At 60.2% G+C, this 56,498-nt stretch carries 53 protein-coding genes and 1 other RNA gene (2 of these 54 running past the window's edge); 17 read left to right on the forward strand and 37 right to left on the reverse strand.

Features of this window, described 5'->3' with window-relative positions; all coding sequences use genetic code 11:
* A protein-coding gene (locus tag ACSQ9D_RS11125) for an ATP-dependent helicase (RefSeq protein ID WP_436282288.1) crosses the window boundary here: on the forward strand, window positions 1–1,385 show its 3' portion. Its footprint begins 1,096 nt before the window's first position; 1,385 of the gene's 2,481 nt are visible here — the last part of the coding sequence; the start codon falls outside the window, past its left edge; its stop codon occupies window positions 1,383–1,385.
* A gap of 209 nt (window positions 1,386–1,594) precedes the next feature.
* Here ACSQ9D_RS11125 and ACSQ9D_RS11130 read toward each other — a convergent pair whose 3' ends face one another.
* The 3 genes from ACSQ9D_RS11130 to ACSQ9D_RS11140 all read right to left on the reverse strand — a co-directional run bounded on the left by ACSQ9D_RS11130 (window position 1,595) and on the right by ACSQ9D_RS11140 (window position 3,036).
* Window positions 1,595–1,942: a hypothetical protein gene (locus ACSQ9D_RS11130; protein WP_047520372.1), complete on the reverse strand. Its 348-nt coding sequence runs from the start codon at window positions 1,940–1,942 to the stop codon at window positions 1,595–1,597.
* A gap of 89 nt (window positions 1,943–2,031) precedes the next feature.
* Window positions 2,032–2,433, reverse strand: coding sequence for a DUF488 domain-containing protein (locus ACSQ9D_RS11135; protein ID WP_436282289.1), 402 nt, complete (start codon window positions 2,431–2,433; stop codon window positions 2,032–2,034).
* Window positions 2,434–2,508: 75 nt separating this feature from the next.
* Window positions 2,509–3,036: a methyltransferase family protein gene (locus ACSQ9D_RS11140; protein WP_436282290.1), complete on the reverse strand. Its 528-nt coding sequence runs from the start codon at window positions 3,034–3,036 to the stop codon at window positions 2,509–2,511.
* A 357-nt stretch (window positions 3,037–3,393) separates the two neighbouring features.
* Between ACSQ9D_RS11140 and ACSQ9D_RS11145 the strand changes: the two genes are divergently transcribed.
* From ACSQ9D_RS11145 to pncA, 3 genes are all read left to right on the forward strand, one after another.
* Window positions 3,394–4,866, forward strand: coding sequence for a diguanylate cyclase domain-containing protein (locus ACSQ9D_RS11145; RefSeq protein ID WP_436282291.1), 1,473 nt, complete (start codon window positions 3,394–3,396; stop codon window positions 4,864–4,866).
* Window positions 4,867–5,140: 274 nt separating this feature from the next.
* Complete coding sequence (locus tag ACSQ9D_RS11150) at window positions 5,141–6,421, forward strand: sugar MFS transporter (RefSeq protein WP_436282292.1); 1,281 nt, start codon at window positions 5,141–5,143, stop codon at window positions 6,419–6,421.
* Between the two features lie 105 nt (window positions 6,422–6,526).
* Window positions 6,527–7,153 (forward strand): bifunctional nicotinamidase/pyrazinamidase, encoded by a 627-nt coding sequence (gene pncA, locus ACSQ9D_RS11155; RefSeq protein WP_436282293.1) that lies wholly within the window; start codon window positions 6,527–6,529, stop codon window positions 7,151–7,153.
* On the opposite strand, the gene ACSQ9D_RS11160 is transcribed toward pncA, so the two are convergent.
* A complete protein-coding gene (locus ACSQ9D_RS11160; RefSeq protein WP_436282294.1) occupies window positions 7,154–7,402 on the reverse strand; it encodes a DUF2164 domain-containing protein in 249 nt (82 codons plus the stop codon).
* A gap of 132 nt (window positions 7,403–7,534) precedes the next feature.
* Here ACSQ9D_RS11160 and ACSQ9D_RS11165 point away from each other — a divergent pair, with 132 nt between their 5' ends.
* Both ACSQ9D_RS11165 and ACSQ9D_RS11170 read left to right on the forward strand, forming a co-directional pair.
* Entirely contained in the window at window positions 7,535–8,251 is a 717-nt protein-coding gene (locus tag ACSQ9D_RS11165; RefSeq protein WP_047520376.1) for an AzlC family ABC transporter permease, read from the forward strand.
* Between the two features lie 2 nt (window positions 8,252–8,253).
* Entirely contained in the window at window positions 8,254–8,562 is a 309-nt protein-coding gene (locus ACSQ9D_RS11170) for an AzlD domain-containing protein (protein ID WP_037119964.1), read from the forward strand.
* A gap of 30 nt (window positions 8,563–8,592) precedes the next feature.
* Here the strand turns inward: ACSQ9D_RS11170 and ACSQ9D_RS11175 are convergent, their stop codons facing one another.
* Window positions 8,593–10,428 (reverse strand): aminopeptidase P family protein, encoded by a 1,836-nt coding sequence (locus ACSQ9D_RS11175; protein WP_436282295.1) that lies wholly within the window; start codon window positions 10,426–10,428, stop codon window positions 8,593–8,595.
* Window positions 10,429–10,708: 280 nt separating this feature from the next.
* Between ACSQ9D_RS11175 and ACSQ9D_RS11180 the strand changes: the two genes are divergently transcribed.
* Complete coding sequence (locus tag ACSQ9D_RS11180; RefSeq protein ID WP_436282296.1) at window positions 10,709–10,882, forward strand: hypothetical protein; 174 nt, start codon at window positions 10,709–10,711, stop codon at window positions 10,880–10,882.
* 157 nt (window positions 10,883–11,039) lie between these two features.
* Here ACSQ9D_RS11180 and ACSQ9D_RS11185 read toward each other — a convergent pair whose 3' ends face one another.
* The 3 genes from ACSQ9D_RS11185 to ACSQ9D_RS11195 are packed head-to-tail and all read right to left on the reverse strand — an operon-like array spanning window position 11,040 to window position 13,667.
* Window positions 11,040–11,918, reverse strand: a complete 879-nt coding sequence (locus tag ACSQ9D_RS11185) for a 50S ribosomal protein L11 methyltransferase (RefSeq protein WP_436282297.1) — start codon at window positions 11,916–11,918, stop codon at window positions 11,040–11,042.
* 14 nt (window positions 11,919–11,932) lie between these two features.
* Entirely contained in the window at window positions 11,933–13,060 is a 1,128-nt protein-coding gene (locus ACSQ9D_RS11190) for an FAD-dependent oxidoreductase (RefSeq protein ID WP_436282298.1), read from the reverse strand.
* Window positions 13,061–13,064: 4 nt separating this feature from the next.
* A complete protein-coding gene (locus ACSQ9D_RS11195; protein WP_037120144.1) occupies window positions 13,065–13,667 on the reverse strand; it encodes an SCO family protein in 603 nt (200 codons plus the stop codon).
* A gap of 353 nt (window positions 13,668–14,020) precedes the next feature.
* Between ACSQ9D_RS11195 and ACSQ9D_RS11200 the strand changes: the two genes are divergently transcribed.
* From ACSQ9D_RS11200 to ACSQ9D_RS11210, 3 genes are all read left to right on the forward strand, one after another.
* Entirely contained in the window at window positions 14,021–15,985 is a 1,965-nt protein-coding gene (locus ACSQ9D_RS11200) for a methyl-accepting chemotaxis protein (RefSeq protein WP_436282299.1), read from the forward strand.
* 2 nt (window positions 15,986–15,987) lie between these two features.
* Window positions 15,988–16,455 carry a chemotaxis protein CheW gene (locus tag ACSQ9D_RS11205; protein WP_037119958.1) on the forward strand — a complete coding sequence of 156 codons (468 nt, stop codon included), beginning with the start codon at window positions 15,988–15,990 and terminating at the stop codon, window positions 16,453–16,455.
* 229 nt (window positions 16,456–16,684) lie between these two features.
* Complete coding sequence (locus ACSQ9D_RS11210; protein WP_436282300.1) at window positions 16,685–17,095, forward strand: GFA family protein; 411 nt, start codon at window positions 16,685–16,687, stop codon at window positions 17,093–17,095.
* A 12-nt stretch (window positions 17,096–17,107) separates the two neighbouring features.
* On the opposite strand, the gene ACSQ9D_RS11215 is transcribed toward ACSQ9D_RS11210, so the two are convergent.
* Both ACSQ9D_RS11215 and ACSQ9D_RS11220 read right to left on the reverse strand, forming a co-directional pair.
* A complete protein-coding gene (locus tag ACSQ9D_RS11215; RefSeq protein WP_436282301.1) occupies window positions 17,108–17,596 on the reverse strand; it encodes a CreA family protein in 489 nt (162 codons plus the stop codon).
* 62 nt (window positions 17,597–17,658) lie between these two features.
* Window positions 17,659–18,249 (reverse strand): 3'-5' exonuclease, encoded by a 591-nt coding sequence (locus tag ACSQ9D_RS11220; RefSeq protein WP_436282302.1) that lies wholly within the window; start codon window positions 18,247–18,249, stop codon window positions 17,659–17,661.
* Window positions 18,250–18,514: 265 nt separating this feature from the next.
* On the opposite strand from ACSQ9D_RS11220, the gene ACSQ9D_RS11225 reads away from it, so the two are divergent.
* Window positions 18,515–19,036 carry a GNAT family N-acetyltransferase gene (locus tag ACSQ9D_RS11225; RefSeq protein WP_436282303.1) on the forward strand — a complete coding sequence of 174 codons (522 nt, stop codon included), beginning with the start codon at window positions 18,515–18,517 and terminating at the stop codon, window positions 19,034–19,036.
* 34 nt (window positions 19,037–19,070) lie between these two features.
* Here ACSQ9D_RS11225 and ligA read toward each other — a convergent pair whose 3' ends face one another.
* The 9 genes from ligA to aqpZ all read right to left on the reverse strand — a co-directional run bounded on the left by ligA (window position 19,071) and on the right by aqpZ (window position 31,289).
* Entirely contained in the window at window positions 19,071–21,242 is a 2,172-nt protein-coding gene (gene ligA, locus ACSQ9D_RS11230) for an NAD-dependent DNA ligase LigA (RefSeq protein WP_436282304.1), read from the reverse strand.
* Between the two features lie 108 nt (window positions 21,243–21,350).
* Window positions 21,351–23,024, reverse strand: a complete 1,674-nt coding sequence (recN, locus tag ACSQ9D_RS11235; protein ID WP_436282305.1) for a DNA repair protein RecN — start codon at window positions 23,022–23,024, stop codon at window positions 21,351–21,353.
* 5 nt (window positions 23,025–23,029) lie between these two features.
* Window positions 23,030–23,899, reverse strand: coding sequence for an outer membrane protein assembly factor BamD (locus ACSQ9D_RS11240; protein WP_436282306.1), 870 nt, complete (start codon window positions 23,897–23,899; stop codon window positions 23,030–23,032).
* A gap of 275 nt (window positions 23,900–24,174) precedes the next feature.
* Window positions 24,175–25,131 (reverse strand): UDP-3-O-acyl-N-acetylglucosamine deacetylase, encoded by a 957-nt coding sequence (gene lpxC, locus ACSQ9D_RS11245; protein WP_436282307.1) that lies wholly within the window; start codon window positions 25,129–25,131, stop codon window positions 24,175–24,177.
* Between the two features lie 286 nt (window positions 25,132–25,417).
* Complete coding sequence (gene ftsZ, locus ACSQ9D_RS11250) at window positions 25,418–27,142, reverse strand: cell division protein FtsZ (RefSeq protein WP_436282308.1); 1,725 nt, start codon at window positions 27,140–27,142, stop codon at window positions 25,418–25,420.
* Between the two features lie 56 nt (window positions 27,143–27,198).
* A complete protein-coding gene (gene ftsA, locus ACSQ9D_RS11255; RefSeq protein ID WP_018858330.1) occupies window positions 27,199–28,530 on the reverse strand; it encodes a cell division protein FtsA in 1,332 nt (443 codons plus the stop codon).
* Window positions 28,527–29,459, reverse strand: coding sequence for a cell division protein FtsQ/DivIB (locus ACSQ9D_RS11260; protein WP_436282309.1), 933 nt, complete (start codon window positions 29,457–29,459; stop codon window positions 28,527–28,529). Before ACSQ9D_RS11260 ends, ftsA begins: the two co-directional genes overlap by 4 nt.
* Complete coding sequence (locus ACSQ9D_RS11265; protein WP_368515680.1) at window positions 29,447–30,373, reverse strand: D-alanine--D-alanine ligase; 927 nt, start codon at window positions 30,371–30,373, stop codon at window positions 29,447–29,449. Before ACSQ9D_RS11265 ends, ACSQ9D_RS11260 begins: the two co-directional genes overlap by 13 nt.
* Window positions 30,374–30,602: 229 nt before the next feature.
* Entirely contained in the window at window positions 30,603–31,289 is a 687-nt protein-coding gene (gene aqpZ / locus ACSQ9D_RS11270) for an aquaporin Z (protein WP_436282310.1), read from the reverse strand.
* 214 nt (window positions 31,290–31,503) lie between these two features.
* Here aqpZ and ACSQ9D_RS11275 point away from each other — a divergent pair, with 214 nt between their 5' ends.
* Together ACSQ9D_RS11275 and ACSQ9D_RS11280 are read left to right on the forward strand one after the other, a co-directional pair.
* Entirely contained in the window at window positions 31,504–32,808 is a 1,305-nt protein-coding gene (locus ACSQ9D_RS11275; RefSeq protein WP_436282311.1) for an MFS transporter, read from the forward strand.
* 107 nt (window positions 32,809–32,915) lie between these two features.
* Entirely contained in the window at window positions 32,916–34,013 is a 1,098-nt protein-coding gene (locus tag ACSQ9D_RS11280; RefSeq protein WP_436282312.1) for a metallophosphoesterase, read from the forward strand.
* A gap of 3 nt (window positions 34,014–34,016) precedes the next feature.
* Here ACSQ9D_RS11280 and murB read toward each other — a convergent pair whose 3' ends face one another.
* The 12 genes from murB to mraZ all read right to left on the reverse strand — a co-directional run bounded on the left by murB (window position 34,017) and on the right by mraZ (window position 47,828).
* Window positions 34,017–34,991, reverse strand: coding sequence for a UDP-N-acetylmuramate dehydrogenase (gene murB / locus ACSQ9D_RS11285; RefSeq protein ID WP_037119926.1), 975 nt, complete (start codon window positions 34,989–34,991; stop codon window positions 34,017–34,019).
* On the reverse strand, window positions 34,988–36,403 hold the full coding sequence (gene murC, locus ACSQ9D_RS11290) for a UDP-N-acetylmuramate--L-alanine ligase (protein ID WP_436282313.1): 1,416 nt from the start codon (window positions 36,401–36,403) through the stop codon (window positions 34,988–34,990). The genes murB and murC overlap by 4 nt, the downstream gene beginning before the upstream one ends.
* Window positions 36,400–37,524 carry an undecaprenyldiphospho-muramoylpentapeptide beta-N-acetylglucosaminyltransferase gene (murG, locus tag ACSQ9D_RS11295; RefSeq protein ID WP_436282314.1) on the reverse strand — a complete coding sequence of 375 codons (1,125 nt, stop codon included), beginning with the start codon at window positions 37,522–37,524 and terminating at the stop codon, window positions 36,400–36,402. Before murG ends, murC begins: the two co-directional genes overlap by 4 nt.
* Before the next feature lie 6 nt (window positions 37,525–37,530).
* A complete protein-coding gene (gene ftsW, locus ACSQ9D_RS11300) occupies window positions 37,531–38,685 on the reverse strand; it encodes a putative lipid II flippase FtsW (protein ID WP_024313620.1) in 1,155 nt (384 codons plus the stop codon).
* 1 nt (window position 38,686) lies between these two features.
* Entirely contained in the window at window positions 38,687–40,099 is a 1,413-nt protein-coding gene (gene murD / locus ACSQ9D_RS11305) for a UDP-N-acetylmuramoyl-L-alanine--D-glutamate ligase (RefSeq protein WP_436282315.1), read from the reverse strand.
* 7 nt (window positions 40,100–40,106) lie between these two features.
* Window positions 40,107–41,207: a phospho-N-acetylmuramoyl-pentapeptide-transferase gene (gene mraY, locus ACSQ9D_RS11310; RefSeq protein ID WP_024313622.1), complete on the reverse strand. Its 1,101-nt coding sequence runs from the start codon at window positions 41,205–41,207 to the stop codon at window positions 40,107–40,109.
* Window positions 41,208–41,229: 22 nt separating this feature from the next.
* Window positions 41,230–42,663 (reverse strand): UDP-N-acetylmuramoylalanyl-D-glutamyl-2,6-diaminopimelate--D-alanyl-D-alanine ligase, encoded by a 1,434-nt coding sequence (locus ACSQ9D_RS11315; protein ID WP_037119913.1) that lies wholly within the window; start codon window positions 42,661–42,663, stop codon window positions 41,230–41,232.
* Window positions 42,660–44,117: a UDP-N-acetylmuramoyl-L-alanyl-D-glutamate--2,6-diaminopimelate ligase gene (locus ACSQ9D_RS11320; protein ID WP_436282316.1), complete on the reverse strand. Its 1,458-nt coding sequence runs from the start codon at window positions 44,115–44,117 to the stop codon at window positions 42,660–42,662. Before ACSQ9D_RS11320 ends, ACSQ9D_RS11315 begins: the two co-directional genes overlap by 4 nt.
* Window positions 44,118–44,184: 67 nt before the next feature.
* Window positions 44,185–45,936 (reverse strand): peptidoglycan D,D-transpeptidase FtsI family protein, encoded by a 1,752-nt coding sequence (locus tag ACSQ9D_RS11325; RefSeq protein WP_436282317.1) that lies wholly within the window; start codon window positions 45,934–45,936, stop codon window positions 44,185–44,187.
* A 2-nt stretch (window positions 45,937–45,938) separates the two neighbouring features.
* Entirely contained in the window at window positions 45,939–46,346 is a 408-nt protein-coding gene (gene ftsL / locus ACSQ9D_RS11330; protein ID WP_436282318.1) for a cell division protein FtsL, read from the reverse strand.
* Window position 46,347: 1 nt separating this feature from the next.
* A complete protein-coding gene (gene rsmH, locus ACSQ9D_RS11335) occupies window positions 46,348–47,373 on the reverse strand; it encodes a 16S rRNA (cytosine(1402)-N(4))-methyltransferase RsmH (protein ID WP_436282319.1) in 1,026 nt (341 codons plus the stop codon).
* A 14-nt stretch (window positions 47,374–47,387) separates the two neighbouring features.
* Window positions 47,388–47,828 (reverse strand): division/cell wall cluster transcriptional repressor MraZ, encoded by a 441-nt coding sequence (gene mraZ / locus ACSQ9D_RS11340; protein ID WP_037120138.1) that lies wholly within the window; start codon window positions 47,826–47,828, stop codon window positions 47,388–47,390.
* Between the two features lie 578 nt (window positions 47,829–48,406).
* On the opposite strand from mraZ, the gene ACSQ9D_RS11345 reads away from it, so the two are divergent.
* Window positions 48,407–48,601, forward strand: a complete 195-nt coding sequence (locus ACSQ9D_RS11345; RefSeq protein ID WP_024313629.1) for a hypothetical protein — start codon at window positions 48,407–48,409, stop codon at window positions 48,599–48,601.
* A gap of 44 nt (window positions 48,602–48,645) precedes the next feature.
* Here ACSQ9D_RS11345 and rnpB read toward each other — a convergent pair.
* The 5 genes from rnpB to ACSQ9D_RS11370 all read right to left on the reverse strand — a co-directional run bounded on the left by rnpB (window position 48,646) and on the right by ACSQ9D_RS11370 (window position 52,688).
* An RNA gene (rnpB, locus tag ACSQ9D_RS11350) (RNase P RNA component class A) lies at window positions 48,646–49,041 on the reverse strand.
* Between the two features lie 109 nt (window positions 49,042–49,150).
* Window positions 49,151–50,338 (reverse strand): NAD(P)/FAD-dependent oxidoreductase, encoded by a 1,188-nt coding sequence (locus tag ACSQ9D_RS11355; RefSeq protein WP_436282320.1) that lies wholly within the window; start codon window positions 50,336–50,338, stop codon window positions 49,151–49,153.
* 101 nt (window positions 50,339–50,439) lie between these two features.
* Window positions 50,440–50,958, reverse strand: a complete 519-nt coding sequence (locus ACSQ9D_RS11360; RefSeq protein WP_436282321.1) for a lytic transglycosylase domain-containing protein — start codon at window positions 50,956–50,958, stop codon at window positions 50,440–50,442.
* A gap of 261 nt (window positions 50,959–51,219) precedes the next feature.
* On the reverse strand, window positions 51,220–51,984 hold the full coding sequence (locus ACSQ9D_RS11365; protein ID WP_436282322.1) for an N-acetylmuramoyl-L-alanine amidase: 765 nt from the start codon (window positions 51,982–51,984) through the stop codon (window positions 51,220–51,222).
* Window positions 51,981–52,688 (reverse strand): J domain-containing protein, encoded by a 708-nt coding sequence (locus tag ACSQ9D_RS11370; RefSeq protein ID WP_024313633.1) that lies wholly within the window; start codon window positions 52,686–52,688, stop codon window positions 51,981–51,983. Before ACSQ9D_RS11370 ends, ACSQ9D_RS11365 begins: the two co-directional genes overlap by 4 nt.
* 366 nt (window positions 52,689–53,054) lie before the next feature.
* On the opposite strand from ACSQ9D_RS11370, the gene ACSQ9D_RS11375 reads away from it, so the two are divergent.
* From ACSQ9D_RS11375 to ACSQ9D_RS11385, 3 genes are all read left to right on the forward strand, one after another.
* The gene (locus tag ACSQ9D_RS11375; protein WP_436282323.1) at window positions 53,055–54,266 is read left to right on the forward strand and encodes a pyrophosphate--fructose-6-phosphate 1-phosphotransferase; all 1,212 of its coding nucleotides are present in this window, start codon (window positions 53,055–53,057) and stop codon (window positions 54,264–54,266) included.
* Between the two features lie 58 nt (window positions 54,267–54,324).
* Window positions 54,325–54,960: a LysE family translocator gene (locus ACSQ9D_RS11380; RefSeq protein WP_436282324.1), complete on the forward strand. Its 636-nt coding sequence runs from the start codon at window positions 54,325–54,327 to the stop codon at window positions 54,958–54,960.
* Between the two features lie 113 nt (window positions 54,961–55,073).
* Window positions 55,074–56,009 carry a transglycosylase SLT domain-containing protein gene (locus tag ACSQ9D_RS11385; RefSeq protein ID WP_436282325.1) on the forward strand — a complete coding sequence of 312 codons (936 nt, stop codon included), beginning with the start codon at window positions 55,074–55,076 and terminating at the stop codon, window positions 56,007–56,009.
* Here ACSQ9D_RS11385 and ACSQ9D_RS11390 read toward each other — a convergent pair whose 3' ends face one another.
* Window positions 56,010–56,498 carry the 3' portion of a serine hydrolase domain-containing protein gene (locus ACSQ9D_RS11390; RefSeq protein ID WP_436282326.1) on the reverse strand. 891 nt of this gene lie beyond the right edge of the window, so only the last 489 of its 1,380 coding nucleotides appear in the window; the start codon falls outside the window, past its right edge — the gene reads right to left on this strand; it ends in the stop codon at window positions 56,010–56,012.

Here is a 56,498-nt window from a genome sequence, read left to right on the forward strand (position 1 = left end):
AAGACATCAAGGTCCAGGTGCACGCCTCCTGGGATTCCGAAGTGGAAGCCAGGGAAATCGGCGAGGAAATCGAGCAGCTTCAGCGCGGCGATCCCGATGGCAAGCGGCATCTGCTGAACGACATGGCGATCCTCGTGCGCGCCTCCTTCCAGATGCGCGAATTCGAAGACCGCTTCGTGACGTTGGGCCTCAACTACCGCGTGATTGGCGGCCCACGCTTCTACGAGCGCCTCGAGATCCGTGATGCCCTGGCCTATTTCCGCCTCGTCGCACAGCCTGCCGACGACCTCGCCTTCGAGCGCATCATCAACACCCCGAAGCGCGGTCTCGGCGACACGACGGTGCGCGCCCTTCACGATTACGCTCGCGCCCGCGATATCCCGATGCTGGCGGCAGCCGCCGACATGATCGAGACCGACGAGTTGAAGCCGAAGGCCCGCAAGGCTCTCTTCGATGTCGTCCAATCGTTCCGCCACTGGCAGGGAATGCTCGAAAATACGCCCCATACCGAGCTTGCCGAGCAGATCCTCGAAGAGTCGGGCTATACCGACATGTGGAAGAACGACAAGTCGGCCGACGCGCCGACCCGTCTCGAAAACCTGAAGGAACTCATCCGCTCGATGGAAAGCTTCGAATCGATGCGCGGCTTTCTGGAGCACGTCTCGCTGGTCATGGACGCCGAGCAGAATGAAAATCTCGACGCCGTCTCGATCATGACGCTGCATTCCGCCAAGGGCCTGGAGTTCGACACCGTCTTCCTGCCGGGTTGGGAGGAAGGTCTCTTCCCGCACCAGCGTTCGCTCGACGAAAGCGGTCGCGCCGGCCTCGAAGAAGAACGCCGCCTCGCCTATGTCGGCATCACCCGCGCCAAGCACCGCTGCCACATCTGGTTCGTCTCCAACCGACGCATCCACGGTCTCTGGCAATCCACCATCCCGTCGCGTTTTCTCGATGAACTGCCGGAAACGCATGTCGAAGTGGCGGAAGCCGAGCAGAGCTACGGCGGCTATGGTCGCGGCGGCTACGGCCAATCGCGCTTCGACAAGGCCGATCCCTTCGCCAACTCTTATTCGACGCCGGGCTGGAAGCGTGCGCAGCAGAACAAGACGGACGCCACCCGCGACAACTGGGGCACCCGTTCCGGCCACGCCGTGGAACGCATCGGCTACGGCGAAAGCGGCCCGCGCGGCCGCACCATCGATGGCGAACTGGTGGCAAAATCCACAGCGACCGAGCCCTCGAAGTTCAAGACCGGAGACCGCGTCTTCCACCTGAAATTCGGCAACGGCAACATCATCGAGATCGAGGGCAACAAGCTGACCATCGATTTTGACCGGGCTGGCCAGAAGAGAGTGCTCGATGGGTTTGTGGAGCGGGTTTCGTAGAGCGGAAATCAGCCTGCTCGCCAACCTCGTCCTCCCTCCCGCATAATGAACCCCGGCGCGCGCTGATTGCGGGAGAGAAGGAGGACGCAGATAAAACGCTATTCGCTATCTCTGATCGCAGCCTCGCTCATGGTCGCCGTCTATGCGAACGGCCGCGCTTGCCGCGACACCGAGTAAGTCCGAACTCACTGAGCGGGCGTGGCGCCCGCTCACCCCAGGATCGGCATCGATCCCAGTCCCAGTATGTCATTGATCAATGCCAGCCCGATCCCGGCCGCGACGACCGCGATGCCGATCAGAAACAGCCGTCTGGCACGATCATATTTGGCAGCAATCAGCGAGTCCCGAGCCAAGAGGTCGGCGAAAACCTTGACCTGCAGAGCTATCCCCACAGTGAGGAGCAACATCGGAAAGATGTCTATCCGGCTCCAATCGTTCGGATTGGAGACCCAGCGACTTATGAAGCTCAAGGAAAAGCCGAGAATGATGCCGGCTGCTGTTAGCGAGCCGTTGCGGAATGTCGCGTCGATCTTCTCCTCTGGACCGGGCTCGGTCATGGCTTGGGCTCCGGGTGATCATCTCGCAAAGAAAGGCAGAAATTCCCGGAGTGAGCAAGGCCACGGCTCGCCGCAATGCTGCGCGGGCGCTAGGCGCAGGCTTCCGCCGCAAACGTTGCATCCCGCTCTTCAAGCAGGCGCCGCAACACGCTTCGATGGCATCTGCTTTCATTCTCGCAGTAACAGCCGATTGAAAAATGGCTGGCATGTGAAAGGGTGGCCAACAGGTCGAGCACGTGGCTCGCCTCCGGCACTTTCATTTCCTTCCTGAAGCTGCGCACAAATGCCGCCCATTCGGCGTCCGTGGTCGCCGCCTTCGCTTCGGTCACGAGGGCCTGGCTCGGCGAAAGGATCGGCAGCCAGACGTCATAATAGTTGCGGCTGGAAAATTCCTCCTTCGGCACACCCCGCGGCGGTCGGCGGACGGTGCCGATGCGCACCCCCTCACCGACAGCCCGCGCCGAACCTAATTGAACGACACTGATAGCCACTGCGCCCTCCATCAACTTGTTGCGACAACTATCGCAATCGCTGCCTCCTCACCAGCCTGCGCAGGATATCCTCGCCTACCAGAGGCCGGGGAAAAGACGCCATCTGACTTTCTCGCGGTAGTCGGCATAGCCGGGCAATTGCTTCACAAGGTGTTTTTCCTCATCGAGCAGCCGCGCGACGAGACCGCCAAGGACCGGGAGCACGACAAGCACGCCCCAATAGGAGCCCAGCGCCAGGGGCACGCCGAGGAACATCGGCAACACTGAGGCATACATGGGATGGCGCACCATACCGTAGAGCTCTGTCGAGATCACCCGCTGCTCTTCCGTTACGCGCACCGTTGCCGCGGCGAAGGAATTCTGCCGGAAGACGAAGAAGCACCCGACGAAGCCGAGGGCGATCAATACATTGCCGAGAAGCACGACAGCGACAGGAATGGTGCCCGACCAACCAAACCTGGAATCGAGCGCCGAGACAACGAAAAGCGCTATGATTGCGATACTGTTGAAGATGGCTCCCGCTCCGCAGCAGGTCCGACGCTCAAACGCTGCCGGACCAACGCCGGGTCGCGCTTGACAAAATACGCCGTGAGGGCTGCGCACCAGCCGCAGAAATTCGCGAGTAACAGCCAGCCTTGCCAGTAGGACATGGATCCCGCAGCAAGGAAGATCATCACCAGCATGACGAGGCAGAACTTGACCGTCGCCACCGTCGCCTGCCGCCCAATACTCTGAACGCTACTCACCATTGTCGCTCTTTCGCGCCTTCGAAGCCGCGACCTCATCTGAAAGGAGATTGGTCGGGTCGTGCGGGCGTCAATGGCTCCTCGCATAAGAGCGGTCAGCCTCGCGGCGGGCCACCAACAACGCCGCGTCAAGCGACGGTTAACGAATCACTCCTAAAGATCGATCAAATAGTGCTGTGCCTCCACAGGTAACGCCAAAATCGAAAGTCCTGTCATGAGCGATTCCGATATCTTCGATCTGTCACCAATCGCGATGTGGATCGAGGATTTCAGCGGCGTCAAGGCACAATTCGATCGCTGGCGCGCCGAAGGCGTCATCGACATTCGGGCCCATTTGAAAGAGGACACAACACGTGTCGCGTCCTGCTCGCGGCTGATCCGCGTTCTGCGCGTCAACCGCAAGACATTGGAACTCTTCGAGGCCAACGACCTCGACCACCTCGTCGCGAACCTCGGTTCCGTGTTTCGCGATGAGATGCTCGAAAGCCACGTCAACGAATTGGCCGAACTCTGGGAGGGCAAGACAGAGTTCACCAGCAGCGCCGTCAACTACACGCTGTCCGGACGCCGGCTCGATATCCAGCTGCGCGGCTGCGTGCTGCCGGGCCACGAGCAGTCGCTGGCGCAGGTGATGCTGACGACGGAAGATGTCACCGCGCGCGAGGAAGCGCGGCGCAAGGAGCGCGAAAACCGCCGCTACGCCGAAGGCATTTTCGAGCATTCGCCGGTCTCCCTCTGGGTTGAGGATTTCAGCCAGATCAAACTGCTGCTGGAGAATGTCGGCGATCGCGGCATCGACGATTTCAGGGTCTTCACCGATGTCCATCCTGAGTTCGTGCGTCAGTGCATGAGCGAAATCCGGGTCATCGACGTTAATCAGGCGACCCTCGATCTGTTCTGCGCGCCCGACCGTCACACACTTCTGCAACGCATCGGCGAAGTCTTTCGGGACGATATGGAAAAACACTTCCGCGAACAGCTGATCGAACTGTGGAACGGCAGGCTTTTCCACCAGCGCGAGGTCATCAACTACGCGCTTGACGGCTCGGAGCGCTACGTCCTAATGCAATTCTCCGTCCTTCCCGGTCACGAAGCCGACTGGGCACTGGTGCAAGTGGCGCTCACAGACATCACCGCACGCAAGAAGGCAGAGGCCTATCTCGAATATCTCGGCAAGCACGACGTGTTGACCAAGCTCCGCAATCGCGCCTTCTATGTCGACGAATTAAACAGGCTCGAGCGCACGTCGCTGCGTCCGGTCTCTGCTGTCATCATCGATCTCAACGGCTTGAAGGAGGCAAATGACCAGCTCGGACATGATGCCGGCGATGCACTATTGCGCCGCCTTGGCGAGGTCTTGAACGGCGCCGCCGCACAACCCAATCATGCGGCCCGTATCGGCGGCGATGAATTTGCGGTGCTGATGCCCGGCGCCGACAAGCTGGCCGTCGCCACGATGGTCGAGACCATCGGCGAACTCCTCAAGATCAACAACCAGTTCTACTCCAATGCTCCGCTCAGCATTTCGCTCGGTGTCGCGACAAGCGAGCCCGGCGAAACGATGGAGTCGATGGTGCGGCGTGCCGATATTGCCATGTACACGCAGAAGCGCGCCTATCACGCCAGCCGCAAGGCAGACGAACAGGGCGTTGCGGCCACGAACGAAAAGTCCGCCTCTGCCGCCTGAACACTGCCAAGATCCAGCTCGCCCGCCCCGGCCTTCGGTGACACTGGCGTGAAATGAAGCCCCTAGATGCGTGTTCGCGATCGCGACGCACATATCGCGACGCACAATAAAAATCGATTGAATGCTACCAATTCTGTTTCAAACGGATATATGAAGCCTCGTGGCTTGCTGCATGCTTCCTCCCAAAGCGCCCTGCCGAGCCACCGCCGACCCGTCGTTTCGACGGCTTCAACGGAAAATTTCCGGCGCAAACAAGAACAAGAGGTACAAGACAGTGGCTGGTATCATCACCAACAATGCCGCGACGACACGCCCGGCATCGACTTCCCCAGCAGCGAATTTTCAGTTTGCCCTTGTGGCCCTGACATCGCTGTTCTTCATGTGGGGCTTCATCACCTGCCTGAACGACATTCTCATTCCGCACCTGAAGAACGTCTTCCAGCTGAACTACACGCAATCGATGCTGATCCAGCTCTGCTTCTTCGGCGCGTACTTTATCGTCTCCCTGCCGGCCGGCGCGCTCGTCAAGCGTATCAGCTACAAGTGGGGCATTGTAGCGGGCCTACTCATCTCGGCCATCGGCTGCGCGCTCTTCATTCCGGCGGCGAGTTACCGTGTCTACGCACTCTTCCTTTGCGCCTTATTCGTGCTGGCAACCGGGATCACCTTGTTGCAGGTGGCAGCGAACCCCTATGTCACGGTGCTCGGCCCGCCCGACACCGCTGCAAGCCGCCTGACGCTGACACAGGCCTTCAACTCGCTCGGCACCACGCTTGCCCCGATGTTCGGCGCCTTCCTGATCCTGTCCGCCACGACGGCCGCCGTCGCCGGCGCGACGCCCGAACAGCTGGATGCTCTGAGACTGGCAGAAGCCGGCGCCGTGCAGCTTCCCTACATGATGCTGACTGTCGCCTTCCTGTTGCTGGCGGCGCTCTTTGCAGCCCTGAAGCTGCCGCACGTCGAAGGCGCCGAAGACATCGAGCCGATTAGCGGTGGCGGCTCGGCCTGGCAGTATCGCCATCTGGTGCTCGGCGCGGTCGGCATCTTCCTCTATGTCGGCGCAGAGGTGAGTATCGGCAGCTTCCTCGTCAACTTCATGAGCCAGCCGGACATTGCCGGCTTTTCGGAAGCCGAGGCCGCTCATCACGTGTCCTACTTCTGGGGCGGTGCGATGATCGGCCGCTTCGTTGGCGCTGTCGTGATGCGCTACGTCAATGACGGCAAGGCATTGGCCTTCAATGCAGTCGCGGTGATCGTGTTGCTGCTGCTCACCGTCTTCTCTGGCGGTCATGTGGCCATGTGGTCCGTGCTGTCAATCGGCCTCTTCAATTCGATCATGTTCCCGACAATCTTCAGCCTTTCGCTGTACGGTCTCGGAAAATATACGAGTCAGGGCTCCGGAATCCTTTGCCTGGCCATCGTCGGCGGCGCGCTGCTGCCGCTGGTTCAGGGCGCCCTTGCCGACACCGTCGGCATACATCTCGCCTTCCTAATGCCGGTTCTGTGCTATGCTTACATCGCCTTTTATGGGCTGAAGGGGCACCGGCCAACCTGACCTTTTCAAGGCCCGCTTCGCCGCCCCTGCGGCGAAGCGTCTTGGCGCTTGCGCCATCCCTCGGCCCTTGGCATGGTGCAGTGCAAAATCGAGGGAGTCGCACCGATGAACGCCTTGCTTCTAGTCGATATTCAGAATGGCTTTTGCCCGGGCGGCAACCTCGCTGTACCGGACGGCGACGACGTGGTTCCCATCGCAAATCGGCTGATCGAGAGCGGCAAATACGACCTGATCATCGCCTCCCAGGACTGGCATCCGCCCGGCCACGGCAGTTTCGCCTCCTCTCATCCCGGCAAGAAGCCATTCGAAGTCGGCACACTTTCCGGCAAGCCGCAGATGATGTGGCCGGATCATTGCATCCAGGGTACGACCGACGCGGAACTGCATCCAGACCTCAAGATCGGGAAGATCGATCTGATCCTGCAGAAGGGTGAGAATCGCAACGTCGACAGCTACTCCGCCTTTCGCGACAACGATCAGGACGCGCTGACAGGGCTCGCCGATTTTCTCGAAGGCCAGGACGTCACGGAACTCGATGTTTGCGGTCTCGCAACCGATTATTGCGTGAAGTTCTCGGCATTGGACGCGATCGAGATGATGCCGGGCGTGCGGGTTCGCTTTGTCGAAGATGCCAGCCGCGGTATAACGCCCGAAAGCGTCACGGCTGCGATCGAGGAGATGCGCGAGCATGGCATCGACATCGTCACCAGCCGGCAAGTTCTGGAAGGCTGATCACTCCGTCGCGTTCCGCTGCAACTGATAGACGTCCTCGGAAAAGTCATCTATGCGTCTGGCGAGGGCGGTCTGCGCGTCTTCAAGCCCCTTCTTGTAATAGGCGGCGCCAACTTCCTTCGCAAAGAATTCGAGAACGAACTCCGCTTTGAGGAGGCCGATCGGCTGGTCCAGCTCGCTGTCGAAGTAATGCTGGATCCGTGCAATGAGCTCGGCCTTGTCTTCCTTCGAAAATTCGATCTGATTCATGTTCTCTCCCCGAACGGCAATCGGTCACGAGTGCATCGTTCAGCGAAATCGATCGTTCAATCAAGGAAATTTGCTTGCGGCAGATACAGCCCCTCCTTAGACGAGGGCAAAATTCCAGAAGGATTGTCGCCGATGAGTCGCGCTGATTTTTTCGACGGTTTGCGCGGTGGTTCGGCCGTTGCGCTGGCCTCGGCCCCGTTCGGGGCTTTGTTCGGAGCACTGGCGGTCGATAACGGCATGTCGCTTGCAGAAGTGACCTTCATGAGTGCCACGGTCTATGCGGGCGCGAGCCAGATGGTCGGCATCGAGCTCTTTGGTCATAACGTCCAGGCGTGGCTGATCGTCGCCTCCATCCTGGCTGTCAACTTTCGCCATGTCCTCTATTCGGCGGCAATCGCGCCTTACATCAAACACTTCTCTCCGATCCAGAAGTTCTTCACCTTTTTCCTGCTGGTCGATCCCCAGTTTGCAGAAACGGCAAAACGCGGCGAATCAGGCAAGCCAGTCACCTTTGTCTGGTATCTCGGCTTTGGCATCATCATCTACATACCCTGGGTCTTGGTCAGCCTGCTCGGCGGCCTGCTCGGCAGCTTGATCGGCGACCCGAAATCGATCGGACTGGACATCCTGCTGCCGGCCTATTTTCTCGGTATCGTCCTCGATTTCCGTCATCGCGACAATTTTCTGCCGGTTGCCGCCGTCAGCGCGGTCGCCTCTGTTATCGCCTATCATTATGTCGGTTCGCCTTGGCACGTCAGCCTGGGTGCCGCGGCGGGCATCATCCTTGCCGCCCTGTTCCCGCCCCCGCCTCGTGAACAGGAACTCGAATCCGATCTTCACGAGGTATAACGATGGCCTTCGATCTTCATATGGCACTCGTGATCGTCGCTGCGGCGGTTGCAACCTACGCGACCCGCATCGGCGGCTATATCCTCATCACCACGATGAAGCGCATTCCGCCGCGCATGGAGGCCGCGCTTGCCGCAGTCCCTGCCGCGGTCTTGACGACGCTTGTCGCGCCGGCCTTCTTCACCGGCGGCTGGGATTCGAAACTGGCCCTGCTCGTCGCGCTCCTCGTCGGCTTGCGGGTCTCGCACACCTGGATGCTGATTGCCGCCTGGCTCGTCGTCATGGGCTGGCGTCACACGATCGGCATGTGACGCCACCGGCGGCGAGCAAGGCCGCCTCGCTTAATATTCCAGCGGCAGCGTCGCATTTTCCAGCCAAGCCTTGACGTCGTGGTCGTGGATCAGCGGCATCAGCGCGTCGCGGGTGCGCTCATGATAGCCGTTGAACCAACGCAACTCGTCATGCGTGAGAAGTTCGGGAATGACCAGACTGCGGTCGATTGGGCAGAAGGTCAGCGTCTCGAAGCCCAGCATAGGCATGTCGCCGCCGTCGATCGCCTCGGCCTCGCGCACATAGATCAGGTTCTCGATACGGATACCGAAGGCGCCGGGGCGGTAGTAGCCCGGTTCGTTCGAAAGGATCATCCCGGGCAGCAGCTCCTGCATTGAAAGCCTCGAGATACGCTGCGGACCTTCATGCACCGAAAGATAGGAGCCGACGCCATGGCCGGTGCCATGGGCGAAGTCGACGCCGGCCCGCCAGAGCGCAATGCGGGCGAGCGGATCGAGATCGCAGCCACGCGTGCCCTTGGGAAAACGTGCGGTGCTGATCTGGATCATCCCCTTCAGCACCAGCGTGAAGAAGCGTTTGTGCTCCTCGCTGACAGCGCCGATACCAACGGTACGGGTAATGTCGGTCGTACCGTTGATGTACTGGGCGCCGGAATCGATCAGGAAGAGCTCGCCGGCTTCCAGGTTGCGGTTCGTTTCTGTCGTCACACGATAGTGCATGATTGCGGCATGTTCGCCGGCGCCGGAGATCGTATCGAAGGAAATGTCCTTCAACGGGTTCTGCATGCTTTCGCCGACGCGGCCGCGCACTGCTTCCAGCTTTTGCGCCATTTCGATCTCGGTCACGGTCCCGGGCTTCGTCTGCGAGAGCCAGTAGAGAAACTCGACCATCGCCGCTCCATCCTGGAGGTGCGCGGCCGCGGAGCCGTTGATCTCGACGTTGTTCTTGACCGCCCGCGGCAGTTTGGCAGGATCGTTGCCCTCTGCGACCTCACCGCCTGCCTTGCGAATGATCTCCGCCAGGGCATATGAGGTCAGGTCCGGATCGACCAGAACTTTACCGCCATCCTTCCCGACAGCCGCGAGCTTCTTGTCGAGTTCCGAGGGCGGAAGCTGTACGCACATCTGCGCTAGGTAGGCTTCGGCCTCGATGCCGGTCTTGCGCTTGTCGAGGAAGAGATCGGCGTTGCCGTCGGCATAGATGATTGCTCGCGCCAGCGGGTGCGGCGTGTGCGGCACATCGGCACCGCGAATATTGAAGATCCAGGCGACCGAAGACGGATCCGCAATCAGCGCCGCCTTGAGATTCTTCTTTGCAAGATCGGCGCTGATGGTTGCTATCTTCTCCGTCGCGAGCACGCCCGCCTGGCCGATGTTCTGGATCATCACCTGCCCCAGCGGCTCCGGCGGCCGGTCGCTCCAGAGCTTGTCCAGAGGATTGTGGGGCAGGACAACGAGCGAACCGCCAATCTCGGCAAGCGCCTTTTCAAGCCGCCTCACCTCTGCTCCCGAATGGAGCCAGGGATCGATGCCGACACGCAAGCCCCTGGAGCCGTTCTTGGCAAGCCAGGCATGAGGCGGCTCGTTCACAAGATCTCCACCCGTGAAGACGGAGTTGTCCACTTGTTCGCCAAGTTGTGTCACGTAGCGCCCGTCCACGAAGACGATCGCCTCGGATCGCGTTACCAGCGCGACGCCCGCCGACCCTGTGAAGCCCGTCAACCACGACAAGCGCTCCGAGCAAGCCGGCACATATTCGCCGTTGAACTCGTCGGCGCGTGGCACAAGAAAGGCGTCGATATCAAGCGCGTCAAAACTTGCGCGCAAGGCCGAGACGCGATCGCGGCCGAATTGTGGCGTCGAGGTGACTTCGAAAGACTGGAACATGCTCAATAACCCGGTTTCTTGGACGAATCCGCTGCGAAAGGATTCGTCTATGTTATCGGAATCTCAGACGAATACGAGAAATTCGCGACGTGGCGCGTGAGCGAAAGCGGCGCAATAATCCGGCGGAAATGAGGCGCCTCTTCGCAAATTGGCACGCTTTATGCATTCCACGCATGGCTCCCATGAACGAAACCCTCTCCCTCGACTTTTCTAAATCGCTATATAGGCGCCATCAGACTGGTTCGAGACGAACCTGAAACGAAACAAAAGGAATTTTGATATGACTGCCCCTCTGTCGCGCTTCGCTTACAGCAGCCCGGTGCAGGCTGGCGAACGCCAGACTGTGCGTCACGTCATCGGCTCACGCCGTCCGCTGAATGAGGACACCCTCAATCTGCTGGGCGCCGGCCAGAAGGTTACGCGCCGCCAGGTTGCAACCAGCTACGTGTTCTGAGCAACTCGCCGCTCCGTTCTCCTCCTCCCTCATCGGACCGGCGATCAGAACCAGTAGAGCCCGCTCGAGCGCTCCTCCTCCTTCGAGCTCGCGGGCATTGACCGGGAAACTGGTCCGAAGGCGGTGCCATTGGCACCGCCTTTTCTTTTGTCTCGCCTCAAGGACGATCGAGATGGATCGTCACCCAGCCATTGCGCCAGATCGTCCGGACGTGCCGCAAATGCGCACCGTTATAGGCGGCCAGCACCTTCCAGCGCTGCGCTGCCAGAATACCGGAGAGAATGACCGAACCGCCTGGCGCCAAATGGTTCACGAGCTGCGGTGCCATCTTGATCAGGGGGCGCGCCAAGATGTTGGCGATGATCAGATCGAAGGGGCCATGCGCGACAAAGGCGGTGGAGTGAAACCCCGGCGCCGTCTCGGTGGCGATGCCCGACGCGATGCCGTTGCGCCGAACGTTCTCGGCAGCGACCCGCGTCGCGATCGGGTCAATGTCCGTTGCTAGAACAGGAATATTCCTAAGCTTCCTGACGGCAATCGCCAGAACGCCGCTACCGGTCCCGAGGTCGAGCGCATTCCGCACCCGGCGGGAGCGCAAGACACCGTCGATCGTCTCCAGGCAGCCTGCCGTCGTGCCATGATGACCGGTACCGAAAGCCTGGCCGGCATCGATCTCGATCGCAATGTCGCCCGACCGCACCTTGTCGCGGTCGTGCGATCCGTGGACGAGAAAGCGCCCCGCCCGAACCGGCTTTAGCCCTTCAAGCGACTTCGCCACCCAATCGACATCGGGAATCACTTCGCGCTCGACTTTGGCCTCGGGAAAGCTCACCTTCAGCGCTTCCTCGACGCGCGCGCGAACCTGCAGTTCGTCTTCGCGCATCATGTAGACCGAGGCTTCCCAAATATCCTTCTTCTCATCGATCTCAGTGGTCGCGATTGCGAAGTCTTCTTCGCCGAAGACATCGGAAAGCAGGTCCAGAATCTCTCCTGCCTGCACTTCGGTCGTCGTCACATAAAGGCGTATTTCACTCACAAGCGGTCTTTCTTCTATAGCGCGCCATCGATCCAGGGCGGCGACTGCGTATCATATCCGGAAACGCCGTGAAGCAATTTTTGTCGGAATGCAGGTATTCGCAACAGTAAGGGGACGGCAAGATTGCGGATCGCGATCGCCACCGGATGCTTCATGGTAATAAGCGATGTCAGCTGATGGGTCTGCTTCAACACCGTCTTCACCGCCGGCATCCTGAGACCCGCATATTCACGCTCCCGCCCTTCCGAGATGAGCCAGGCCAACCAGCACGCGTCCTCGATGCCAAGGTTCATGCCGCGCGCACCGGCCGGCGAATGAATATGCGCTGCGTCGCCGGCAAGAAACACGTTGCCCCTTGCCATCCTGGCGACGTGGCGGAAATGAATGCGGAAATCGGACGCCCAGACGCGCTCGGCGACCGGCGCGGGATGTTGGATTCGACTCTCGAAATCGGGAAGCGTTGAGATGTAGCGCAGCACATCGCGCGTGACAGGCAGACGCCCGATCATGCCTGGATCGAACAGGCTGATCTCGGCAAAGCCGGGATCGATCGGCACGGCATAACGAAAGTCCGCCAGATAGAAGCTGCTCTCCAGCGCCTGCCCGGGAAAGCCGATGCCGACAGCCCTGCGCACCGCCGAATGGGCACCGTCGGCAGCGACCACGATATCGAAATCCGCCGCTTCGACCGATCCATCTGCCTTCCGTAGCGTTACTCGCGGCTTCGACAGATCCCCGGAGACTGTCTCCACCGCGGTTTGCCACTCCGGAGCAACCTCATAGTCGGAAAGCTTGCCCAGCAGCAGCCGCTCGGTATGCCCCTGTGCCAGCGCGTGGATTGCGCTGTAGGGGCCGGGAACCCTCGTTGTGTCGATGTCGGCAAGCAGTCTGCCCCCGGAGACGATGCGGAAGTGCGCAATCCGCTGCGCCTCCTGCAGGATCGTGTCCGTCACGCGCGAGGGCGAAAGAAGCGTCAGCGTTCTGGCATTGATGCCCAGCGCACGGCTTTCCGTCAGCGGCACGGGCCCGGCGTCGCTGTCAACGATACGCGGAAGGAACCCACGTCGGGCAAGTTCGAGGGCAGCAGCCAGGCCCGTCGCGCCGGCCCCGGCGATCAAGATGCTGCGATGCCCTGACGCCATGCCGTCATCCCTTGCTGACGAGGTTCTCCAGTTTCTTTACAGCCGTATCGGGATTTTCGCCATAGGCGATGGTACCGGAGAACCGCCCTGCCGAATCGAGCAGGAAGACCGAGGCCGTGTGGTCCATCGTGTAGTCGCCGTTCGGATTGCTCTCGTCCACGGGAACCTTCTTGGCGTAGACGCGGTAACCCTTGATGACGTCGGCAACCTTGTCGGGAGCGCCGGTGATACCGACAATGCGCTTGGAGACATTGGAGACGTACTGGTTCATGACGTCAGGCGTATCGCGCTCCGGATCGACGGTGACGAAATAGGCCTGAAGCTTCTTGCCCTCCGGATCGACCTTCTCCAGCCAGCCATTCATTTCGAACAGCGTTGTCGGACATACTTCCGGGCAATGGGTAAAGCCAAAGAAGAGCGCCGTCGGCTTGCCGCGGAAGGCCTGCTCCGTGATTGGCTGGCCGTTCTGGGCGACAAGCGTGAATGGCACGCCGAACGGTCCCTCGGATACGGCCTCTTTTGTCTTGGTCACATTGAGCGTCAGCCAGCCGAGAATTCCGGCCATCACCAGCACAGCAACCCAGACCGCAATGCGGACAGTCTTCATCGATCGAACCTCTGAGATCGGGACCATTCCCGTTTCCGGGTGATATCGCCTCGTTCTTTTTGGTGCAATTCAACAAGATGTTTTCCAGGCGGCGACCGATTGCCCCACCAGCACACGGAAAAGGCGCAATCAAAATTGGAAACTCCAGTATTTACAAACACATATTCGACCAAACAAAGGCAACCTACAATCTTTGAGGGTTAGCAAATACTTAAAAATGCATATCTATATTTAGCAATGGATGGAACGGTCGCCGTTCTCGTGACATGACGTCTGCCTGGCATTTCAACCCCGGCTATCCGCGTGTGCGCAAGATACATGCCGCGTCTCATCGCGGAGGGGATGATCGTCACATGACTGATATGAAAGTGCGCAAGAGCCTCTCCGTTGGCCAGAGGCTGGCAACGCTGGCCGGTGCGGCATTCGTCGGCTTCGGCGCGATGCTTGGAGTCGGCTGGTACCAGAATTCGAGCGCCGACGCCGCCCTGAGGCACGCCAACGAGATCCAGGCTAGCGTCGACCACATCAACGAGTTGCGCACTGCAAATCTCACTCTAATTCTCGCCGCCATGGACACGATCGTCGATCGCGGCGGTCGCGCCGTGATGCCCGAACGCCTTCAACTAATGAACGAAGCAATCGGCGAGCTACAGAGCAGTTCCAAGGAAATGCACCGCCTCGGAGAAGAGCTAAACGCGGGAAGCCTGCTCTCCACGTATGATGCAGACGTGGCGACACTGGGAAAGAATATCGTCGGAGACTTGAAGGCTGCCGTCGAATCTGGGGCGCCTGACAGTGAATTCGACAAACTAGATGACGCCATCGACGGTGGCGGCGAAAAGGTGGGCGCGACACTGGATAAGTTCGCGCGCGAAGGCGGCGAATTCGCCAAGAGCAAAATCGACGAAGCCAATGCGATCTCGCAGCGAGCGATTCACATCCAGCTTGCACTTGGCATCGTCGCTATCCTGACCATGGCGATCCTGCAGTACATCCATGGCGGCTCAATTCGCCGCGGCATCGAGGGCGTACGCAAGAGCATGCAGGGGATCATGCGTGGCGATCTCAATAGCCACGTCCCCGCCACCGAGCGTGGCGATGAGATCGGCGACATGGCGCGCGCGGCGGAGAGCTTTCGCCTTGCCGCTATCGAGAAGCAGGAACTCCAGGCGCGAAGCGAAAGCGAGCGCCAGCAGAGCGATGCCGAGCGTCGCAGCCGCGAAGCGGCAAAACTGGCAGATGCCGAAGCGCTCAATAATGCAGTAAATGCGCTTGGCCAGGGCCTCACACGGCTCGCTGGCGGTGACGTGACGGTCACCATCGATCAGCCGTTCAACCCGGAACTGGAGCGCCTGCGCAGCGACTTCAATGAGACGACGGCAACGCTCCGCCAGACGATGGCCGGGATCTCCCAGAACGGCGCTTCCATCCAGGCAAACAGCCGGCAGATGCGCTCGGCTGCGGACGACCTCGCAAAACGCACGGAGCAGCAAGCGGCATCGCTCGAGGAGACCTCCGCAGCGCTCGATCAGATCACGGCAACGGTTCGCAGCGCCACCAGCCGCGCCGAAGACGTTGGCCACATGGTCGCCCATACCCGCCAGAACACCGCGAAATCAGACATCGTCGTCACCGATGCCATGGCGGCCATGGAGCGAATCGCAGCCGCCTCGCGCGAGATCGGAACGATCATCAACGTCATCGACGAGATCGCCTTCCAGACCAATCTCCTCGCCCTCAACGCCGGCGTCGAGGCCGCGCGTGCGGGCGAGGCCGGCAAAGGCTTTGCGGTCGTCGCGCAGGAAGTACGCGAACTCGCCGGTCGCGCAGCGGGTGCCGCCAAGGATATCAAGGCTTTGATCGGAAAATCCGGGGCTGAGGTGAAGGCTGGCGGTGAACTCGTGACCGCAGCCGGCGAAGCCTTGCGCCAGATCGGCGACGATGTTTTGCGCATCGACGAACACGTTAAGTCAATCGTAACCTCTGCACGCGAACAATCTACTGGATTGAACGAAATCAACACGGCCATCAGTCAGATGGACCAGGTCACGCAGAAAAACGCGGCCATGGTGGAAGAGACGAACGCTGCAAGCCACGCGCTCGCCACCGATGCCGACAGCCTGATCCACCTGATCCAGACGTTCAAGATCGGCGAGGGCATGAATGCCCGTTCCACGCCGCGGGAAGCCACCGCAGTCTCGCATCCGAAACCATCTCCCGCACGAAGCCTGATCGGCAAGGTCGCGGGCGCATTCAGCGGCGGGGCAACCGCCAGAGCCATGGCCGCACCGGCCGGAGACAACTGGGAAGAATTCTGATCATGAACAACACCGTCATTAACCAGACCGGATCGCATCTCGAGATCGTCTCGTTCCACCTCGGCGAGCAGGAATTCTGCATCGACATTATGGCGATCCGCGAAATCCGCGGCTGGGCGCCAGTGACCCCGATGCCGCACACGCCGCCGTACGTGCTTGGTCTCATCAACCTGCGCGGTGCGGTGATCCCGGTCATCGACATGGCCTGCCGCCTCGGCATGAAGATGACGGAACCGTCCGAGCGCTCCGCCATCATCGTCACCGACATTGCCGGCAAGCTGGTCGGCCTGTTGGTCGAACAGGTATCTGATATGATGACCATCAAGAGCGACGACCTGCAGCCAGCGCCTGAGATTATCCCGGAAGCACAGCGCGCCTTCTGCCGCGGCATCGTGGCTCTCGAAAAGACGATGGTCTGCTTCCTGAACCTCGACACCGTCATCGCCGACGAGCTGGCACAGGCCGCGTGATCAGACCAGCTGGGTTTCGCCGTTAGGCCTGGCCCCCCTGACAACACTTCCGAACCGCTTGCGACATTGCGTTGCAAGCGGTTTTTCTGTGCGGCCATTCTTACGGCCGTATTGCAGGCTATCTCTGGCGAACGCCACCTCCGTCATGCGGTCGTTGGACATAGCCTTGCAAACGAAGGGCGAAGGCAGGCGTTTGAACGTCGTTGGAAAAGGCAGTGGGATACGCAGGATGAGCAAAGCAAAGACCCGCCACACCGGAGGATGCGGCTGCGGCGCGATCCGCTATAGAATCGACGAGGCGCCCCTATCCAGCGGCATCTGCCATTGCCAGACATGCCGAAAGGTTGCTTCGGCTCCGACGCTGCCGTTCGTCACCTTTCCCGTGCGAACACTGGTGTACGAACAAGGAGCCCCGCGGGCTTTCGCCTCCTCGAAGGGCGTCGTGCGGACATTTTGCGGTTCATGTGGTTCCCCGCTCGGCTACCAGAATGATGCGGACCCCGGCTTGATCGACATCATGACCGTCAGCCTCGACGAGCCGGATGAGTATCACCCGACCTTTCACGTCTGGACATCCGAAAAGATGTCCTGGGATGTCATCTGCGATGACCTGCCGGCCCATCCCAAAAGCCGTACCTAACGAGCCGCGTTGCTATTGCGGCTTGCCGTTTTTCCACAAAACATTCTGGCCGTAGAGCGGGATGGTCGAGATCGCCATCTTGGCCGAGCCGTCGGTCAATTCGCGCGAATGCGCAAGATAGATCAACGTGTCGTTCTCTTTGTCGTAGATCCGGTTGACGACCAGCTTCTTCCAGATCAGCGACATGCCAGTCTTGAACACCTCGTCGCCGCCCTTCGACAGGTCGATGTCGCCGATCTCGATCGGCCCCGTCTGCCGGCAGGCTATGGAATTGTTCGAGGGATCCTCAAACCAGTTACCGTTCTTTACGCGGTCGATGACGCTACGGTCGAAATAGGTGACGTGGCAGGTCACGCCTTTCACCTGCGGGTCGGCCACCGCATCGATGATGATGTCGTTGCCGATCCAGTCAACCCCAACCTTGCCGACGACGTCGGCCGACGCCGTACCAGCGCTGATGAGTGACGCGGCGGCAAGCGCGATGTAGCTCTTTGTGGACATGACGGCTCCCTGATTGCATCAGCATCTAAGGTAAGCGCGCCAGGGGTCTTTACAAGAAGTTCTCACGGCTTCCTGCAGGTGCAGGCCTCATACCCGTTTGACGTCAGCCTGCCCGGCTTCATGCCGATCACAGCAGGGATGGCGTTGACGGCGGCGGCCCCGACGGCCTTTGCCATCGCGATCGCCGCATGCGCGCAGACGGCGGCATCTTCGGCTGCATTGTGATGCGCAAATCGAAGGCCGAGATGCTCGGCGATCATGTTGAGCCGGTGCGACAGGAAATGCGGCCAGATCCGCTGTGCCATCTTCAGGCTGCACAGATAGGTCAGTTCCGGATAAGACTGCCGATAGAGATCGAGGCAGGCACGCCAGACACTGAAATCGAAAGCCGCATTGTGCGCGATCATGGTCGCGCCTCGGAAATCGTCGTGGAACTCGTCCATCACCTCCGGAAACTCCGGCGCGTCCTCGACCTGCTCCGGCCGGATGCCGTGGATGGCGATGTTCATGCCGGAGAACCGCATCGCCTTCGGCCGGATGAGCCGCTCCTCGACGCGTGTGACCTTGCCGTCCTCGATCCATGCCAGCCCGACCGAGCAGGCGCTGCCGCGCTGTTCGTTGGCTGTTTCGAAATCAATGGCGATAGTCTTCAACAAGGCTTCCGATTCGATTGTATCGATCTGGCATAGCCTTCCTGCCCTGTCGGCGCAAACCCGGGCTGTTGACATCCGCAACCGGATTGCGAAACATGGCGGGCATGGACGGAACGATGGCCATAACGCTTGTGCTGACGACCACCACCCTTGCGGGGTTGGCGGGAGCGACGGTGCGTTAGAAGCAGTCCGCCCATCCCCGAAACCCTGCCGAGGCGAGCAGGGTTCTGGAACCGGCTCCCCTCGCAATGACAAGGAGAGTTGTATGCAGAACAATCCAAGCACCAGAAAAGCACCTGTCGGACTGTTGATCCGAGCCATCCGTCCGTCCGACACCGAGGCCTTGGCAGCGCTGGTCAATCTGCCGGGCTTTCGGGCGGGGACCTTGCGTCCGCCCTACCAGAGTATCGAAGAAACCCGCCGCCATGTCGAAAACAGCAATCCGGACGCGATGCGTCTGGTCGCAACCATCGACGGGCAAATCGTCGGCGACATCGGCATGACCCGCTTCCGCGGCCGTCGCAATCACGTCGCCAGCATCGGCATGGGTGTTCATGACGACTTTGCCGGCCGCGGTATCGGCAGCGCGCTGCTCGCCGCCGTCATCGACGCCGCGGACAACTGGCTGAACATTATGCGCCTGGAATTGACAGTCTACACCGACAACGAAGCTGCCGTCGCCCTCTACAGAAAGTTCGGTTTCGAAGAGGAAGGCATACTTCGTGCCTATGCCTTCCGGGCCGGCAGCTACGTCGATGCTTATGCGATGGCGCGCATCAAGCGGTAGAAGAAGGCTCTGAGATGAGCAGCAACCGACGCCCTCACCCGCCAATCAGCGCCAGCCACTCGTCCTCGTCCATCGTCTGGACACCGAGTTCGCGTGCCTTGTCGAGCTTCGAGCCGGCGCCCGGTCCCGCAACGACGATATCGGTCTTCTTCGACACCGAACCGGCGACCTTGGCGCCGAGGCTTTCGGCCCGCGCCTTGGCCTCGTCGCGCGAAAACTTTTCCAGCGAGCCGGTGAAAACGACGGTCTTGCCGGCGACAGGGCTGTCGGATGTCACCGCCTGTTCGGCGGGCAAAGGCCTCTTGTCGTCGAGTTCGTCGAGCAACGCCCCGATCACCTTGATATTACGCGGCTCCTTGTAGAATTCGACGATGGCGCGGGCGACAATCTCACCGATGCCTTCGATAGCGTTCAAGTCGTTCCAGGCATCGCCGGAAAGTGGGGCAGCCTCCTTCATCGCCGCCTCGAAGGCGTCATAGGTGCCATAGGAGCGCGCAAGCAGTTTCGCGGTCGTCTCGCCGACATGGCGTATGCCGAGCGCATAGATGAAGCGGTGGAGCGCGATAGCGCGGCGCTCGTTGATGGCCGCGTAGAGCTTGCCGACACTGACCTTGCCGAAGCCGTCGATATTTTCGAGCTTAGTCAGCGAATCCGCCTGTCGCTTCTCCAGCGTGAAGATATCGGGCGCGGTGCGGATCTGCAGCGCCCTGTCCTCATTATCGAAGAAGAAGTCGATTTGCTTGGAGCCCAGGCCCTCGATGTCGAAGGCGTTGCGCGAGACGAAATGCTTGAGATGCTCCGTCGCCTGCGCCGTGCAGATGAAGCCGCCGGTGCAGCGGGTGACCGAATCGAGCTTGCCGGTCTTCTCGTTCTTCTCACGCACCGCATGGCTGCCGCAGACCGGGCAAGTCTTCGGGAATTCGTAAGGCCTGGCATCGGCCGGACGCTTCTCCATGACGACGTCGAGCACCTGCGGGATAACATCTCCTGCCCGCTGCACGATGACCGTGTCACCGATCCGGATGTCGTGCCCCACTTCGCGAATACGTTCGCCCGAATTGCCGATGCCTTCAATATAATCGGCATTGTGCAGCGTCGCATTGGTAACAACGACTCCGCCGACAGTGATCGGCGTCAGGCGTGCGACCGGCGTCAGGGCGCCGGTGCGGCCAACCTGGATGTCGATATTTTCGACCGTCGTGAAGGCCTGCTCGGCCGGGAATTTATGTGCGGTCGCCCAACGCGGGCTTCGCGAGCGGAAGCCAAGACGCGCCTGCAGCTCAAGGCTGTCGACCTTGTAGACGACGCCGTCGATGTCGTAGTCGAGATCGGGCCGCTTCAGGCCGATCTCATCGTAGTGCGCCAGGATATCGGCGACCGAGTTCAGCCGCTTCATCAGCGGATTGACGGGAAAGCCCCATTCCTTGAACTTCTGCACCATGTCGAATTGCGTCTTCGGCAGATCGTTGGGCTCGGAAATCTCGCCCCAGGCGTAGGCGAAGAACTTTAGCTTGCGGCTCGCTGTCACTTTCGCATTGAGCTGTCGCAGCGAGCCAGCGGCGGTGTTGCGCGGATTGACGTAGGTCTGCTTGCCCGCCGCCTCCATCTGTTTGTTCAGCGCCAGGAAGTCGCTCTTGGCCATATAGACTTCGCCGCGTACCTCAACGACGGCCGGAACGCCCCCAGGCAACGCGTTCGGGATTTCCTTGATTGTGCGGATATTCGCGGTGACGTTTTCACCCGTCGTACCGTCGCCGCGAGTCGCTGCGTTTACAAGTTTGCCGTTCTCGTAGCGGATCGACATGGAGAGACCATCGATTTTCGGCTCTGCCGTAAAGGCGATCGACTGGTCCGGCAAGCGACCGAGGAAACGATAGACGCTGGCCACGAAGTCCTGCACGTCCTCCTGCGAGAAGGTATTGTCGAGCGACAGCATCGGCCGCGCATGCACGACCGGCGCGAATGTGACTGAAGGCGCGGAGCCGACACGCCGCGACGGGCTGTCTTCGCGGATCAGTTCCGGAAAGCGCGCCTCGATCGCGTCGTTGCGCCGCTTCAGCGCATCATACTCGGCATCCGAAATCGCCGGGCGATCGTCGCCGTGATAGAGCTCGTCATTGCGAGCGATCTCCTTCGCAAGCCGCTCGAGCTCGGCGGCGGCATCTTCGATCGTCAGGGCATCAACGGCTATGGTTTCGGTCGACATACGGCTCTCGCTCCACGGAATCTGGAGTCGTTTTAGAGCAAAATGTATGGATTGAAAGGGAGTGAGACGTCATCTCCGGCGCCTCTCCCCAATTCGGCGATTTCGAAATCAGCCGTTCCCGGCGAGCAGCCGGGCAGCAGCCGCCCTCGCCTCTTCCGTCACCGAGGCACCCGCCAGCATGCGCGCGATTTCTTCGGTACGGTCGTCGGGCGCCATCGTCGCGACGCGCGTCGCAATCTTCTCGGAGCCTTCGGCGGCCGGTCCCTTTGAGATCAGCAGATGCGTCGCCGCCCGTGCAGCAACCTGCGGCGCATGCGTAACCGAGAGGACCTGAACGCGGTCGGAAAGCCGCTTCAGCCGCTGACCGATCGCATCCGCAACCGCCCCGCCAACACCGGTATCTATTTCGTCGAAGACGAGCGTCGGTGCAGAGCCGCGATCGGCGAGCGCCACCTTCAGCGCGAGCAGGAAGCGCGAAAGCTCGCCGCCGGACGCCACCTTCATGATAGAGCCCGGGCGAGTGCCCGGATTGGTCTGAACGTGGAACTCGACAACGTCGATGCCCTCTGCTGTCGCATCCTCGCGATTGGTGGTGATCTCTACCATGAAACGTGCCCGCTCCAGCTTCAGTGCCGGCAGTTCTGCCATGACGGCGACAGCCAAAGCGTCTCCGGCGTGATGACGCTTATCGGAAAGCGTGCGTGCTGCTGCATCGTAGTTCGCCTTGGCAACACCAACCTCGGCTTCGAGCTTGGCAAGCCATTCCTCGCCGGCATCGAGATCGGCAAGATCGCTGATCATGCGAACGGCAAGCGCTGGCAGTTCGACCACCGGAACAGAGTACTTGCGCGAGGCGGCGCGCAAGGCAAACAGGCGCTCCTCCACACGCTCCAGCTCCTTTGGATCGTATTCCGTCTTTCGCAGTGCAGCCTCGACTTCCATCTGGGCGTTGGAGAGCTGGTCGAGCGCAGCGTCCAGAAGCGCAACCGTATCTTCCAGCAAGCCCGGAGCCTCGTGGGTCTTGCGCTCCAGCCGGCGCACGAGCGAGGCGATATGCGGCACGGGAGAAGCATTGCCGTTGAGGAACTCTGAAGCCTCGGCGATATCGCCTGCGATGCGCTCGGCCTTCATCATCTTTTGGCGGCGATCGGCGAGTTCGTCCTCCTCGCCATCCAGCGGCGAAAGCTTTTCCAGTTCCTCGACGGATGAGCGCAGATAGTCCGCCTCGCGCGTAGCATTCTCCACCTTCTCGCGCTGCTTCTTCAGCGTTCGCTCGGTATCGCGCCAGATGCGGTAAATGTTGGAAACGGTAGCAGCGTCTTCGTTCACGCCCGCGAAGGCGTCGAGCAGGATCCGGTGAGCGTGGGTGTCCACGAGCGCGCGATCATCATGCTGACCGTGAATCTCGACGAGCATCTGTCCGGCCTGGCGCATCAGCTGAACGCTGAGCGGCTGGTCGTTGACATAGGCCTTGGTGCGCCCGTCGGAGTTTTGGACACGGCGGAAGATGAGATCGCCATCATCATCGATACCGTTTTCGCGCAGCAGCTTGCGAGCGCCGTGATCCGGGCCGACGTCGAAGACAGCCGTCACCTGCCCCTTGTCTTCGCCGTGGCGAACAAGGCCTCCGTCTCCGCGGCCCCCAAGGGCGAGCGACAGGCTATCGAGCAGGATGGATTTGCCAGCACCGGTCTCACCGGTCAGCACCGAGAGGCCGGTCTCGAAAGCGAGATCCAGCCGCTCGATCAGGACGATATCGCGGATCGAAAGCTGGATCAGCATTGGCCTCAGGAACCGAGCAGGAGTTTCTTGCCTGCAGCCGCGATCCAGGAACCCGGGTTTTCACGCGGCTCCGTGCCACCGTTCTTCAAGAGCTTGAAGGAATCGGCGTACCACTGGCTGTCCGGATAGTTATGACCCAGAACGGCGGCTGCGGTTTGCGCCTCCTCGACGATGCCCATTGCGTAGTAGGCTTCGACAAGGCGCGCGAGCGCTTCTTCGATCTGGTTGGTATTCGGATACTTCTCGACGACAGTGCGGAAGCGCGAGATCGCGGCGAGGTATTCCTTCCGCTCCATATAGTAGCGGCCGACCTGCATTTCCTTGCCGGCAATCTGGTCGCGCGCGAAGCGGATTTTCGCCTGCGCGTCGTCGACGTATTCGGAATCCGGGTAGTTGTCGATGACTGCCTGCATGGCCTCGACAGTCTTGGCAGCTGCGCGCTGATCCTGCGTGACGTCCACGATCTGCTTCGAATAGGTCAGACCGATCAGATACTGCACGTAGGGAGCATCTTTCGACTTCGGATACTGCGCCATATAGCGGTTGCCCGAGGCAAGAGCGTCGTCGAGACGGCCCTGGCGATACTTGACGAAGGTGCTCATCACGAGCGCCTTGCGCGCCCATTCGGAGAACGGGTTCTCGCGGTCGATGGCGTCGAACTTGCGCGCCGCTTCGGCCATGTTGCCGGCCTTCATGTTGGCGAGGCCCTGGGTATAGAGAACATCCGGCGGATCGCTCTCGACGCCGAGCTTGCTAATATCGATATCGGGGTCCGACTGGCATCCGGAAATTAAGGCACCTGCGCTCAGCACCAAGACCGATGCGAACAAAGCGCGCGCTGTCTTCATCATACTTTCAGACCCTGCATAACCCATCGGAACAATCCCAACGCCGCCATCCCTCAACGGCAGCCACGCCTTGCTGGCGTTTCTAGCCACAAATGTGGAGCCAGAGCAACGCAATGATGATGCATTAACGCATTTTTGTGGCGATGCAGGCGATAATCGCCCGTTTTGCACCGTGAAAGCTGCACCTGTTGCCGCTAAACATCTGCGGCGAAACATCTATCCGGGAATCACCGTCAGTCTCGTCCCAATAAAGAAACCGCCTCCCGAAGGAGGCGGCCCTGGCCTAAGAGATGCGATGGAGGTCATGCCGACCAGGGAGCAAATTCCGGTGCGTTGACCCGGATGAAATCCCGGGGAGCAACACGCTGGCGCGGCGCAGAGGTCTCGACCACTTCGTAGGCGGTCGGGTCGCTGAGCAACGCCTTGAGAGCATTAGCATTCATCTTGTGGCCGCCGCGATAGGAGCGATAGCAACCGATGAAAGGAGCGCCGGCGAGCGCAAGGTCGCCGACGGCATCGAGTGCCTTGTGGCGCACGAATTCGTCCTTGGCGTAGCGCAGGCCTTCGACATTGATAACGGTATTGTCGTCCGAGATGACGACCGAATTCTCAAGCGAGGAACCAAGCGCGTGGCCGGAGGCCCAAAGACGCTCGACATCCCGCATGAAACCGAAGGTACGAGCGCGCGACAGCTCGGACTTGAACGTCGCAGCCGTCATGTCGCCTTCCCACTTCTGCCGGCCGATCAGCGGGCAATCGAAATCGATCTCGACTTCAAAGCGCGTACCATCATAGGGACGGAACTCGCTCCACGAGCCGCCATGCTCGATGCGAACCGGCTTGGTGATGCGGATATACCGGCGCTTCACGCCGAGCGATACCAGGCCAACCTGTTCGATCGCTTCGATGAAAGGCATTGAACTGCCGTCCATGATCGGCATTTCGGCGCCATGAACCTCGATCACGACGTTATCGAGACCGAGCGCGTAGACGGCAGCCATGACATGCTCGACCGTCGCAACCGAGTGCGCCGGCGAGAACCCAAGAACGGTGCAGAGATCCGTATTGCCGACCTGCGAAGACACAGCACGGTATTCGGAAACCTCGCCGTTCTCATGCATGCGATTGAAGACGACGCCAGTGTCAGCTTCTGCCGGGTTGAAGGTAATCGAAACGTCAGCACCAGAATGAACGCCGATGCCCGAGAGCGTGATCGGACGTGATACCGTCGTTTGAAAACCCAACATGCCAATAACCATAAATTTTGCCTTTATTATCCCTGGTGACCCGCCGCGGCTAACATGCCGAACTATCTGCCAGGGTTCATTTCACTCCGTCGAAGTCTCGCCATAAAGCGCGAGACGACGGTTTCTTGAGCACATACATACGTGCGCCCGGGTTCCAATCCAAATCACTGTTTCTTTCGCATTGTTACGAAAGCATGCCTTTGAAATAACAGCGTAATTGGCGCCAGATTCGATGCCCTGAAACGGCAATGCCCGGGAGCGTACTCCCGGGCATCCTTGTGGCGATTCTGTCTCTGCCTCAGTTCGACTGACGACGCAAGAATGCGGGAATTTCGAGCTGATCGTCTTCCTGCATCATGCGAGCCTGCGGAACGCTGCGGCCCTGATCGTCGAGGTTTCCGCGGCGCGGCGCATAGAGGCTGGCTTCCGGAGAAAGCGCACGGCGCTGTTGCGAGGCAGCCGCAGGAGCCGACGTCATCTCCGGCGCGACTTCCTCTTCGCGGCGGCCAAGCGAGTTGGTGATCCGCTTCAGGAGGCCCATCGGACCGCGTTCTTCATGCGCATGAGACGTGGGGGCGGGCTGCGAGCGATGGTCGATCTCTGCCTGAACCACTGGCGGGAAATCCTCCACTTTCGGCATGCGAACGGGCTGTTGGGCGGTCATTGGCTGCTGCATGACAGGCGCCGGCTGGCTCATCACAGGCTGCTGAACCGGCTGGCTCACGACAGGTGCGTGAACCGGAGCCTGCTGAACCGGGGCTGGACGAATGACCGGAGCGGCTTCCGGAGCGGCAAAGATCTTGCTCTGCGGACGGAAGGTCTCCTGCATCGCCGGCTGCTGCACCGGTGCTGCTGCACGTGGAGCGTGGATCTCGAGCTCGCGCTCCATTTCCGCTTCAGCCGTGCGGATCGCCTGCGCGACCGGGTCGACGGGCTTTGGTGCCTGCTGCATGACAGGTGCAGGCTGAACCGCGGCCGGCGCCGGAGCGACGGCCGCGGAAGGACGGACAATCGGCTTTGCGACAGGCTGGAATGTCTTGCCGGCTGCTTCGTTGAACGCACGGTCGATGCCGGTTGCGACGACGGAGACGCGGATGATGCCTTCGAGCGATTCGTCGAACGTCGCGCCGAGGATGATGTTCGCATCCGGATCGACTTCTTCGCGGATACGCGTTGCTGCTTCGTCGACTTCGAAGAGGGTAAGGTCGCGACCGCCGGTAATGGAGATCAACAGGCCCTGTGCGCCCTTCATCGAAGTTTCGTCGAGCAGCGGGTTGGCAATCGCAGCTTCGGCAGCCTGCATCGCGCGGCCCTGGCCCGATGCCTCGCCGGTGCCCATCATTGCGCGGCCCATTTCGCGCATGACCGAGCGAACGTCGGCGAAGTCGAGGTTGATGAGACCTTCCTTCACCATCAGGTCGGTGATGCAGGCAACACCGGAGTAGAGGACCTGGTCTGCCATCGCGAACGCGTCGGCAAAGGTCGTCTTGTCGTTGGCGATGCGGAAAAGGTTCTGGTTCGGAATGACGATCAGGGTGTCGACCGACTTCTGCAGCTCCTGGATGCCGGATTCAGCCAGACGCATGCGGCGCCCGCCTTCGAAGTGGAAGGGCTTGGTCACGACGCCGACCGTCAGGATGCCCTTGTTACGGGCTGCCTGTGCAACGACTGGAGCAGCGCCAGTGCCGGTGCCGCCGCCCATGCCGGCGGTGACGAAGCACATGTGCGTTCCGTTCAGGTGGTCGACAATCTCGTCGATGCACTCTTCAGCGGCCGCGCGACCGACTTCCGGCTGCGAACCAGCACCGAGCCCTTCCGTGACGTTGGCGCCGAGCTGGATAATGCGCTCTGCCTTGGTCATCGTCAGGGCCTGGGCGTCCGTGTTGGCAACGACGAAGTCGACGCCCTGGAGGCCAGCGGAGATCATGTTGTTGACAGCGTTGCCACCGCCACCGCCAACACCGAACACGGTGATACGCGGCTTAAGCTCAGTGATATCCGGCTTTTGCAGCTTGATAGTCATGTTACCGTTCCTTCTCTTTATGGCCGCATCGCCACGCCGGCCAATTCACTCAATTGTCAGAAGCTTTCTTTCAACCACTGGCCCATGCGGGCAAAGCGGCTGGTATTTCCCCCAAGCGACATGAGCAGACCGCTCTGTGACGCATGTGTTTCTTGGTCCGCGACCTGCGGATAGATCATCAGACCGACGGCGGTCGAAAAGGCTGGGCCCTTCGCTGCGGTCGGCAGCCCCGAGACGCCCATCGGACGACCGATTCTGACGTTGCGGGCAAGTATGCGGCGCGCAACTTCGGCAAGGCCGGTCAGCTGGCTCGCACCACCCGTCAGCACGACGCGCTTGCCGACGATCGGGCTGAAGCCCGAGCGCTGGATGCGATCGCGGATCAATTCCATCGTTTCCTCGATACGGGCGCTGACAATGCGCGATACCAGCGCACGCGGCACCTGCGTCGGCAGGTCGCGTTCGTCTTCGCCGATCGGCGGGATCGAGATCAGTTCGCGCTCGTCCGAGGAGTTCGGCATCGCGGAAGCATGAACGACTTTCAGGCGTTCGGCATCCTCGATACGCGTCGAAAGACCACGGGCCAGATCAGTGGTGACGTGATGGCCGCCAAGGCTGACGGCATCGGTGTGCACCAGCTTGCCCTCTGCGAAGACAGAAATCGTCGTCGTGCCGCCGCCCATGTCGATCGCCGCGCAGCCGAGCTCGACTTCATCATCGACGAGAGCGGCAAGGCCGGAGGCGTAAGGCGTCGCGACGATTCCCTCGACCGAGAGGTGCGCGCGATTGACGCTGAGTTCGAGGTTCTTCAGCGCGGTGCGCTCAGCGGTGACGACATGCATGTCGACGCCGAGAACATCACCATACATCGACAGCGGATCGCGGATGCCGCGCTCACCGTCGAGCGAGAAGCCAGTTGCCAGCGAATGAAGGACCGCGCGATCCTGTCGAAGCGACTGCTGGCAGGCAGCGGACAGAACCTTCTTGAGGTCGTTCAGCTCAACTTCCTGACCACCGAGATCGATGGTCGCAGTGTAGATGTCGCTTGTCAGGCGACCCGCCGTGACATTGACGATCAGGCTTTCGACGGTCAGGCCGGCCATGCGCTCGGCTGCATCGACCGCAAGCCGAATCACGCTTTCCAGCGCATCCAGGTCTGAGATCGCGCCGGTCTTGATGCCGCGCGAACGCTGGTGCCCAATCCCGATGATCTCAATGTTGTGCGTGCGGCCGGGCAGAACCTGACTTTCCTCGCGAGGCGTCAGGCGGCCAATCATGCAGACGACCTTCGTCGATCCGATGTCCAGCACCGAAACGACATGGGACCGCTTCGACGAAAGCGGCTTCAGGCGCGGCAATCCGAAATGGGACGAACCGAACAAGCTCATATATTTTGCCCCGCCTTTTTCAATTCCTTGGTCCGCTGATCAAGCACGAGTTGCCGGCGCGCCATCGCTTCCGGCGTCAACTCAATTGCCGTGCGGTCGGTAAGCCTCAGATCGACGGCAGCGATGTCACGCTCCAGAAGATCCTGCTCCTTCATGAACTTCGACAGCCGCGCCAATGCCAGCTCGACATCGTCTTCCGGCAGCTTCACCGCAATACCGTTGTCCATGTGCAGATCCCAACGACGACCCGAAACCCAGACGTAGGCCTTCACCCGCGCCTTGATCTCCGGCCACTGTGCGAATTCGGCTTCGAGCGAGGTTGCAGCAACCTCCGCACCGCGACCAACCACGAGGGGCAGCTCCGAAAATTTGTTATCGCGCAGCGGAGCGATTACCGAACCACCCTTCTCCACGAGAGAAAGTTCCTGGCCATGCTGCCAGATGGCGTAAGCCTGACGCTCTTTGAGTTTTACCTCGATCGTCTTCGGATAGATCTTGCGGACTTCGACATTTTCGACCCAGGGAAGCCTAGCGATCTTCTGACGCGCCGCATCGACGTCGAGCGCCACGAGCGACGTCGTGCCATCCAGCCCCAACAGCTGCAGGATCTCGATTTCGGAGGTCTCGGAATTGCCGGACACCTTGACGTCATCGATTGCAAATCCGGCAGCGGTCGTCGTCGCTTGCGCAACAGCTTCGGTGTGACCACCGAGCGACATGCCGTATAGACCCGTCACAGCAAAGAAGGCCAAGGCGGAGACCGTCCCGACATGGGCCGGAATATGGATGCGGCCACTTCCGAGGCTGACAAGGAAGCGCACGACACGGCGCAGCGGGCGCGGAAGAACCAGCCGACCATCACCCTCGGGATACGAAGGCTCAGCCTGATGACTTGGGCGCCCTATTCTTTTGACCGTCACCGAGAACAAGAAGCGTCCTCCACCATCCAACGGAGAAATTCACCAAACGAGTAGCCGGCATGACCAGCCATTTCGGGCACCAGGGAGGTTGGCGTCATGCCCGGCTGAGTATTGATTTCCAGCCAGATAATTTCGCCATCTTCGGAGAAGCGATCGTCGTAACGAAAGTCGGAGCGACTGACGCCACGGCAACCAATTGCTTGATGCGCCCTTAACGCCAATGATTGTATTTTTTGGTAAATATTCGGTGAAATTTCTGCCGGGATGACGTGTTTCGATCCACCCGCGACATACTTGGCGTCATAATCGTAAAAGCCATGACCCAGCGGCACCACCTCGGTCACGCCAAGCACCTGATCCCCCATCACACCGCAAGTCAGCTCCCGACCATAGACGTAACGCTCGACAAGAACCTCTTCGCCGTAGCGCCATTCCGGAGAGCTGATAATCTGCGGCGGATGCGATTGATCCTCCTGGACGATCACCACACCGAAGCTGGAGCCCTCACGCACAGGCTTCACAACATAGGGCGGCTTCATCGGATGCTCGGCCGGAAAAGCGAATCGATTGATCACCTCGGATTGAGCAACCGGAACGCCCGCAGCGGCGGCAACGCCCTTGGCCTTCTCCTTGTCCATGGCAAGCGCCGAAGCCAGCACGCCGGAATGCGTGTAGGGAATCTCAAGATACTCGAGGACGCCCTGGATCGTGCCATCCTCGCCGTAGGGGCCATGCAGCGCATTAAAGACGACATCAGGTCGCAATGCAGCAAGCTTCGCAGACACATCGCGATCGACGTCAATCCGCGTCACCTGGAAGCCCTCAGCCTCAAGGGCATCCGCGCACGCCGTCCCGGAAGAAAGGCTTACCGGCCTCTCCGAGGAAAACCCGCCCATCAGGACAGCGACATGCTTGCGACTCATCAACACCCCCAAAAAATAACCTGCACACTGTGTTTCGACGCTTGCACCAAGCTTGTTTCTCGTCCGAATCCAGCTTGATGATGCAGGTGTATTAGAGCCCGATTATGGTTAATGAAGTGTTTACTTTCGTTAATTTTCACCGCGGAAAGCGGCGTGGACATGACGGCGCAGAACGCAAAAGCCCCCGCAGCGGCAGCCCGTGCCGTGCGCGTTCGTTCAAGAAGTTGCGTCAGTTTGAGGCCTCTTCGCCTGTCATTTTCCAGACAAGGCCACCCAGGACACTGCCTACAAGCGGCGCAACCCAGAACAGCCACAGTTGCTGCAACGCCCAGCCGCCGACGAACAATGCCTGTCCTGTCGAACGAGCGGGATTGACCGACGTATTGGTGACCAGAATCGAAGTCAGATGAATGAGCGTCAGCGCAAGCCCGATGGCGATTGGCGCAAAGCCCGCCGGCACCCTGCTGCTCGTTGACCCCAGGATGATGAAGATGAACGTCAGGACGACTTCGATGATAAGCGCAGAAAGAAGCGAGTAGCCGCCGGGCGAATGCTCACCATAACCATTGGCGGCAAAGCCTCCGAGCTCGAAACCAGCCTTGCCGCTGGCGACGGCATAGAGCAAAGCCGCGGCAACAATCGCGCCAATGACCTGTAACGCGATATAAAGAACCACGCGACCGACCGGGAATTTGCCCGCGATTGCGAGACCGACAGAAACCGCCGGATTGAAATGCCCGCCGGAAATGCCGCCGACGGCAAAAGCCATTGTCAGGACGGTAAGACCGAATGCAAATGCAACACTTGCAAAACCAATGCCAAGTTCGGGAAACGCTGCCGCAAGCACGGCACTGCCGCATCCGCCGAACACAAGCCAAAACGTTGCAAGAAATTCTGCAACAAGACTTTTCTGCATATTTCCCTCCTGCGCTCAACCAGAGCGTTCATGAGGAAGCGGCTTCATATTGATTCTGGTCAAGTGATCACACGCGGCATCGATGGGCGGAAAAATGCAAAGCCTGCTAATCTTTTTTTCGGTTGTTACGCGATGGGCATTTGCGCCGAATTAAAATTGCGTTAAGAGCCGCCTGCCTTCCCAAGGCATCTTTACAATCCCGATTGGAATGAAAATGTCAGACGCGATATCCAGAGTATCGCCGACTCCCGCTTCATCGAACAGTGCGCAAGTCAACTCGCCGGCGCGCGTTCTGATCGCGAGCCTCGTCGGCACCACAATCGAGTTCTTCGATTTCTACGTCTATGCAACTGCCGCCGTGCTGGTCTTCCCGACGCTGTTCTTCCCGAACAGCGACCCGACGACCGCGCTGCTTGCATCCTTCGCAACCTTCTCGATCGCCTTCTTTGCCCGTCCGCTTGGCGCCGTCGTCTTCGGCCATTTCGGCGACAGGATTGGCCGCAAGACGACGCTCGTTGCCGCCCTGCTCACCATGGGTATCTCGACGGTGGTAATCGGCCTTCTGCCCTCCTATGAATCGATCGGCGTCATCGCGCCGCTGCTGCTGGCGCTTTGCCGTTTCGGCCAGGGCTTCGGTCTCGGCGGGGAATGGGGCGGCGCCGTGCTGCTCGCGACGGAGAACGCGCCGGAAGGCAAGCGCAGCTGGTATGGCATGTTTCCGCAGCTTGGCGCTCCGGTCGGCCTGTTCCTCTCCTCAGGCATTTTCTGGCTGCTTCTACAGGTCATGTCTCAGGACGCCTTGCTGAGCTGGGGCTGGCGTGTGCCGTTCATCTCGTCCATTCTGCTGATCGTCATCGGTCTCTGGGTCCGCCTCTCGATCACCGAAACGCCGGCTTTCCAGAAGGCGATCGACAAGCAGGAGCGCGTTGCCGTCCCGGTTGCCGAACTTTTCCGCAAGCACAAGCGCAGCCTATTCCTCGGCACCTTCGTGGCGCTCGCCACCTTCGTGCTGTTCTACATCGGCTCGGCTTACCTGCTGTCCTACAACGTCAAGGTCCTGAAGATACCGTTCCTCGACGCGCTCGAAATCCAGATCGTCGGTTCGGTCGCCTTCGGTATCTTCATTCCTGTTGTTGGTAAACTCGCCGAGCGGTTCGGACGTCGTGAGATGCTGATCCTCACCACCGTACTGATCGGTATCTTCTCGTTCTTCCTGCCGGGGTTGATGACGGGCGGCGAAGGCAGCATCGTGGTGTTTGCGATCGTCGCCATGGCGCTGATGGGCATGACCTACGGTCTGATCGGCACCGCGCTTGCCGCCCCCTTCCCAACGGCCGTTCGCTACACCGGTTCGTCGATCACCTTCAACCTTGCTGGCATCTTCGGCGCTTCGCTGGCGCCCTATATCGCCACCTGGTTGCAGGCAAACCATGGCATGCAGTATGTCGGCTACTATCTCGGTCTGTCTGCCGTGATCACGCTGATCTGCATCCTGGCCTCGGGCCGCGACGAAGTCTGATCCCGGAAATAGTCCAATTTCAAGTGCCGCGACAGGCAACTGTCGCGGCTTTTTTGTTGTTGTCTGTTAACGCCTGGCTCCTAGATTTTCAGAAACGGGGGAGCCAGATGCTGACAAGACGATCCCTGCTGACGCAAGGGCTAGGTACCGGGATTTCGCTGACACTGCCGTCAATTGCGAAGGCAGCCAGCCCTCCGCCCATCGATGTCACCTTCCTTGTCATCAACGACGTCCACGCATGCCGCTTCGGAGACGGGCTAAGCCCGAACTGCCAGGATGAAGGCAAGACCGACGCAAACCTGCTACGCCACATTCTTGCATTGAACAACATTCACCACCAAACCTGGCCGATGGAAATCGCCCGGAGACCGAGCGGCCTGCCGCTCGCCGGACAGCCCATTGCAAGGCCGCAGGGCATCATCGTCTGCGGCGATGTCACGGACGATGGTGGTGGTCAGACGGCAGAGTTCGCGGAAGGATCGCAGTTGCTGCAGTTTTCCCATCGCTACCAGCAAGGAGTCGGTGCCGATCATGTGCACTTTCCAGTCTATGTCGGCCTCGGCAATCACGACCTCGATCAGGATGGGCGCCCGCCGCAGGTCGACTGGTATCGCGATGAGCTGCGCGATTACGTGCAGATGAACCACAAGCCGAGCGTCTTCTTCAAGCCGCTGGTGCCCGCCGACAACTACGACGAAGCCTCGGACAACTATTCCTGGAACTGGGGCGGACTGCATCTTATCCAGGCGCAACGCTACGGTGGAGACAATACGAAAGGCGCCGCAAGCAGCCTCGATTGGATGAAGCGCGATCTCCAGACCTATGCGTCAGATGGACGCCCGGTTGTCATCTTCCAGCACTACGGGTGGGATCCGTTCTCATTGGAGCGCTGGGATCCTGAAAAGAAAACGTTCAACGCAAGCGGCAACGGCGCACCCCATTGGTGGGGTGAATCAGAACGTCAGGAACTTCTCGCAATCCTCGAAGGCTACAATGTAATCGGCGTTTTTCACGGACACGAGCACAACACGCCCATGGCCTACACCGTCGGAAAACTGGATGTCTTCAAAGCGAAAGCCGCCTTCATGGGCGGCTTCTGCCTTGTCCGGGTGACAAGCAACACGATGGATGTAGCGATCGGCGAAGCCAGCGACAACAGGGGCGGAGTGACCTTCTCCACCGCTTTCACCAAGCGCTTCGCCTAAGGACTACTCGCTGGTCACGCCCTGAAAGGGACGTACCTCGCGCCCGGGCATGAAGACGCCGAGACGCTTGATCTCCCACTCGAGCTTGATTCCGGAATTCTCGAAGACTTCGCGGCGGACCTGTTCGCCGAGATATTCGAGATCGTATCCTGTCGCCTGCCCCATGTTGATCATGAAGTTGCAGTGAAGCGAGGACATCTGCGCGCCGCCGATCACCAGGCCCCGGCATCCGGCCTCGTCGACGAGCTTCCAGGCGGAATGCCCTTCCGGGTTTTTGAAGGTCGAGCCGCCAGTCCTTTCGCGGATCGGCTGTACCGTCTCGCGATGGCTGCGCACGGCGTCCATCTCAGCGCGGATCTTGGCGCGATCCTCGCCATACCCTTCGAAGAGCACCGACGTGAAAATCAAATCGTTCGGTACCGACGAATGACGGTAGGAATAGCCCATATCGGCGTTCGACAAGACATGCTTGTTACCCTTGCGATCAACGGCGTTCACCTCGACAAGCCGTTCGCGCGTCTCGGCGCCGTTGGCGCCGGCGTTCATGCGTACCGCACCGCCAATGCTCCCCGGAATGCCGTAGTAGAAATGGAAGCCGCCTATGCCGTTATCCATTGCCATGGCTGCGACATGCTTGTCTGGGCAGATTGCACCGGCAAGGATGCGATTTTCGCCCGCGAGCTCGACCGAGCCGAAGCCCTTCGCCGAAAGCCGCAGAACGACGCCAGGAATTCCACCATCGCGCACGAGAATGTTGGAGCCGACGCCCACGACAGTGACCGGCACCTCCTGCGGCAGAATCTTGAGGAAGGCGATAAGGTCATCCTCGTCGTGCGGCTGGAACATCAGTTCGGCCAGACCGCCGGCGTGGAACCAGGTGACACGGTCCATCGGCGCATCCGGTGTGATCCTCCCACGGATGTCCTTTACGCCGTCGCCAAGCGACGCAAGAAGCTTTTCCCCATTCACCTGTTTCATGCAGATATTCCCGAAAGGCTTTCCAATTGCTTGGGCAGCGCTGCCGCCCAGTATGTGATACTCCCAGCCCCTAACAGAACCACAAAATCCCCCGGCTTTGCAATCTCTGCGACCATTTCAGGCAAAAGCTCTGGGGACGACAGGAAGCGGGCATCGCGGTGACCGCCCGATTTGATCCGCGACACAAGCGCCTCGGAGTTCGCTCCTTCGATCGGATCCTCACCCGCGGCGTACACAGGCGCGAGGAAAATACTGTCCGCATCGTTGAAGCAGGATGCAAACTCTTCGAAAAGGCTGGACAGCCGCGAATAGCGATGCGGCTGATGAACCGCGATTACACGCCCCGCGCAGGCCTCGCGTGCAGCCCGCAGCACGGCCTTGATCTCGACCGGGTGGTGGCCGTAATCATCGAAGATCTGAACACCGTTCCATTCGCCGGTCAGCGTGAAGCGGCGCTTGACGCCGCCAAAGGACGCGAGCCCCCTGGCAATGTCCTTGCTCGACATGCCGAGACGGTTGGCAACCGCGATCGCGGCTGTGGCGTTGGAGATGTTGTGGCGACCCGGCATGGGCATGACCAGATTGTCGAGCCTGATAACCTGCCCCGTCCGGCGGCGGCGGATCTCCACGTCGAAGATCGAACGCGCACCATCGATGCGCACATTCATGAAGCGCACGTCGGCCTGCGGGTTTTCACCATAGGTGATGACCTTGCGATCCTCGATCCGACCGACCAGCGCCTGCACCTCCGGGTGGTCGAGGCACATGACGCCGAAGCCATAGAACGGCACGTTCTCGACGAACTGCCGGAAAGCAGCGCGAACGGCATCGAAGTTGCCGTAGTGGTCGAGGTGTTCCGGGTCGATGTTGGTGATAACAGCAACATCGGCGGGAAGCTTCAGGAACGTGCCGTCGGACTCGTCGGCCTCTACCACCATCCACTCACCCTCGCCCATTCGGGCATTGGTGCCGTAGGCATTGATGATGCCGCCATTGATGACCGTAGGATCGAGCCCACCTGCTTCCAACAACGTCGCCACCAGCGACGTCGTCGTGGTTTTGCCATGCGTACCGCCGATCGCGATCGCATTGCGGAACCGCATCAATTCGGCAAGCATCTCCGCCCGGCGCACGACCGGCAGCAGCTTTTCGCGCGCCGCCACGAGCTCCGGGTTGCTTTTCTTGATCGCGGTCGAGACGACCACCACTTCGGCGTCACCGAGGTTCTCTGCTTTGTGGCCGACGAAGACTTCGATGCCCTTATCGCGCAGGCGTTGCACGTTGGCGCTGTCAGCCTGATCCGATCCCTGCACGCGATGGCCGAGATTATGGAGCACTTCGGCAATGCCGCTCATACCGATGCCACCGATGCCGATGAAATGAACGAGGCCGATGGCCTTCGGCATTTTCATGCGCGTTTCCCCTTGAACTCTGCAATTGTACGTCGTGCCGCAATAGCCTCTACCATGTCGGCAAGCAAGTTCGCAGCGTCGGGTTTACCCGCTTGCTTGGCGGCAGCGGCCATCCGGGCGAGCTTTTCCGGGTCGTTCATCACATGGGTGAGGATCGAAGCGATCTTCTCGGGCGAAAGCTCGGCCTGCGGAATGACCTTGGCGCCGCCTGTCGCCGCAAGCGCTGCCGCATTCGCCGCCTGATCGTGATCCAATGCATGCGGATAAGGCACGAGCACGGCCGGTCGCCCGATGACGGAAATCTCCGAAACAGTCGATGCGCCGGAGCGGCAGATAACGAGATGTGCCGCGGCAAGTCGTTCGGCCATATCGGTGAAGAACGGAGCTGTGTCAGCCGCCATCTTCAATTGGGCGACGCAAACGCTCATCATCTCCATGTCTTCTGGTCGAACCTGCTGGGTAATGCGCAGGCGGTCGCGAAGCTCGTCATCGAGCAAGCTGATGGCCGTCGGCATTGCCTTGGAGAAATACTGCGCACCCTGGCTGCCGCCAAAGACGACGAGATTGAAAGGCTCACCAGGATTCGATGGAGAATATGGCACGTTGGCAGCGGCGATAATCGCCGGGCGCACCGGATTGCCTGTCGTGACCGTCTTGTCGGGAAACTGGCCCCCGCCTTCAGGCAGGAATCCGCCAGCAATCGCCTGCACGCGGCTCGCCAGCGCCTTGTTGGCGCGTCCCATCACCGCATTCTGCTCATGGATCATGGCAGGCACGCCGAGGCGCGTTGCGGCGAGCAACGGCGGCACGGTCGGATATCCGCCGAAGCCGACGACGACAGCGGGCTTCAGGCGCGCCATCAGCTTCTTGGCGGCCCGCATGCCGCTCCAGAGCGTCCACAGGGAGCGTGCAACGGCGACCGGATTTTTCGAACCGATCGTCGCCGACGGCACGACATGAATCTCTTCGGCAGGGAATTTGCCGGCATAGCGCTCAGCGCGGCTGTCGGTGACCAGATGCACGGAATAGCCGCGTTCCTTCAGCTTATAGGCCAAAGCCTCAGCGGGAAACACATGACCGCCGGTTCCCCCGGCGGCAAGCAGGACGATGCCTTTACTCATAAGCACTCACTCCGCCGGCATACCATGCGCGACGCGGAAGAGGCTCCGCTCTTGCGCACGCTTTTCCGGCCTATGACGCGTCAAAGCGAGAATAAACCCGGCGGTGACGCAGATCGCGACCATGGACGAACCGCCGTAGGAAATCAGCGGCAGGGTCATGCCTTTTGCCGGGAGCAGTTCGAGATTGACGCCCACGTTGATGATCGACTGTATTCCGATCTGCAGCACGAGACCAGCGACAGCAAAGCGGTTGAAGTCGTTCCGCTCCTTGTAGGCATGCGAGAGACCGCGCAGTACGAGGACGGAAAACAGCGCGACAAGCGCCATGCAAAAGACGATCCCGAACTCCTCGGCAGCGACCGAGAAGATGAAGTCGGTATGCGCGTCCGGAATGATGCGCTTGACGATGCCCTCGCCCGGTCCCTGGCCAAACCAGTCGCCGCGGATGATGGCTTCGCGCGCCGTATCGATTTGGAAGGTGTCGCCCTCCCCGGTCAGGAACTTGTCGATACGCAGCGCCACGTGCGGGAACACGTAATAGGCGCCAAAGAGTCCGCCGACGCCGCCGGCGCCAAGAAGGATGATCCATATCCAAGGCATGCCGGCCATGAAAAACATCCCCCCCCAGACGGCCGTCGTCAGGATCGTCTGCCCAAGGTCGGGCTGTGCGACCAGAAGCGCGGCAACGATGCCGAAGAGGATGATGGCGAACAGGTTGCCCGGAATCTCCGGTTGCCTCGCATGCTCGGCAAAGAGCCACGCACACACGACGACGAAAGCCGGCTTCATGAACTCGGAGGGCTGGATCGAAATGCCGGCCAAGGTGACCCAGCGTCGGGAGCCCTTGACCTCGACGCCGAAGAACAGCGCCAACAGCATCATGCCGAGGGCGACAATCAGCAGGATGATCGCCGTGCGCCGCACTTGGCGCGGCGTCAGGAAGGAGAGCCCAATCATGACACAGAGCGAGGGGATCATGAAGGCCGCGTGTCGCTTGACGAAGTGGAACGGCTCCAGCCCGATGCGCTCGGCGACCGCTGGCGACGCGGCGAACGACAGCATGAAGCCGATGCCCATCAGGAAGATGAACATCGCCAGAAAAAAGCGGTCGATGGTCCAAAACCAATCGGCCAGAGGTCCACGTTCCGCACGGCTTACCATGTCATTTATCTCCTGTTGCCGAATCGATCAGCATGGTGATTCCGTCGAGCGCTGCCACATGGCTGACAAATGCATCGCCCCTGACTTCGAAGTTCTTATATTGGTCGAAGCTTGCGCAAGCCGGAGATAACATCACGGCCAGCGGGCCGCTTTCATCTTTTTCGGCATCCGCAGCAGCATGCGCTACGGCGCGCTCCAGTGTTCCAGAAATCTCATATGGCACGGCTTCGCCGAGCGTCGCGGCAAATTCGGCCGCAGCTTCGCCGATCAAGTAAGCCTTGGCGATCCGCGGGAAGAAGCCCGTCAGCGACGTGATGCCCCCAGCTTTTGGCAGCCCGCCGGCGATCCAGTAGATGCGGTCGTAACTCGACAGCGCCGGAGCGGCCGCATCCGCGTTGGTGGCCTTCGAGTCGTTGACGAAAACGACGTTGCTGCGACACCCGACCGGCTGCATCCGATGCTTGAGCCCGGGGAAGGATGTCAAGCCCGCACGAATTTCCTCTTGCGAGACACCGACTGCAAGGCATGCGGCAACTGCCGCAGCGGCATTCTGCGCATTGTGGCTGCCACGTAGTGTCTGGATCCCTTCAAGATCGGCAATCGACTTTGTTGCGCCTCCCGAGGCCTGGATAAGCTTGGTTCCTTCCGCATAGATGCCATAGGGAAGCGCATGACGCCGGGAAATCCGCGTGACCTTGCCGCCTGCTCGCTCGATGCGATCTGCGATCATCTCGCAATGGCTGTCGTCCACGCCGATGACGGCAACGCCGCTACCTGCAACGAGCCGCTCCTTGATGTCGGCATAGTGCTGCATCGTCCCGTGGCGATCGAGATGATCGGGCGTCAGGTTGAGCAGGATGCCAGCGGAGGGATTGAGCGTCGGCGCAAGGTCGATCTGATAGGATGAGCATTCGACGACGTAGAAGCGCCCCTCTTTCGGCGGATCGAGCGTCAGGACCGCCGTCCCGATGTTGCCGCCAAGCTGGGTGTCGCGCCCGCTGGATCTCAGTATGTGCGCGATCAGCGCCGTCGTCGTCGACTTGCCGTTGGTGCCGGTGATGGCGATGAACGGGCAACCCGGCGCATGCGCCCGGCGTTCGCGTACGAAAAGCTCGACGTCGCCGACGATATCAACCCCGGCCGCACGAGCGAGATCGACTGTCCAGTGGGGCTTCGGATGCGTCAACGGAACGCCTGGCGAAAGCACGAAGAGCGACTGCGCGCTCCAGTCAATAGAGCGCAGATCTACTGTACGAATGCCTTCAGCGGCAGCCTTGGAGACGCTGTCTGGGTTATCGTCCCATGCAGTGACCTCGGCACCCCCCAATTTGAGCGCACGCGCCGTGGCAAAGCCCGAGCCGCCGAGCCCAAAGAGCGCGACCTTCTTCCCTGCAAGTGTCGTAACCGGGATCATCGCCGCCTTACCGCAGCTTCAGGGTGGAGAGACCAAGCAGGGCGAGACCGACGGCGACGATCCAGAAGCGGATCACCACCTGGCTTTCCGTCCAGCCCTTCTTTTCGAAATGGTGATGGATCGGCGCCATCAGAAAGACGCGCCGACCCGTCATCTTGAAGAAGCCGACCTGAATGATGACCGAGAGCGTCTCCATTACGAACAGACCGCCGATGATCGCCATGACGATCTCGTGCTTGGTCGCAACGGCAACCGTGCCGATCGTGCCGCCGAGCGCCAGCGAGCCGGTGTCGCCCATGAAGATCGCGGCGGGCGGTGCATTGAACCAGAGGAAGCCAAGGCCGGCACCGATGACGGCGCCGAGGACAACCGAGAGTTCGCCCGTGCCGGGTACGAAATTGATCTGTAGATAATTCGCGAAGACGACGTTACCCGCCAGATAGGCGATGACGCCAAAGGACGCAGCGGCGATCATCACGGGGACGATGGCAAGGCCATCAAGACCATCGGTAAGGTTCACGGCATTGCCGGCGCCAACGATGACGAAGCCGCCGAAGACAACGAACATGATGCCGAGATTGATCATGAAATCCTTGAAGAAGGGAAAGGCCACCGACGACCCGAAGGTCGAACCTGCCGTACCCGACGCCAGCGCCGTGCGCATCATGAAGTAGACTGCAATGCCAGCGATCACGAACTCGATACCGAGACGAGCCTTGCCCGAGAATCCCTTATGGCTCTGCTTGGTGACCTTCAGGTAGTCGTCATAAAAGCCGATCGCACCGAAACCGAGGGTCACGAGCAGCGTGGCAACCACATAGAGGTTCGAAAGGTCGGCCCAAAGCAGCGACGATCCGACAATACCGGCGAGGATCATCAGGCCGCCCATCGTTGGGGTACCGGCCTTCTTGAAGTGCGTTTGCGGACCGTCGGCGCGGATCGGCTGCCCCTTGCCCTGGCGGATACGCAGCGAATTGATGATCATCGGACCAAAGAGGAACACGATGAAGGCGGACGTAAACAGGGAGGCGCCCGTGCGGAAGGTAATGTACCTGAACAGATTCAAGAATTTCAGGTGTTCCGACAGTTCGACAAGCCAAATCAGCATTCAGGGCCCCTTGTTTACCCGCTCAAAAATCGCGTTGCGTGTCGGCAAATGGCGGGAACTTGTCAAGGAGCGCCGCGACGATCTTGCCGAAACCGATGCCCAGTGACGATTTTACCATCAGCACGTCGCCAGCCGCGACCGCGTTCAAAATATATTCTGCTAGTTCTTCGGTCTTCTCGTAGTGGACGACCTGCACGCTCTCGGGGAGCGATTCCTTCAGCGCAACCATCTCAGGGCCGGCAAGCCAGACGTGCTCAATACCGGCAGCGAGCAATGGCCCCGCAAGATCCGAATGGACTTTCTCCGCGTAGTCGCCCATCTCCAGCATGTCGCCAAGCACGGCGACGCGGCGTCCCGTGCCTGTCGGCACGGAACTCGCAAGCACAGCGATTGCCGCCCGCATCGAAGCAGGATTGGCGTTGTAGCTTTCGTCGACGACTGTGAAGGAGCTGCGCTCGATCGCCAACCGATGACGACGGCCCCTTCCCTTTTCCGGCTGGAGGGTCGCAAGGGCGGCGATTGCCTGCTGCATATCAGCTCCGACGAGCTTCACGACGCCGAGGGCGGCCAGCGCATTCTCGGCGATGTGCCGGCCCGGCGCGCCGATCGCAACTTCCTTCGTCTCGCCGTCAATGGTGATCCACAACGTCGAACTCTGATCAGAGCCGTTGAATTCTGCCAGGCGAAAATCGGCCTTCGCATGCTGACCGAAGGAATGGATATGCTGGATACCGTGGGCCTGTGCGGTGCGCTCCAGGAAGTTGAACTGATCGTTGTCGCGATTAAGCACCACCTGCCCGCCCGGCACGACGCCTTCGAAAACCTCGGCCTTTGCCGTCGCGATCTCCCGTATGCTCTTGAAATTGCCGAGGTGAGCGGGCGCGATCGTCGTGATCACGGCAACATGCGGCTGGATCATCTTGACCAGCGGCCGGATCTCGTCAGGATGGTTCATGCCAACTTCGAAGACGCCGAAATAGGTATCGAGCGGCATGCGGGCGAGCGTCAAAGGTACGCCCCAGTGATTGTTGAAAGAGGCAACGGAGGCATGCACCTTGCCCGAAGGAGACAAGACCCGCCGCAGCATCTCCTTGGTCGTCGTCTTTCCGACCGAGCCGGTCACGGCAATGATCTGGGCGCGCGAACGCGCGCGCGAGGCTTGCCCGAGTTTGCCAAGCGCCGCCAGCACATCCTCCACGACGATCACCGGAACCGTCAGCCGGCCCATGGCGGGAAGACGGGCTTCGCTGACGACGAGAAGAGCTGCACCGTTCGCCATCGCCATTGACGCATAGTCGTGGCCGTCGACGCGGTCGCCCTTGATGGCGAAGAAGGCTTCGCCGGACGCAATGGAACGGCTGTCGATGGAAATCCCGGTAATGCCCTCAGGCAAAGTGCCGAACGGCCGCCCTGCCATGGCGGCAATCATGTCTTCCGTCGTCCAAAGCCAGTTCACGGTTTCAGCTCCTCCAAAGCCTTACGCAATTCGGCATGATCCGAAAACGGCAGGGTGACGCTCCCGATCGTCTGCCCTTCCTCGTGTCCCTTGCCGGCAACGATCAGCGTGTCGCCAGACGTCAGCATTTCAACCGCCGTGCGGATCGCCTCGGCGCGGTCGCCGATTTCGCTTGCGCAGCTTGCGGCCGCCATGATCTCGGCGCGGATCGCCGCCGGCTCTTCTGAACGCGGATTGTCATCGGTGACGATCACCACATCGGCCAGACGGCAGGCGATCTCGCCCATAATCGGGCGCTTGCCTCGATCACGGTCACCGCCGCAACCAAATACCACGATCACACGGCCGGTGGTAAACGGCCGGACGGACTCCAAAACATTGGCGAGCGCGTCCGGCTTGTGCGCGTAATCGACATAAGCGAGCGCGCCATCCCTGGTATGGCCCACCAATTCCAGACGCCCGGATGCGCCCTGCAGCTTCTCGAGCGCGGCCATGGCGACCTTCGCCGGCACGCCCGTCGACATGGCAAGGCCTGCCGCGACGAGTGCATTGGCCACCTGGAAGTCGCCGGCAAGCGGAATGTCGACCTCAAAGATCTCGCCGTCGGCATGAATTTCAGCCACCTGCTTGTGGCGGAAATGCTCGACGCGCTTCAGTGTCAGGTAATCGCCCTTGCGGCCGACGGTGCGAACATCGTGCCCCGCACGGCGAGCTGCCTCGACCGCTTGTTCAGACCAGGCATCGTCGGCAAAGATCACGGCCGGTGCGCCCTTCGGCAGCAGTGTGTCGAACAGGCGCATCTTCGCGGCCATGTAGCTTTCGACCGTCGGATGGTAGTCCATGTGATCACGGCCGAGGTTGGTAAAGGCGGCGGCAGCGAGCTTGACACCGTCCAGGCGGTACTGATCGAGGCCATGGCTGGAAGCCTCCATCGAGGCGTGTGTGACGCCCTCGTCCGCGAGTTCTGCCAGCAGCTTGTGGAGTGAAACCGGATCAGGTGTTGTCAGTGAGCCGTATTCGTTGCGTGTCGGCGAGACGACGCCAGTCGTGCCGATCATCGCGGCCGCATGGCCGGCATAGGCCCATATCTGCCGGGTGAAGGAGGCAACCGACGTCTTGCCGGCTGTGCCGGTCACGGCAACCATCGTCTCCGGCTGCTTGCCATAGAAACGTGAGGCCGCGATCGACAGGAAGCGGCGCGGGTCGCTGACGACAAGAACGGGGATCGAAGCATCAATGCTGTGGGAGGCAACTGCTACGACGGCGCCACGTGTTGCCGCATCGGCGATAAAGCCTGCGCCGTCCGCCTTCGTCCCGGCGACAGCCACAAACACCATTCCGGGTTCGATCTTGCGGCTGTCGGACGAGATGCCGGAAACCGCCAGCGCCCCGACAGACCCGGCCAATTGATCAAGTTCCGGAAATGCATCTCCGGCGATGTCTCGCAAGTTCATCGAATGTACTTTTCTCTTTCAAGCCGCCGCGCCCCCGTGGCGAATCGGCTCCGACATTCATTCAGACTCAATAAGACACCAACATGGCCGATCCGTCGTCACCGAACTTGGGTTCCACACCGAGAATTGGCGCTGCGCGGGCAATGATGTTCTTCACCATCGGCGCTGCCGTGTACGCGGCGATGTTCTGGCCCTTCTCACCATTGTGCGGTTCATCGCAGAAAGTGAGCACGACATATTTCGGGTCATCGATCGGGAACGCCGCAAGGAACGCATTGAAGTTGAGGTTCGTCGCATAGCGGCCGTTGACGACCTTGTCGGCCGTTCCGGTCTTTCCGCCGACGTTGAAGCCGGGAACGTCCGCATTGCGCCCCGAGCCCTTGATGCCGTTCAACTTGAAGAGATAGCGCACGTCGTCGCTGGTGCTCTTCTTGACGACCACTTCAGCGACTTCATCTGCCTGCTCACGGTTGCGCGGCAGGAAGGTCGGCTCGATGAGCTTGCCACCATTGACAAGCGCGGCACCGGCGACGGCAGTCTGCAGCGGGGTGGTCGACACCCCGTGGCCAAAGGAAATCGTGATGGAGTTGATTTTCTTCCAAACCTTCGGTTGGCTCGGCATTTTCACTTCCGGCAGTTCGGTCTGCATCTTGGTCAAAAGGCCGAGCTTCGTCAGGTAGTCTTTCTGAGCATCCATGCCGACGATGTCGATGATGCGGGCGGTACCGACGTTCGACGAATACTGGAACACTTCGGGCAGCGTTAGCCAACGGCGCTGACCGTGGAAGTCATGGATAGTGAAGCCGCCGATGCGGATCGGCTGCGTCGCATCGAAGCTGTCGTTGAGGCTGACCTTGCCAGTATCGAGCGCCATGGCGAGCGAGAAGGTCTTGAAGGTCGACCCCATCTCGAACGTGCCATTCGACATGCGGTTGAGCCAGCCCTCCTTGGCGCCTTCCAGCGGATTGTTGGGATCGAAATCCGGCGCCGATGCCATCCCAAGCACCTCGCCGGTATGAATATCGAGGATGACGGCGCCAGCACCCTTTGCCTCGTAGTTCTTGACCGCGTTGACGACGACATCACGCACGATGTTCTGGACACGAACGTCGATCGACAGGCGCACCGGTTCAAGCGGCTGATCGCTTGTCATGCCGACTGAAGCAAGGTCGGCAAGTCCCTGATCATCGATGTATTTTTCCATGCCGGCAACGCCGCGGTTGTCGATGTTGACGTAACCGAGGATATGCGCAGCAGTCGCACCACCGGGATAGAAGCGGCGTTTTTCAGGCCGGAAACCGATGCCGGGAATGCCGAGCGCAAGGATCTGGCTCTGCTGCTTGGGCGTCAACTGGCGCCGCAACCAGGCAAAATGGGATGTGCCGTTCGCGAGCTTCTTGTAGGTGCCTTTCATGTCGAGGTCAGGCAGAACCGTAGCAAGCTTTTCGACCGCCTCGTCCGCATCGACGACCTTGTTCGGCTCGGCAAAGAGCGAGACTGTGCGGATATCGGTTGCCAGCACTTCGCCGTTTCGATCCAGAATATCAGGGCGCGACGCCATCAGACGATCCGGCGGCAGTATGCTGGAGACAACGTCCGGATCGCGAACCGCGTATTCGACGAGACGCCCACCGATCACGCAATAGACCCCGAGGAATCCGACGATCAGCAGACCGACGCGGCTCTTGGCCTGCACTGCCTTCTTCTTTCTCGATCCCTCGATCTGCACGCTACCGGACGCCCCGCCAAGACGGTTGTATACGCCAGCGGAAAAATGCGCCTGGCTCTTCAAGACCATGATGCGTGAAAGAAAGGACATCTCTACTCCACCGATCCGGTTGCCATCTGGTCTTCTTCTTCGGGTTGCGGCACCACTGCCTTAGGCTTCGCTTTGGCGCCTGAACCGGCCTTCGCCTCGGTAACGTCGGGAACCGGAACCTGCGACTTCAGCATCGGCAACTCCCTGGCATGAACGAGGGAGGTGGACGCCGTCGGCTGCAGCTTAAGTTCGCCATTGTAGTTGTTGACGAGACGCTCGAGCCTGTTCGGCTGGGACAGCAACGCCCAATCCGCCTTCAACAGGTCGATCGTGTCCTTCTCGAGCTTGATCTCCGCTTCAAGGCGATGAACTTCCTCGAGCTTGAGCTCTGCGTGATGCTTGATCGTGTAGGTGACAGCGGCAGCGGCTGTCATGACACCGACCAGGATGAGGTCCAACGTTCTCAGCATATCAACCTCCGAGCTTTCCGAGGCTCGCCAGGTTCGGCAGCCCGAAGATGGAAACGTCAGCCGCTTCGGTGGGGGCTGCGGTGCGCAGCGCTGCACGCAGCTTGGCAGAGCGCGCCCGCGGGTTGACCTCGGCTTCCGCCTCGCTTGCAGCGACCATCGGCTTGCCGATCCGCTCGAAGGTCGCCGCACGCTCGTGCGCGACGGGCAGATGGCGAGAGCCCGACGCCTTGCCGGCGCGATCTGAGAAAAACGTCTTGACGATCCGATCCTCAAGAGAATGGAAGGTGACGACAACCAGGCGCCCGCCGGGCTTCAGCGCCCGCTCGGCAGCAAACAGCGCCTGCGCCAGTTCGCCAAGCTCATCGTTGACGAAAATGCGCAGCGCCTGAAAAACGCGCGTCGCCGGATGAATCTTATCCTTCATCTTGCGGGGCGTGACGCGTTCGATAAGGCCCGCCAGATCGCGCGTCGTTTCGAACGACTTCTCGGCACGCCGTTTTTCGATCGCGTGAGCGATGCGCGGCGACTGACTTTCTTCTCCGAGAAAATGGAAGATACGAATCAGATCGGCCACCTTGGCACGATTGATTACATCCGCCGCAGAAACACCGGCAGCCGACATGCGCATGTCCAGAGGGCCATTCTTCTGAAAGGAGAAACCGCGCTCCGCTTCATCGATCTGCATCGACGATACGCCGATATCGAGCACCACCCCGTCCAATCCATCGGGTGGAGCGCACTCTGCCAAACGAGAGAACTGCGAATGAACGAGTTTCAAGCGCCCCTGACTGCTTGCCACAAGCGCCTGGCCGGCCGAGATAGCGGTCGGATCGCGATCCAGCGCAATCACATCGGCGCCAGCATCGAGAATGGCTGACGTATAACCGCCCGCGCCGAATGTGCCATCCAGGATGAGCTTGCCAGGGCAAGGATCGAGCGCCGCCAGAACCTCGTGGAGGAGAACCGGAATGTGGCGAACCGGTCCGCCACCGGCATCAGTTGAATCTCCGCCAGGATTCGCCGCCATTCCGTTCCCTCGTATTATTCGGAACGCCTGCCCGCCAGCCGACGCCCTCCTCGTGCCTGCATCTGCGCAGCCTGAAATGCCTGCGGCTGCCACAGCTGAAAATGATCCGCCCGACCGACAAAGGTCACCTCGTCCGAGACGCCGGTAAAGTCGCGAATGAAATCCGTGACCATCAGCCGACCCTCCGCATCGAGCTTCATGAAGATACCGCCCCCGTGGATCAGAAGCGACATCTCGTTCGCATCCGGCGAAAACGGATCCTCCGCAGCGATCTGACGCTCGAACCTTTCCAGAAGGTCCGGACCGCCGACGCTGATTGCCGGAAACACAAAGTCCTGGAAGCAATAGAGCTCCTGAACATTGCGCTGCGCCAGCACGGATCGAAACGCTGCCGGCACGGAGACCCTGCCCTTGGAATCGATTCTGTTGGTCGCATTTGAAAGGAAGCGGCTCATGACACGAAACATCCGTTCCCGAAAGAGCCCGGACTGAACTCACAAGCCCGGAACCCCGAAATTCAGGCACAGCTTCGCGAGCCGAATGGGCACAACCCCATCCGGCGCTTCCGGAAAGGAAGACGCCTTGGCTTTGCGATTGATGGGCACCTACTTGCCCTTGCGCAGTGCAGGAATGGGATAACATGGGACCATATGGGCGTCAATGGGAAACGCCCGTCTCACGATGAGCGCAGTATCGAAAATTTATAAGCTGTTAAGTTTAACAAAGGGTTAGGATCGCGCATCTGCAGGCTGAATAGCGGCGCGCTCGCCACCCTTTCAACGGCGGCAGATGACCCAAATAGCGACAGGCAAATAGGCGATTTCAAACAGCGTCTTAGCGCGGCGCATTCATGGACGAGGCGGATCGTCGCGATGCCTCACATGAAGAGGTATGCCGCTGCTATCCACTTTGAAGTAGGCGACCAACCCCTTCGGATAGAACCACGTGCAAAATCATGAAGGGCCGGAGAATTGAATTAGTTGGAGGCTGCTGCATATTATGCAGTGCTAAATAAGAATCGTGGAGTAATGCTATGACAAACTTCACACTAAAGGGGCTTCTTTACGGGCGTTTTGAGCCGGAAAAGCGTATTCCGCTGTCGCAGACTGGCATGACGACCGACATAAAATGCGATTCCTGCGGCAAGATATTCAAGCGTTGGTCTATTCTTGCTCGCAGCAGCACCACCTGCGAAGAATGTCTGGCGAAGGCGCCGACCGCTCATTAGCGACCGACGGCGATCACACGCAAGCCACGCTCCTGCAAAGGTAGTTCGCCAGCTGGCCTGTAAGCCGGGTTCTGTATGGCCCCGGCCGAAGCCGGAACGTGGCAGCCATTCCTCTGGGACAGCGTTCGCACGCTGCCTCACGCAACCCACCCGGATGACTGACCTGGAAACCGGCCGGAAGGCTTGCGCCCACCACGTCATCCCTATTCGGTCTTGCTCCCGGTGGGGTTTACCTTGCCATCGCCGTTACCGGAAATGCGGTGGGCTCTTACCCCACCCTTTCACCCTTACCTGCCGAGGCAGGCGGTTTGCTTTCTGTGGCACTTTCCCTGAGGTCGCCCTCGCCGGACGTTATCCGGCACCGTGTTTCCGTGGAGCCCGGACTTTCCTCACCCTACCGCCTTTCGGCATTGGTAAAGCGCGGCTGCCCGGCCAACTGGCACGGCTCCCTTAGCGGAGACTTGGGGCGAATTCCACTGAAATATCGCCAATCTCTACGCAATAATGCAAGGGCTAGCCGAAGCGCCTCCTCGCCACCGACGCGCTTGCCTAGCGGAAGACAGGCGTCAGTTCCCTGCCGAAGTCCTCGGCCCCGAGCCAGCCTTGCGTCATGATGACAGCGCCCAGTCGACCGAGCTCATCCGATGATTTCGCGGCAACGAAATTGCCACCGGTCAGCACCGCGATCCGCGGCGACCCCGTATATCCCACGTAGGGATACGCACTTGTCGTGAAGGTCGCCACGCACGGCGCTGAGGTCGTTGGGCAGCCGGCCAATGCTGGCATGAGGCGCAAAGCCGTTGACACCAGATGATCGCACTCAAGCGAATCGCCGTCAGAGCGAAACCATGCTCCGATATCCTCCAGCGTGTCGAATGAGCGCGTTTCCAGATCGCCGCCGAGCTTGAGATACGTCTTGCCGTCGGGATAGCCGACCGGCGGAAGGATATAGACATGGTCCTCGTCGCGGTCACCAAAGACGATCGTTGAAGGCATTTCGGAGAAGATCTTCATTTCCCGCTCACTAAGCTCGAAGAAGGCGACGGTGCGTGCCGCAACCCGAACATCGATGGCATCAGGCAGAAGATCGTTGAAATTGCTGAACCCGCCGGCGGCGACCAGCACACGTTCCGCGGTGTAGCGCTTGCCGTCCGCATGAGCCTCCACGAACGTGCCTTCGTCACGAACAGCAGCAACGGTTGCATCGATGACCGTCACACCGGCCTGCTCGGCAAGTTTGGTCTGAGCCCGAACCAACGCGCGCGGATTGATGTGGCCCGCACGCCGCGCCTCGAGATAGCCGTTGAACGAAGGACTGAGCGCAAACTGAGGAAAGCGGTCGCGCAATGCCGCAGGCGGCAATGTTTCGACGTCGAGATCGAGCGCTTCGATTACCTGCAGCGCCCGCCCAAGGAATCCCTGGCCCGGTCGGGCGGGCGGTCCGGCAAACAGACAGCCCGCCTCCGAGAAAAAGGAAATGCCGCTCTTCGCTTCGATTTCCCGGTAGCGGTCGAGCGAGCGTGCCGCCAGCGTCGCCCAGACCATATTGTCGTCGAAGGACCGGGTGATGCGGGCCTCGTCATAATGGCTGGCAAAAACACCATGATGGCTCTTGCGCTCCGCTGGCTCACCGGGGCCGATGAGCGCAACACCGTCGATCATGCCGGAAAGATGGCGGGCCGCAGCCGCGCCCATCATTCCGCGTCCGACGATGATCACCTTGAAATCAACGGCCATATGTCACCTCATTCAGAGGCGAGATAACACAGGCGCCAAGTTGAATCATATTCTTACGTGCCCGGTCGAGAAGCGAACCTTAAACAAGCAGTTTCAGATGATCAGTCAAGCATCGCCAGGACCTTGCCGCAATAGGCCTTGGAGACCGGATTCATGCGGGTAGCACCGTGGCCGGCATTGTACTTCAGGATCGTGTCGCAGGTTTCGCCACCGCCGAGCTGATGCGCTGTAGCCAAGTATTTCATGCCGAACTTGATGTTTGTCTCGGGATCGAACAGGCCCTTCCTCGTACCCGAGTAGCCCATCATCTTGGCCGTGGCCGGCTTGATCTGCATGAGGCCGACTTCACCCGCGCTACCGCGTGCATCGGGATTGAAATTGCTCTCGACGCGCACGACCGCCTGAGCAAGCTCGACAGGGACGTTATATTGGTTTGCGTATTTGATGATGAGAGCTGAATATTTGTTGGCGGTGAAGTCCGGCATTGCATAGCCGCTAGTGCGATCGACAGTCTTCAAAGGAAGTGTCTGGATCCTTCCACCCCACTCGCCCGCGAAGGCGCAATTGATGCCCATCAACAGTGTACTGACGCACACTGCAGCAGAAATAATCTTATTCATTCAGTCTAATTACTCCGACCCAAAGAATTTCCGGATCATGATTTGAATAACAATCCGGCTATATGCAGCAGATATACATTAACTATTCTGCAGCAATTCTTTTTGTTTCAATTGACGACCGCCTGAAACCCCAAAACAAACCAGACGTCGCTGTTCGACGTTGGCGTTAGACCATCGCAATGAGGAGATAATAGGGAAATCATGTGGCGGCGCAGCAGACTCCCGAATTCTTCGGAGTCGGCGCTGTCATAAAAGTACGACTTATGAGGAGTAGTGTGAAAGCGACGCCAGCAAACGATGCAGCGTGTCTATCGTCGAAAAATCCGCGATTCCATCGATCCGAGCAGGCCGGAAGTGGCGCTGGAAGGCCTCGACATCGCCTGCCGTCTTGTCGGAGAATTCGCCTGTGATTTCTGTCGCATAACCGTAAAGCGAGAGCATCGACTGCAACGCCTCGACCGGCTGGCCGCGGTCACCGCGTTGGAAAAATCTTCCACCAGCAATCGGGGCAGGCTCGACCCAGTGCCCGACACCGGCTCTGTGGAGGTCTTTCCAGGGAAATTTTTCCCCCGGATCAACCTTGCGAATCGGTGCGACATCGGAGTGCCCAAGCACCCGTTCGGGCGCGATTGACCAACGTTGGCCGCAATCTCGACACAATTCAACGAGCGCCTGAATTTGTTCTTGCGGATACTCGGGAAGACCGCCGGGATGCCCCGCATTGGCGATCTCGATCCCGATCGACAGAGAGTTGATATCGGTCTCGCCCCGCCAATAACTCTTGCCGGCGTGCCAGGCGCGGCGCTCCTCAGGCACGAGCTGAAGAACCTCGCCGTCTTCACTTACGAAGTAGTGACTCGAGACCTGGCTCTCGTCACGACAGAGCCATTCCAACGCTCCATCCGCCGTTGGCATGCCTGTATAGTGCAGAAGGATCATGTCAGGCTTGCGCCCGTCCGCACGCTCGCCGTGATTGGGCGAAGGACGAACGCTCGCCTTCCGGTAGTCGGCCTCGAACGAGGTCATGCGGCGCGGCGTTCCTTTTCGATTGCCTCGTAGGCTGCATTCAGAGCTGCCATTCGCTCATTGGCGATGGCATGGAACTCGGCCGGTACACCGCGGGAAATCAGCCGATCCGGATGATGCTCGCTGACAAGGCCATGATAGCGGCGGCGAATCGTCGTGAAGTCATCGGAGGGCGACACGCCGAGCACCTTGTAGGGATCACGTCCCATTGAGACATGGCGCGCGGCAATCCTTTCGAAATGCTCTTCATTCATATGGAAGATCTCGCCCACATGCCGCAGGAACGCGAGCTCCTTCTCGTGGACGAGCCCATCCGCCTTGGCGATATGGAAGAGACCGTCTAGAACCTCTTCCAGCACCGGGCAGTTGGCGGCGCATGTCACGCACAAAGACGACAAACGCTCCGCGTAGGCCTCGTAACCAGCGACGTCCTGACGCGCCAGATTGTAGAGACGTGCGACGTTCTTCGCCTGCTCAGGCGGGAACTCGAAGATCTCACGGAAGGCATCCACCTCCTTCTCGCTCACGATACCATCGGCCTTGGCCATTTTTGCCGACAGAGCGATGATCGCGACCGAAAAGGCGACCTTCCGGCGCGTCTCGGGGTCGCCCTCGAAAACCGTCCGAATGGCCTCGACGACCGCCGAAAGCACATTGCCCGCAGTGTTGCCAATGGCATTCAGCAGTTTTTCCCAGAAGGACATAAAAGTCTCTCGCAATGCAAATAGGTGTAAACACCTTGACCAAATAATGGTTGCCTTTGCAAGGCGGCGATTGGTCGTGGGGCGGAATACACTTTTCACAATTCGTTCATGGTTGCACTTGGAATCATCCCAGCATCGCACCCCGGCGAGTTCCAATTGCTGCCGGCCGGGTGACGGTCGCGATTTCCACAACCCTTCAGCACGGGCATCTCGAGCTTGAAACGATTATATCAGCGCTTCCGTCTGCCTTCGCCGTTCAGGGCATGATTTTCATAATAACTACACTTTACATGCCCCTTTCCCTGTCGCATCCATGCGTTAGGTAAGCAGCACGCAACTGCGCTGATACGTGACAATGGAGGGATCATGGCCAAACAGAAAGTCGCAATGCTCACGGCTGGAGGCCTGGCACCCTGTCTGTCGTCCGCGGTCGGCGGACTTATCGAACGCTATAGCGACGTGGCGCCTGACATCGAGCTCGTCGCCTATCGCTCCGGATACCAGGGCGTGCTCCTCGGCGACAGCGTCAACATCACCGCCGATATGCGGGAGAAGGCGCCGCTCCTGCATCGCTACGGCGGCTCCCCGATCGGCAATAGCCGCGTCAAGCTCACCAACGCAGCCGACTGCGTGAAGCGCGGTCTCGTCAAGGAAGGTGAAAACCCGTTGCGCGTGGCAGCCGAACGCCTCGCCAACGACGGGATCACGATCCTTCATACGATCGGCGGCGACGACACCAACACCACGGCGGCCGACCTCGCTGCATATCTGGCCGCCAATGGCTACAATCTGACGGTCGTCGGGTTGCCCAAAACGGTCGACAATGACGTCGTCCCCATCCGCCAGTCGCTCGGCGCGTGGACGGCTGCCGAAGTCGGCGCACACTTCTTCGACAACGTCAGCAACGAGCAGACGGCAGCACCGCGCACCCTGATCATCCACGAAGTCATGGGACGCCACTGTGGCTGGCTGACGGCGGCAACCGCCCGCGCCTATCTACAGCGGACGAAGAATTACGAATATGTCGATGGCTTCATGACGAACGCCAAGATGAAGAGCATCGACGCGGTCTATCTGCCCGAGATGGCGTTTGATCTCGATGCGGAAGCGGCCCGGCTGAGGGAAGTCATGGACCGCACGGGCCATGCGACCGTGTTCGTTTCGGAAGGCGCCTGCCTCGACGCCATCGTCGCGGAACGTGAAGCGGCGGGCGAAACCATCAAGCGCGACGCCTTCGGACACGTGAAGATCGACACGATCAACGTCGGCGGCTGGTTCCAGAAGCAGTTCGCTGGCCTCATCAACGCCGAACGTTCGCTCGTGCAGAAGTCCGGCTACTTTGCCCGTTCGGCCCCCGCCAACAGCGACGACCTTCGTCTCATTCAGAGCATGACCGACCTTGCCGTCGAAAGCGCCCTCAACAAGGTTTCCGGCGTCACCGGTCATGACGAAGCGCAGAACGGCAAGTTGCGAACGATCGAGTTCCCGCGCATCAAGGGTGGCAAGGCCTTCGACACGTCGACCAAATGGTTCGCGAAGGTCATGGGTACGATTGGACAGAAATACCAGGCAGCATGATTGACTGAGGGTTGATATGGTGTCTTTGCTTTTACCTTAGGGAATAGGAGGAGATTCCATGTCGCTCGAAGCCTGGTTCGCTTTTGCCGCTGCGTCTGCAATCATGCTGGCCATTCCAGGCCCGACGATTCTCCTCGTCGTTTCCTATGCCCTCGGCCATGGACGCAAGACGGCGCTCGCGACCGTAACCGGCGTTGCGCTCGGCGACTTCACCGCGATGACCGCATCGCTATTCGGATTGGGGGCCGTACTGGCGGCCTCCGCAACCCTGTTCACTGTATTGAAGTGGGTCGGTGGCGCCTATCTGATCTGGCTCGGCATCAAACTCTGGCGAGCCCCCGTCATTTCCGAGCCCATGGCAGACAATGACAACCTGCCCGAAAAGAAATCGCTCAAGGTTTTCCTCCACGCCTATGTCGTCACGGCGCTCAATCCGAAGAGCATCGTGTTCTTCGTCGCATTCGTTCCGCAGTTCCTGAATCCGGCTCAGCCGTTTTTCGGCCAGATGCTCATCATGGAAGCCACCTTCCTCGTTCTTGCAACCATCAACGCTTCCACCTATGCGCTCGCCGCAAACGCAGCGCGCGGCCTCATTCGCAAGGCAAGCGTCCAGCGCGCGGTCAACCGCACCGGCGGCACTTTGCTCATTGCTGCAGGCGCCGTCACAGCCGGCTATCGGCGCATCGCCGCGTAAACAATTCCGGCGGGTTGCAGCAAAGCAACGAATACGTTAATTGCGGAATCCGGGCTTAAGGTTTTTTGTAACTTCTAACGCTGCCGGGGCGGCGCATTCACGAAAGTGAGAGTATGGTAGCGATCGGTTTTTCCGGCCTGAAACGCAGTCTCATCGTTTCCACGATGCTCTGCGGCGTTGTCGCCGGATGCACGAGCGTCGAATACACGTCGCAGGCCGAATTGACCGCAGCCCAGACCGTTGTTCCGACGCCGAAGCCGGGCGAAGACGCTACGCTTGCAGCCGTGCCCGCCGGCGAAGGAACGACAGAAACGGCGATGATCCCCGCCGCTGACCAGACGGCAACCGCCCTCGCAGCGCCCGCCATGCCGGCAACCGATCCCTCCCAGTTGAACGGCCAAATCCAGACAGCGACGGCAACGGGTTATGCGCAGATCCCGCTGACGCCTGAGATGACGGCAATTCAGTCCGTCGTACCGACCCCGCGCCCGGGAACCCCCTCGCCGTCGACGCAGCTTGCCTTTGCCGCGACGCCTCAGAACGGCGGCGGTGCCATTGCCGCGCTTTCCGCGATCGACACCACGCCGCATCCGATGATGGACTACGGCTTCGATACGTCAGGCCCCTCAGACCCACCGGCGGCTCCACCCATGTTCAGCGACAGCGACGACGATGGCGCGCCGACCGTCGAGAAAAGTGCGATCACCAGGATCATCGACAAGTACTCGAAGCTTTACCAGGTGCCCGCCTCGCTGCTTCACCGCGTCGTGCATCGCGAAAGCCGCTACAATGCCAAGGCCTATAACAAGCGCGGTTATTTTGGCCTGATGCAGATAAAGTACAATACGGCCAAGTCGATGGGCTACGATGGCCAACCTGCCGGCCTGTTTGATGCCGAGACCAACATCAAATACGCCGCCAAGTATCTCCGCGGCGCCTGGCTTGTCTCCGACAGCAGTGAAGACGATGCTGTCCGCCTCTATGCGCGTGGCTACTATTACGACGCCAAGCGCAAGGGCATGGACGACGTCGCCCACGGCAACTACTGACTACTGCCGAGGAAGCGCCGCTAGAATCTCCTTCACGAGGATCTGCGGTCTATAGCGAAGCCAGCTTGGCGTCAGCCCGAGCCTGACGACGACAAGCTTCGCAGACGGCACGATCGCGACACTCTGTCCATCATGCCCTTCCATCCAGAAAGTGTCTTCAGGAAGACCGGCAGTGGCGCTGCTATCGCCGCCCGGCGCGGCGAGCCAGGCCTGCGCCTGCGTGTATTTGCCGCCCGAGGCGGCAGTCGGCGTCCTCATTGCCGCCATGAACCGTTCCGGCAACAGCCGCTGTCCATTCCAGACGCCGTCCTGAAGAAGAAACTGGCCGAAACGAGCCCAATCCCGCGCTGTGGCGTAGAGATAAGAACTGCCGGCAAAGGTGCCGCGGGCATCGACCTCCAGAACGGCGCTCGACATGCCGAGCGGATCGAACAGCGCCAGCTTGGGATAGGCAAGCGCTGCCTGCATGTTGCCGATCCGATCCATCCA

This window comes from Rhizobium sp. LjRoot258 (assembly GCF_964254185.1).
Lineage (GTDB): Bacteria > Pseudomonadota > Alphaproteobacteria > Rhizobiales > Rhizobiaceae > Rhizobium.

Coding starts and splice junctions, on each gene's coding strand:
- mraZ (WP_037120138.1), bottom strand. CDS start 47,828: ATGAGCCGCTTCCTTTCAAATGCGACCAACAGAATCGATTCCAAGGGC.
- ACSQ9D_RS11215 (WP_436282301.1), bottom strand. CDS start 17,596: ATGTCCACAAAGAGCTACATCGCGCTTGCCGCCGCGTCACTCATCAGC.
- murD (WP_436282315.1), bottom strand. CDS start 40,099: ATGATCCCGGTTACGACACTTGCAGGGAAGAAGGTCGCGCTCTTTGGG.
- ligA (WP_436282304.1), bottom strand. CDS start 21,242: ATGTCGACCGAAACCATAGCCGTTGATGCCCTGACGATCGAAGATGCC.
- ACSQ9D_RS11280 (WP_436282312.1), top strand. CDS start 32,916: ATGCTGACAAGACGATCCCTGCTGACGCAAGGGCTAGGTACCGGGATT.
- ACSQ9D_RS11365 (WP_436282322.1), bottom strand. CDS start 51,984: ATGACCTCGTTCGAGGCCGACTACCGGAAGGCGAGCGTTCGTCCTTCG.
- ACSQ9D_RS11170 (WP_037119964.1), top strand. CDS start 8,254: ATGGCCTTCGATCTTCATATGGCACTCGTGATCGTCGCTGCGGCGGTT.
- rsmH (WP_436282319.1), bottom strand. CDS start 47,373: ATGGCGGCGAATCCTGGCGGAGATTCAACTGATGCCGGTGGCGGACCG.
- ACSQ9D_RS11355 (WP_436282320.1), bottom strand. CDS start 50,338: ATGGCCGTTGATTTCAAGGTGATCATCGTCGGACGCGGAATGATGGGC.
- ftsW (WP_024313620.1), bottom strand. CDS start 38,685: ATGGTAAGCCGTGCGGAACGTGGACCTCTGGCCGATTGGTTTTGGACC.
- ACSQ9D_RS11325 (WP_436282317.1), bottom strand. CDS start 45,936: ATGTCCTTTCTTTCACGCATCATGGTCTTGAAGAGCCAGGCGCATTTT.
- ACSQ9D_RS11345 (WP_024313629.1), top strand. CDS start 48,407: ATGACAAACTTCACACTAAAGGGGCTTCTTTACGGGCGTTTTGAGCCG.
- ACSQ9D_RS11370 (WP_024313633.1), bottom strand. CDS start 52,688: ATGTCCTTCTGGGAAAAACTGCTGAATGCCATTGGCAACACTGCGGGC.
- ACSQ9D_RS11180 (WP_436282296.1), top strand. CDS start 10,709: ATGACTGCCCCTCTGTCGCGCTTCGCTTACAGCAGCCCGGTGCAGGCT.
- ACSQ9D_RS11240 (WP_436282306.1), bottom strand. CDS start 23,899: ATGGGTTATGCAGGGTCTGAAAGTATGATGAAGACAGCGCGCGCTTTG.
- murB (WP_037119926.1), bottom strand. CDS start 34,991: ATGAAACAGGTGAATGGGGAAAAGCTTCTTGCGTCGCTTGGCGACGGC.
- ACSQ9D_RS11385 (WP_436282325.1), top strand. CDS start 55,074: ATGGTAGCGATCGGTTTTTCCGGCCTGAAACGCAGTCTCATCGTTTCC.
- murC (WP_436282313.1), bottom strand. CDS start 36,403: ATGAAAATGCCGAAGGCCATCGGCCTCGTTCATTTCATCGGCATCGGT.
- ACSQ9D_RS11360 (WP_436282321.1), bottom strand. CDS start 50,958: ATGAATAAGATTATTTCTGCTGCAGTGTGCGTCAGTACACTGTTGATG.
- ftsA (WP_018858330.1), bottom strand. CDS start 28,530: ATGAGCTTGTTCGGTTCGTCCCATTTCGGATTGCCGCGCCTGAAGCCG.
- ACSQ9D_RS11275 (WP_436282311.1), top strand. CDS start 31,504: ATGTCAGACGCGATATCCAGAGTATCGCCGACTCCCGCTTCATCGAAC.
- ACSQ9D_RS11375 (WP_436282323.1), top strand. CDS start 53,055: ATGGCCAAACAGAAAGTCGCAATGCTCACGGCTGGAGGCCTGGCACCC.
- ACSQ9D_RS11225 (WP_436282303.1), top strand. CDS start 18,515: ATGCAGAACAATCCAAGCACCAGAAAAGCACCTGTCGGACTGTTGATC.
- ftsL (WP_436282318.1), bottom strand. CDS start 46,346: ATGCTGAGAACGTTGGACCTCATCCTGGTCGGTGTCATGACAGCCGCT.
- lpxC (WP_436282307.1), bottom strand. CDS start 25,131: ATGGTTATTGGCATGTTGGGTTTTCAAACGACGGTATCACGTCCGATC.
- ACSQ9D_RS11320 (WP_436282316.1), bottom strand. CDS start 44,117: ATGAACTTGCGAGACATCGCCGGAGATGCATTTCCGGAACTTGATCAA.
- ACSQ9D_RS11195 (WP_037120144.1), bottom strand. CDS start 13,667: ATGAAGACTGTCCGCATTGCGGTCTGGGTTGCTGTGCTGGTGATGGCC.
- ftsZ (WP_436282308.1), bottom strand. CDS start 27,142: ATGACTATCAAGCTGCAAAAGCCGGATATCACTGAGCTTAAGCCGCGT.
- pncA (WP_436282293.1), top strand. CDS start 6,527: ATGAACGCCTTGCTTCTAGTCGATATTCAGAATGGCTTTTGCCCGGGC.
- aqpZ (WP_436282310.1), bottom strand. CDS start 31,289: ATGCAGAAAAGTCTTGTTGCAGAATTTCTTGCAACGTTTTGGCTTGTG.
- ACSQ9D_RS11200 (WP_436282299.1), top strand. CDS start 14,021: ATGACTGATATGAAAGTGCGCAAGAGCCTCTCCGTTGGCCAGAGGCTG.
- ACSQ9D_RS11380 (WP_436282324.1), top strand. CDS start 54,325: ATGTCGCTCGAAGCCTGGTTCGCTTTTGCCGCTGCGTCTGCAATCATG.
- ACSQ9D_RS11205 (WP_037119958.1), top strand. CDS start 15,988: ATGAACAACACCGTCATTAACCAGACCGGATCGCATCTCGAGATCGTC.
- ACSQ9D_RS11165 (WP_047520376.1), top strand. CDS start 7,535: ATGAGTCGCGCTGATTTTTTCGACGGTTTGCGCGGTGGTTCGGCCGTT.
- ACSQ9D_RS11175 (WP_436282295.1), bottom strand. CDS start 10,428: ATGTTCCAGTCTTTCGAAGTCACCTCGACGCCACAATTCGGCCGCGAT.
- ACSQ9D_RS11190 (WP_436282298.1), bottom strand. CDS start 13,060: ATGGCGTCAGGGCATCGCAGCATCTTGATCGCCGGGGCCGGCGCGACG.
- ACSQ9D_RS11265 (WP_368515680.1), bottom strand. CDS start 30,373: ATGAGTCGCAAGCATGTCGCTGTCCTGATGGGCGGGTTTTCCTCGGAG.
- ACSQ9D_RS11145 (WP_436282291.1), top strand. CDS start 3,394: ATGAGCGATTCCGATATCTTCGATCTGTCACCAATCGCGATGTGGATC.
- recN (WP_436282305.1), bottom strand. CDS start 23,024: ATGCTGATCCAGCTTTCGATCCGCGATATCGTCCTGATCGAGCGGCTG.
- murG (WP_436282314.1), bottom strand. CDS start 37,524: ATGAGTAAAGGCATCGTCCTGCTTGCCGCCGGGGGAACCGGCGGTCAT.
- ACSQ9D_RS11210 (WP_436282300.1), top strand. CDS start 16,685: ATGAGCAAAGCAAAGACCCGCCACACCGGAGGATGCGGCTGCGGCGCG.
- ACSQ9D_RS11130 (WP_047520372.1), bottom strand. CDS start 1,942: ATGACCGAGCCCGGTCCAGAGGAGAAGATCGACGCGACATTCCGCAAC.
- mraY (WP_024313622.1), bottom strand. CDS start 41,207: ATGCTGATTTGGCTTGTCGAACTGTCGGAACACCTGAAATTCTTGAAT.
- ACSQ9D_RS11160 (WP_436282294.1), bottom strand. CDS start 7,402: ATGAATCAGATCGAATTTTCGAAGGAAGACAAGGCCGAGCTCATTGCA.